The 57671-nt window shown below is 50.8% G+C and carries 51 protein-coding genes, 1 tRNA gene, 2 rRNA genes and 1 pseudogene (1 of these 55 running past the window's edge); 14 read left to right on the top strand and 41 right to left on the bottom strand.

The window, feature by feature from the left end; all coding sequences use genetic code 11:
• Nucleotides 1-86 precede the first annotated feature (86 nt).
• Nucleotides 87-1487, bottom strand: coding sequence for a uracil-xanthine permease family protein (locus AAC636_RS02825; RefSeq protein WP_340300337.1), 1401 nt, complete (start codon nucleotides 1485-1487; stop codon nucleotides 87-89).
• Between the two features lie 252 nt (nucleotides 1488-1739).
• A complete protein-coding gene (locus AAC636_RS02820) occupies nucleotides 1740-2639 on the bottom strand; it encodes a glycerophosphodiester phosphodiesterase family protein (RefSeq protein WP_340300336.1) in 900 nt (299 codons plus the stop codon).
• Nucleotides 2640-2841: 202 nt separating this feature from the next.
• Here AAC636_RS02820 and AAC636_RS02815 point away from each other — a divergent pair, with 202 nt between their 5' ends.
• From AAC636_RS02815 to AAC636_RS02805, 3 genes are read left to right on the top strand one after another with little or no spacing between them, the layout of a single operon-like run.
• Nucleotides 2842-3486 (top strand): SGNH/GDSL hydrolase family protein, encoded by a 645-nt coding sequence (locus tag AAC636_RS02815; RefSeq protein ID WP_340300335.1) that lies wholly within the window; start codon nucleotides 2842-2844, stop codon nucleotides 3484-3486.
• Nucleotides 3487-3507: 21 nt separating this feature from the next.
• Complete coding sequence (locus AAC636_RS02810; protein ID WP_340300334.1) at nucleotides 3508-4416, top strand: 2-dehydro-3-deoxygalactonokinase; 909 nt, start codon at nucleotides 3508-3510, stop codon at nucleotides 4414-4416.
• Nucleotides 4413-5018 carry a 2-dehydro-3-deoxy-6-phosphogalactonate aldolase gene (locus tag AAC636_RS02805; protein ID WP_340300333.1) on the top strand — a complete coding sequence of 202 codons (606 nt, stop codon included), beginning with the start codon at nucleotides 4413-4415 and terminating at the stop codon, nucleotides 5016-5018. Before AAC636_RS02810 ends, AAC636_RS02805 begins: the two co-directional genes overlap by 4 nt.
• 52 nt (nucleotides 5019-5070) lie before the next feature.
• On the opposite strand, the gene AAC636_RS02800 is transcribed toward AAC636_RS02805, so the two are convergent.
• Nucleotides 5071-5502 carry a DoxX family protein gene (locus tag AAC636_RS02800; RefSeq protein ID WP_340300332.1) on the bottom strand — a complete coding sequence of 144 codons (432 nt, stop codon included), beginning with the start codon at nucleotides 5500-5502 and terminating at the stop codon, nucleotides 5071-5073.
• A 348-nt stretch (nucleotides 5503-5850) separates the two neighbouring features.
• On the opposite strand from AAC636_RS02800, the gene xylB reads away from it, so the two are divergent.
• Nucleotides 5851-7299: a xylulokinase gene (xylB, locus tag AAC636_RS02795; RefSeq protein ID WP_340300331.1), complete on the top strand. Its 1449-nt coding sequence runs from the start codon at nucleotides 5851-5853 to the stop codon at nucleotides 7297-7299.
• Between the two features lie 202 nt (nucleotides 7300-7501).
• Here xylB and AAC636_RS02790 read toward each other — a convergent pair whose 3' ends face one another.
• The 12 genes from AAC636_RS02790 to AAC636_RS02735 form a co-directional block, all read right to left on the bottom strand.
• Nucleotides 7502-8464, bottom strand: coding sequence for an ABC transporter ATP-binding protein (locus tag AAC636_RS02790; RefSeq protein ID WP_340300330.1), 963 nt, complete (start codon nucleotides 8462-8464; stop codon nucleotides 7502-7504).
• Entirely contained in the window at nucleotides 8461-9450 is a 990-nt protein-coding gene (locus AAC636_RS02785) for an ABC transporter ATP-binding protein (RefSeq protein WP_340300329.1), read from the bottom strand. Before AAC636_RS02785 ends, AAC636_RS02790 begins: the two co-directional genes overlap by 4 nt.
• Nucleotides 9450-10388 (bottom strand): ABC transporter permease, encoded by a 939-nt coding sequence (locus tag AAC636_RS02780; RefSeq protein ID WP_445322468.1) that lies wholly within the window; start codon nucleotides 10386-10388, stop codon nucleotides 9450-9452. Before AAC636_RS02780 ends, AAC636_RS02785 begins: the two co-directional genes overlap by 1 nt.
• Nucleotides 10384-11367: an ABC transporter permease gene (locus AAC636_RS02775; RefSeq protein ID WP_340298909.1), complete on the bottom strand. Its 984-nt coding sequence runs from the start codon at nucleotides 11365-11367 to the stop codon at nucleotides 10384-10386. Before AAC636_RS02775 ends, AAC636_RS02780 begins: the two co-directional genes overlap by 5 nt.
• A gap of 72 nt (nucleotides 11368-11439) precedes the next feature.
• The gene (locus AAC636_RS02770; RefSeq protein WP_340301073.1) at nucleotides 11440-13005 is read right to left on the bottom strand and encodes an ABC transporter substrate-binding protein; all 1566 of its coding nucleotides are present in this window, start codon (nucleotides 13003-13005) and stop codon (nucleotides 11440-11442) included.
• A 381-nt stretch (nucleotides 13006-13386) separates the two neighbouring features.
• A complete protein-coding gene (locus tag AAC636_RS02765; protein WP_340300328.1) occupies nucleotides 13387-15006 on the bottom strand; it encodes a dihydroxyacetone kinase subunit DhaK in 1620 nt (539 codons plus the stop codon).
• An 11-nt stretch (nucleotides 15007-15017) separates the two neighbouring features.
• Nucleotides 15018-16013 (bottom strand): ABC transporter ATP-binding protein, encoded by a 996-nt coding sequence (locus AAC636_RS02760; protein WP_340300327.1) that lies wholly within the window; start codon nucleotides 16011-16013, stop codon nucleotides 15018-15020.
• Nucleotides 16006-17103, bottom strand: a complete 1098-nt coding sequence (locus tag AAC636_RS02755) for an ABC transporter ATP-binding protein (protein ID WP_340300326.1) — start codon at nucleotides 17101-17103, stop codon at nucleotides 16006-16008. The genes AAC636_RS02760 and AAC636_RS02755 overlap by 8 nt, the downstream gene beginning before the upstream one ends.
• Nucleotides 17104-17106: 3 nt before the next feature.
• On the bottom strand, nucleotides 17107-17295 hold the full coding sequence (locus tag AAC636_RS02750) for a hypothetical protein (protein ID WP_340300325.1): 189 nt from the start codon (nucleotides 17293-17295) through the stop codon (nucleotides 17107-17109).
• Nucleotides 17292-18230, bottom strand: coding sequence for a carbohydrate ABC transporter permease (locus AAC636_RS02745; protein WP_340260097.1), 939 nt, complete (start codon nucleotides 18228-18230; stop codon nucleotides 17292-17294). Before AAC636_RS02745 ends, AAC636_RS02750 begins: the two co-directional genes overlap by 4 nt.
• Nucleotides 18227-19174, bottom strand: a complete 948-nt coding sequence (locus tag AAC636_RS02740; protein ID WP_340300324.1) for a carbohydrate ABC transporter permease — start codon at nucleotides 19172-19174, stop codon at nucleotides 18227-18229. The genes AAC636_RS02745 and AAC636_RS02740 overlap by 4 nt, the downstream gene beginning before the upstream one ends.
• Nucleotides 19175-19317: 143 nt before the next feature.
• The gene (locus tag AAC636_RS02735) at nucleotides 19318-20640 is read right to left on the bottom strand and encodes an ABC transporter substrate-binding protein (RefSeq protein WP_340300323.1); all 1323 of its coding nucleotides are present in this window, start codon (nucleotides 20638-20640) and stop codon (nucleotides 19318-19320) included.
• 174 nt (nucleotides 20641-20814) lie between these two features.
• Here AAC636_RS02735 and AAC636_RS02730 point away from each other — a divergent pair, with 174 nt between their 5' ends.
• Both AAC636_RS02730 and AAC636_RS02725 read left to right on the top strand, forming a co-directional pair.
• Nucleotides 20815-21894 carry a LacI family DNA-binding transcriptional regulator gene (locus tag AAC636_RS02730; protein ID WP_340300322.1) on the top strand — a complete coding sequence of 360 codons (1080 nt, stop codon included), beginning with the start codon at nucleotides 20815-20817 and terminating at the stop codon, nucleotides 21892-21894.
• A gap of 55 nt (nucleotides 21895-21949) precedes the next feature.
• Nucleotides 21950-22087: pseudogene (locus tag AAC636_RS02725) on the top strand (IS3 family transposase); the annotation flags it as partial.
• Nucleotides 22088-22507: 420 nt separating this feature from the next.
• On the opposite strand, the gene AAC636_RS02720 reads toward AAC636_RS02725, so the two are convergent.
• The gene (locus tag AAC636_RS02720) at nucleotides 22508-22996 is read right to left on the bottom strand and encodes a winged helix-turn-helix transcriptional regulator (protein WP_340300320.1); all 489 of its coding nucleotides are present in this window, start codon (nucleotides 22994-22996) and stop codon (nucleotides 22508-22510) included.
• 111 nt (nucleotides 22997-23107) lie between these two features.
• Between AAC636_RS02720 and AAC636_RS02715 the strand changes: the two genes are divergently transcribed.
• Nucleotides 23108-23737 carry a DUF6854 domain-containing protein gene (locus AAC636_RS02715; RefSeq protein WP_340300319.1) on the top strand — a complete coding sequence of 210 codons (630 nt, stop codon included), beginning with the start codon at nucleotides 23108-23110 and terminating at the stop codon, nucleotides 23735-23737.
• Between the two features lie 103 nt (nucleotides 23738-23840).
• Nucleotides 23841-24095, top strand: a complete 255-nt coding sequence (locus tag AAC636_RS02710) for a DUF3303 domain-containing protein (RefSeq protein ID WP_340243521.1) — start codon at nucleotides 23841-23843, stop codon at nucleotides 24093-24095.
• Between the two features lie 350 nt (nucleotides 24096-24445).
• On the opposite strand, the gene AAC636_RS02705 is transcribed toward AAC636_RS02710, so the two are convergent.
• The 13 genes from AAC636_RS02705 to AAC636_RS02645 all read right to left on the bottom strand — a co-directional run bounded on the left by AAC636_RS02705 (nucleotide 24446) and on the right by AAC636_RS02645 (nucleotide 37576).
• Nucleotides 24446-25138, bottom strand: a complete 693-nt coding sequence (locus AAC636_RS02705) for an RraA family protein (protein WP_340300318.1) — start codon at nucleotides 25136-25138, stop codon at nucleotides 24446-24448.
• Nucleotides 25138-25830, bottom strand: a complete 693-nt coding sequence (locus tag AAC636_RS02700; RefSeq protein ID WP_340300317.1) for an alpha/beta fold hydrolase — start codon at nucleotides 25828-25830, stop codon at nucleotides 25138-25140. Before AAC636_RS02700 ends, AAC636_RS02705 begins: the two co-directional genes overlap by 1 nt.
• Nucleotides 25830-26960 carry a cobalamin-independent methionine synthase II family protein gene (locus AAC636_RS02695; RefSeq protein WP_340300316.1) on the bottom strand — a complete coding sequence of 377 codons (1131 nt, stop codon included), beginning with the start codon at nucleotides 26958-26960 and terminating at the stop codon, nucleotides 25830-25832. The genes AAC636_RS02700 and AAC636_RS02695 overlap by 1 nt, the downstream gene beginning before the upstream one ends.
• A gap of 27 nt (nucleotides 26961-26987) precedes the next feature.
• Entirely contained in the window at nucleotides 26988-27953 is a 966-nt protein-coding gene (locus AAC636_RS02690) for a cupin domain-containing protein (RefSeq protein WP_340300315.1), read from the bottom strand.
• A 48-nt stretch (nucleotides 27954-28001) separates the two neighbouring features.
• Entirely contained in the window at nucleotides 28002-28979 is a 978-nt protein-coding gene (locus AAC636_RS02685) for a nuclear transport factor 2 family protein (protein WP_340300314.1), read from the bottom strand.
• On the bottom strand, nucleotides 28976-29995 hold the full coding sequence (locus AAC636_RS02680) for a LacI family DNA-binding transcriptional regulator (RefSeq protein WP_340300313.1): 1020 nt from the start codon (nucleotides 29993-29995) through the stop codon (nucleotides 28976-28978). The genes AAC636_RS02685 and AAC636_RS02680 overlap by 4 nt, the downstream gene beginning before the upstream one ends.
• Nucleotides 29995-30759: an SDR family NAD(P)-dependent oxidoreductase gene (locus tag AAC636_RS02675; protein ID WP_340300312.1), complete on the bottom strand. Its 765-nt coding sequence runs from the start codon at nucleotides 30757-30759 to the stop codon at nucleotides 29995-29997. Before AAC636_RS02675 ends, AAC636_RS02680 begins: the two co-directional genes overlap by 1 nt.
• Nucleotides 30756-31799, bottom strand: coding sequence for an ester cyclase (locus AAC636_RS02670; RefSeq protein ID WP_340300311.1), 1044 nt, complete (start codon nucleotides 31797-31799; stop codon nucleotides 30756-30758). The genes AAC636_RS02675 and AAC636_RS02670 overlap by 4 nt, the downstream gene beginning before the upstream one ends.
• 39 nt (nucleotides 31800-31838) lie before the next feature.
• A complete protein-coding gene (gene hisD / locus AAC636_RS02665) occupies nucleotides 31839-33167 on the bottom strand; it encodes a histidinol dehydrogenase (RefSeq protein WP_340300310.1) in 1329 nt (442 codons plus the stop codon).
• Nucleotides 33168-33225: 58 nt separating this feature from the next.
• Nucleotides 33226-34107 carry a carbohydrate ABC transporter permease gene (locus tag AAC636_RS02660; protein ID WP_340255156.1) on the bottom strand — a complete coding sequence of 294 codons (882 nt, stop codon included), beginning with the start codon at nucleotides 34105-34107 and terminating at the stop codon, nucleotides 33226-33228.
• Nucleotides 34107-35132 carry a carbohydrate ABC transporter permease gene (locus AAC636_RS02655; RefSeq protein ID WP_340300309.1) on the bottom strand — a complete coding sequence of 342 codons (1026 nt, stop codon included), beginning with the start codon at nucleotides 35130-35132 and terminating at the stop codon, nucleotides 34107-34109. The genes AAC636_RS02660 and AAC636_RS02655 overlap by 1 nt, the downstream gene beginning before the upstream one ends.
• Nucleotides 35133-35195: 63 nt before the next feature.
• Complete coding sequence (locus tag AAC636_RS02650) at nucleotides 35196-36437, bottom strand: ABC transporter substrate-binding protein (RefSeq protein ID WP_445322552.1); 1242 nt, start codon at nucleotides 36435-36437, stop codon at nucleotides 35196-35198.
• Nucleotides 36438-36526: 89 nt separating this feature from the next.
• Nucleotides 36527-37576: an ABC transporter ATP-binding protein gene (locus AAC636_RS02645; RefSeq protein WP_340300308.1), complete on the bottom strand. Its 1050-nt coding sequence runs from the start codon at nucleotides 37574-37576 to the stop codon at nucleotides 36527-36529.
• Between the two features lie 160 nt (nucleotides 37577-37736).
• Between AAC636_RS02645 and AAC636_RS02640 the strand changes: the two genes are divergently transcribed.
• Entirely contained in the window at nucleotides 37737-38726 is a 990-nt protein-coding gene (locus tag AAC636_RS02640) for a nuclear transport factor 2 family protein (protein ID WP_340300307.1), read from the top strand.
• A gap of 219 nt (nucleotides 38727-38945) precedes the next feature.
• Here the strand turns inward: AAC636_RS02640 and AAC636_RS02635 are convergent, their stop codons facing one another.
• From AAC636_RS02635 to AAC636_RS02600, 8 genes are all read right to left on the bottom strand, one after another.
• Nucleotides 38946-40613, bottom strand: a complete 1668-nt coding sequence (locus AAC636_RS02635; protein WP_340300306.1) for a hypothetical protein — start codon at nucleotides 40611-40613, stop codon at nucleotides 38946-38948.
• A gap of 56 nt (nucleotides 40614-40669) precedes the next feature.
• Nucleotides 40670-41821 (bottom strand): amidohydrolase, encoded by a 1152-nt coding sequence (locus AAC636_RS02630; RefSeq protein ID WP_340300305.1) that lies wholly within the window; start codon nucleotides 41819-41821, stop codon nucleotides 40670-40672.
• A 99-nt stretch (nucleotides 41822-41920) separates the two neighbouring features.
• Nucleotides 41921-43051 carry an amidohydrolase/deacetylase family metallohydrolase gene (locus AAC636_RS02625; protein ID WP_340300304.1) on the bottom strand — a complete coding sequence of 377 codons (1131 nt, stop codon included), beginning with the start codon at nucleotides 43049-43051 and terminating at the stop codon, nucleotides 41921-41923.
• Nucleotides 43048-43416 carry a RidA family protein gene (locus AAC636_RS02620; protein ID WP_340297701.1) on the bottom strand — a complete coding sequence of 123 codons (369 nt, stop codon included), beginning with the start codon at nucleotides 43414-43416 and terminating at the stop codon, nucleotides 43048-43050. The genes AAC636_RS02625 and AAC636_RS02620 overlap by 4 nt, the downstream gene beginning before the upstream one ends.
• A 76-nt stretch (nucleotides 43417-43492) precedes the next feature.
• Nucleotides 43493-44566 carry a D-TA family PLP-dependent enzyme gene (locus AAC636_RS02615; protein ID WP_340300303.1) on the bottom strand — a complete coding sequence of 358 codons (1074 nt, stop codon included), beginning with the start codon at nucleotides 44564-44566 and terminating at the stop codon, nucleotides 43493-43495.
• Nucleotides 44567-44660: 94 nt separating this feature from the next.
• Complete coding sequence (locus tag AAC636_RS02610) at nucleotides 44661-45704, bottom strand: TRAP transporter substrate-binding protein (RefSeq protein WP_340254707.1); 1044 nt, start codon at nucleotides 45702-45704, stop codon at nucleotides 44661-44663.
• A gap of 28 nt (nucleotides 45705-45732) precedes the next feature.
• On the bottom strand, nucleotides 45733-47016 hold the full coding sequence (locus AAC636_RS02605) for a TRAP transporter large permease (RefSeq protein WP_340254710.1): 1284 nt from the start codon (nucleotides 47014-47016) through the stop codon (nucleotides 45733-45735).
• On the bottom strand, nucleotides 47013-47555 hold the full coding sequence (locus AAC636_RS02600; protein ID WP_340300302.1) for a TRAP transporter small permease: 543 nt from the start codon (nucleotides 47553-47555) through the stop codon (nucleotides 47013-47015). Before AAC636_RS02600 ends, AAC636_RS02605 begins: the two co-directional genes overlap by 4 nt.
• A 158-nt stretch (nucleotides 47556-47713) precedes the next feature.
• On the opposite strand from AAC636_RS02600, the gene AAC636_RS02595 reads away from it, so the two are divergent.
• Nucleotides 47714-48478 (top strand): creatininase family protein, encoded by a 765-nt coding sequence (locus AAC636_RS02595; RefSeq protein WP_340300301.1) that lies wholly within the window; start codon nucleotides 47714-47716, stop codon nucleotides 48476-48478.
• A gap of 185 nt (nucleotides 48479-48663) precedes the next feature.
• Nucleotides 48664-49596, top strand: coding sequence for a MurR/RpiR family transcriptional regulator (locus AAC636_RS02590; protein ID WP_340300300.1), 933 nt, complete (start codon nucleotides 48664-48666; stop codon nucleotides 49594-49596).
• 27 nt (nucleotides 49597-49623) lie between these two features.
• Here AAC636_RS02590 and AAC636_RS02585 read toward each other — a convergent pair whose 3' ends face one another.
• On the bottom strand, nucleotides 49624-50502 hold the full coding sequence (locus AAC636_RS02585) for a MurR/RpiR family transcriptional regulator (protein ID WP_340300299.1): 879 nt from the start codon (nucleotides 50500-50502) through the stop codon (nucleotides 49624-49626).
• A 139-nt stretch (nucleotides 50503-50641) separates the two neighbouring features.
• Here AAC636_RS02585 and AAC636_RS02580 point away from each other — a divergent pair, with 139 nt between their 5' ends.
• The 3 genes from AAC636_RS02580 to AAC636_RS02570 are packed head-to-tail and all read left to right on the top strand — an operon-like array spanning nucleotide 50642 to nucleotide 54086.
• Nucleotides 50642-51922 carry a diaminopropionate ammonia-lyase gene (locus tag AAC636_RS02580; RefSeq protein WP_340301071.1) on the top strand — a complete coding sequence of 427 codons (1281 nt, stop codon included), beginning with the start codon at nucleotides 50642-50644 and terminating at the stop codon, nucleotides 51920-51922.
• Entirely contained in the window at nucleotides 51919-53154 is a 1236-nt protein-coding gene (locus tag AAC636_RS02575; RefSeq protein WP_340300298.1) for a Zn-dependent hydrolase, read from the top strand. Before AAC636_RS02580 ends, AAC636_RS02575 begins: the two co-directional genes overlap by 4 nt.
• Before the next feature lie 11 nt (nucleotides 53155-53165).
• Nucleotides 53166-54086: an N-carbamoyl-D-amino-acid hydrolase gene (locus tag AAC636_RS02570; protein WP_340300297.1), complete on the top strand. Its 921-nt coding sequence runs from the start codon at nucleotides 53166-53168 to the stop codon at nucleotides 54084-54086.
• A 740-nt stretch (nucleotides 54087-54826) separates the two neighbouring features.
• Here AAC636_RS02570 and AAC636_RS02565 read toward each other — a convergent pair.
• The 3 genes from AAC636_RS02565 to AAC636_RS02555 all read right to left on the bottom strand — a co-directional run.
• Nucleotides 54827-54903, bottom strand: a tRNA-Met gene (locus AAC636_RS02565).
• Nucleotides 54904-54986: 83 nt separating this feature from the next.
• Nucleotides 54987-55101: ribosomal RNA gene (rrf, locus tag AAC636_RS02560) — 5S ribosomal RNA — on the bottom strand.
• 89 nt (nucleotides 55102-55190) lie between these two features.
• Nucleotides 55191-57671: ribosomal RNA gene (locus tag AAC636_RS02555) — 23S ribosomal RNA — on the bottom strand (it continues 351 nt past the right edge of the window).

Genomic DNA, 57671 nt, shown 5'->3' with positions numbered 1-57671 from the left:
GCCCCGCAAAGGCACAAGCCAGATAAAGCAAAAGCGGCAAGGTTTCCCCTGCCGCTTCGCGTTTTAAGTCATGCTCACCTGTGAGCTTATTTTGAGCTCTTTCCCGACATGCCGCCAGAAACCTCTTCCGTGGATTCCGCACTGAGTTCTGCGGGCAGCACGAGGTTTAAGATAATCGCGATGAGGGCCGCAGGCAAAATGCCCGAGGTGGCCAAGATTTTCATCGTGCTTGGCAGATATTGCAGTGCGTCAGGTTCAAGCTGCAAACCAAGCCCCAAGGACAAGGCAATCGCAAAAATCACCATATTGCGGCGGTTCCAATTCACATCAGACAGCATCGAGATGCCTGCAGCGACAACCATACCGAACATGACGATCACACCACCGCCCAAAACCTCAATTGGCACAGAGGAAATCACCGCGCCCACCTTTGGCACCAAGCCACAAAGAATAAGGAATATTGCGCCGATCGTGACAACCGCGCGGCTCATCACGCCCGTCATCGCAATCAGGCCCACATTCTGTGAGAAGGATGTGTTCGGCAATGCCCCGAACAAGCCAGACACAGCCGTGCCCAGACCATCGGCAAAAGTCGCGCCTTGGATTTCCTTATCGGTCGCTTCGCGGTTCGCACCCCCTTTGGTGATCCCTGACACATCGCCCACTGTTTCCACGGCGGAAACAAAGGACATGGCACAAAAGCCGATGATTGCGGCGACCGAAAACTCTAACCCAAAGTGGAGCGGGTTTGGCATCGCAAAGCTTGCTGCACGGCCAACATTGCCCAAATTCACTTGCCCCAAGGCAAAGGCCACCGCGTAGCCCGCCAAAAGGCCAACCAAAACGGCCGAGACAGACAGCATCCCACGCGCAAAGAATTTCAGCCCCAAGGTCACAAGGATCACTGTGCCCGCCATGAGCCAGTTCAGACTAGAGCCGTATTCCTCGGTTCCAATTGCAGGCACACCGCCCGCAGCATATTGGATGCCAACCTTAACAAGTGCCAAACCAATCATCGTGACAACAAGGCCCGTCACCAAGGGCGGCAAGGCAAAGCGCAAGCGGCCAATGAACAGGCCTAGGAAGGCATGGAACAAACCGCCGACCAAAATGCCGCCCATCAAAACGGCAATCGCGTCAACGCCCTTGCCGGCGACCAAGGGGATCATGATCGGAATAAAGGCAAAGCTCGTTCCTTGGACAATCGGCAGCCGCGCGCCAACAGGGCCAAATCCAATGGTTTGGAACAAAGTGGCGATGCCCGCGAAGAACATCGACATTTGGATCATATAGATCATCTGCGGAAAATCAGGGCTGTTTGAGCCAAAGCCAAACCCAGCCGCACCGCAAACAATGATGGCGGGTGTCACATTCGAGACAAACATCGCCAAAACGTGTTGAATTCCAAGTGGCACCGCCTGCGTCAAAGGCGGCGTGTAATTCGGATCGCGCAGCTGCTCTGGCGTTCCAATTGATGCGTCTGACATCTTTTAGTCCCTCCCTTTTCGATGCTTTGGCGGCTCCTCCTCCGACAAAGTCTCATCGAATGTTCGCGCTTCGCGCTTAGCGCCGCCCGACCTGTGGGCGGAACGACAGACCATGACCCAAAAGTCATGGCTCAAATCGCAGGCTAAATCAGAAACTGAAGATTTATTTTCAAAAAAAACAAAAAGCTGTCACAAACAAGGTCTGGCAGAGGTTTTTGCGCTGAAATCATTGAGAAAATTTCGCTTTCGGCCTTACTGCCAGCGCAAACCCCTATCCGACAAGCGGCGCTGCACGCGGGCGGGATAGTCAGAACAGATCGCGTCCACCCCAAAATCAATCATGCGATCGATATCTACGGTTTGATTTACTGTCCAAACAACAACGCCCAAATCTAAGCTTTGCGCATAGGCCACATCTGCTGCGGTGATATCCGCGAAATGCGGGCACCATAGCGCGCCACCTTCCGCCTTGATATGAGCGGGAATATCGGGCGGCAATTGAAACTGGGGCTCGGATGCAATCGACAAATAAGACCGCGGGATTTCTGGCGCTTGTGCCTTACACTCCGCCAAAATGGCCCAATCAAAACTGTGCAAGACGGTCTGCCCGACCACATGAGTGCTACGGATCACATCCAAAACTGCCGCAACAAAATACGCCCGCGCGGCGGTATTTTGGGCAAGCACGGGATCAGATTTTATCTCCAGAAGCAGACGCGCCGCGGCGTGTTCAGGCCGCGAAATAAGGGCGCATAAGTCGGCCAATCGCGGCACTTGTAACTCATCAACCTGCGCCTGATCGGGAAAGGCCGCGCCATAGGCGCTCTGCCCATCAATTTTACCAACCTCATAGCGACAGAGGTCTGTATAGCTCAAATCACGGATTGGCATCTCATTTGTGATGAACTGTCCTGTTTCGTCCCGAAAAGTTGCGGCGTGCAGCGTGGGATTATGCGTAATGACGGGGATGTCATCGCCCGTCAGCACCACATCAAACTCAAGTAACGGCACTCCTGCGGCCAGCGTATAATCAAAACCAAGCATTGTATTTTCGGGAAACACACCGCGCGCGCCCCGATGGCCAACGATACGGATCAGCCCTGACAATTTGCGAAAATCTGCCACCGCATCGCCCATCACGCGCCCTGACATTTCCTGTAACGTCTACGTCTTGCCTAGCACCCCGCAGCCATTGCTTGCAATCAGCCAAGTGGCGCTTATTGTTTCGCGCAGTAAAACAAGAAAGTAACGATCACATGACCCATTATCGCATTCTGTTGGCCTGTATCATCCTTGCAGGCTGTGGCGTGCCATTTGTGCCCTTGGTCTAGGGGCCAGTCGGGAAAGGGACGAGATGGAACAAGACCCCAAAACCCTTTTGCTTTTTGGCGATTCCAATACCCATGGCACTGGGCCTTTAACTGTGCTTGGGCAGCAAGAGCGCTATCCCCTTGCGCAAAGATGGCCAACCCTTTTGGCGCAAAAACTTGGGGCCACATGGCGCGTGATTGATGAAGGCTTGCCCGGTCGCACGACTTTGCATGATGACCCAGTGGAAGGGCCGCATAAGAATGGCGCGGCGGCATTACTTGGGATTTTAGAAAGCCACAGCCCAATTGATACGGTGGTGGTGAAACTTGGCACCAATGACCTAAAGCCGCGCTTTTCTGTCAATGCTTTCGATATTGCACAGTCTGTAGGTAAACTCGTGCGTATCATCCGCACCTCTGGCTGCGGGCCTGCGCGTGGTGTCCCGCGGGTGATTGTTGTCTGCCCTCCACAGATTGAGGAACGGGGGGTTTTGGCGGAAATGTTCCGTGGCGGCGCTGCGAAATCAGTGGGCCTATCGCCCGCCATGGCCGAAATGGCGGCACGCGAGGGCGTGGATTTGGTCGATCTAACAGGCGCGGTGACGGTTTCATCCGTGGATGGCATCCACTATGAAGCCACGCAAATGCCCCGCATTGCCGAGCTGATTTTTGCAGCCATTCAAAACTGAATATCGGATAAGAGAGACGCAATGGCATCGAATTGGTTGGCGGTAGATTGGGGCACATCGCATCTGCGCATTTGGTGGATCAACGCCGAAGGATCGGTTTTGGCGCAGCGCCACTCCTCCGATGGTATGGGCAACCTTCGCCCTGACGGATTCGAGGCCGCCCTCGTAGAATTGGCGGGCGATCTTTTGCCCGCATCTGAAAAAACTACGGTTTTGATATGCGGCATGGCGGGCGCACGCCAAGGATGGGCAGAAGCGCCCTATGTCGCGACCCCTTGCCCCCCGCCCTCTGTCGCCGCAGCCGTCAAAGTAGATACCACCGACCCCCGCTTGGCCGCCCATATTATTCCTGGGATCAAGCAAGAGCGTCCCGCAGATGTAATGCGCGGAGAGGAGACGCAAATCACGGGGTTTTTAGACGAGTATCCAAATTTTGATGGCATCCTTTGCCTGCCTGGCACGCATTGCAAATGGGTGCAGATCAGCGCAGGCGAGATCGTCAGCTTTCGCACCTTCATGACAGGGGAATTGTTCGGCCTGTTAGAGCAGGCCTCGGTTCTGCGCCATTCCGTGGGCGGCGGGGGCTGGGACAGCGCCACCTTTCTTGCCGCTTTGGATGAGGCAATCGCCCATCCTGCACTGGTGTCGGCCAATCTCTTTTCCATCCGCGCCGAGGGGTTGCTTCATGGGGCTGACACGAATGCGGCCCGCGCACGCCTATCTGGTCTGTTGATCGGTCAGGAATTGGCGGGCGCCAAACCCTACTGGCTGGGCCAAGATATCCGTGTGATTGGGACGGGCGGCATTGCAGATGCCTATCACGAGGCCCTTACCGCCCAAGGGGCAAGTGTCATCAAAATTTCTGGCGAGGGCATGGCCCTGAGCGGGTTAAAGGCCGCGTATAAATCCTTTTTAGAGGCTGCAGAATGAGCCGCAACATTATTGCCATTTTACGGGGCCTTCGGCCTGAGACTGCGCTCTCCATAACGGATGCACTGATTGCGGCAGAGATCACTCGGATCGAAGTGCCGTTAAACTCGCCAGACCCGTTTGACAGTATCGCGGCCATGGTTGCCCATGCACAGGGGCGCGCCCTTATCGGCGCAGGCACCGTCCTAGACGTAGCAGCCGTTGATCGCTTAGCGCAGATCGGTGCGAAAATGGTGGTATCACCCGATACAAACCCCGCGGTGATTGAAGCCACAAAGGCACAAGGGATGCTGTCTTATCCGGGTGCATTTACTGCGACCGAATGCTTGACCGCGTTGCGGCATGGCGCAGACGGGTTGAAACTCTTTCCTGCCTTCAAGCTTGGGGTGGATGGCTATAAGGCCCTAGCCGCCGTTCTGCCGAAATCGGTTGAAACCTATGCTGTGGGTGGCGTTGGTCCCGCAGATTTTGCCGCATGGCAGGCCGCAGGGATCACTGGTTTTGGCCTTGGTTCGCACCTGTTCAAACCTGATTATGACGCAATCAAAGTTGGCCATTTGGCGAAAGAATGCGTGACGGCCTATGATGCGGCCTTCGGGTGAAAATATCTGAGGGGACAGGGCGGGGAGATACCCCCGCCCCTTTTGCCAAACATCAGGCGGCGTTTTTATCCAAGGCATAAGCCCCAGCGCCATGCGCGAAGAACATCAAGAATGCACCTGCGATAGAGAAGTTCTTGAGGAACATGATCATCTGTATCTGATCGGAAAAATTGTTGTGATACAGCACTGCTGTAACAACACAGAAGGCCGCGCCTGCCAATGCGACAAGACGCAATTTGAACCCCACCAATAGGGAGGCCCCCACCAAAATCTCGAAGATAATCGCAGGCCACGCCAAGAACGCCGGCAAACCACCCATCGTGACATAGCCTGCAAAGCCTTGCACATCGGCAAGCTTGCCCAGACCTGCCATTAGGAAAAATCCACCAATGAACACGCGCGCGATCAGCGGCGCAAATTTTTCAAGCTGCTGCATGAGAAATCCATCCTTTTCCAAAAGCCATTCGCGGCTTGGCGCGGACATAAACACAGCGTTCAGCGGTCGGATATTCCAAAAGAATTGACGCGCTTTGTGCAAATACGCACAGAGAGAGGGCTTTACAGATTTAAAAATTATATCTGACCTTTTGCATGCAGCGAGTGACGGGCCCGTCATCCCTGCATTCAAGAGATGCGGTTTCTATGGGATTGCCTTTGTGGTTGAATGATTGGCCATCAGACTGGCAAATTACTGGCGGATGCAGATGATTTGCTCTTGCCTCTTGCGCTGCAATACCGACAAAACTTTACACGAGTTAAATTTCAAAAATGCCCCTTTTACGCTCAAATCCACAGATGCCGGCATTCAGCCAGTGGGAAAAGGATGTCGAAGATGTATCTTGGGATCGATTTGGGAACTTCGGCTGTAAAGCTTTGTGTCATTGATGCTGAGGGAAATCTGACCGCGCAAAGCAGCAAAGATTTGCCCATTTCGCATCCGTTTGATGGGGCAAGCGAGCAAAATTGCGAGGATTGGTGGGAGGCAACACGCGCCTGCATCAAGACATTAGATCCCGCGCTTCGCGCCGCCATCAAGGCGATTGGCCTATCTGGCCAGATGCATGGTGCCGTTGTGCTAGACGCGCAACGCAAACCTGTGCGGCCCGTGATTTTATGGAATGACGCCCGTGCAGATGTTGAATGTTCCGATATCATCGCGGCCGATCCGTCAGCCGCGCAACGCGCAGGCGTTTTGCCAATGCCGGGTTTTACGGCGCCAAAAATCTTGTGGTTGTCACGTCATGAGCCCGAGGCCCACGCCAAGATCCGCCATGTGATGTTGCCCAAAGATTATATCGGGCTCTGCCTGCATGGCGAATGTGTGACCGACCCATCAGACGCCGCAGGCACATCATGGTTTGACGAGGCCGCGCGGTGTTGGTCTGCGCGGCTTTGTGAGCTGACCGCAACCGAACCTGCTTGGCTGCCCCGCGTCCTGCATGGCACCGATGTGGCTGGCACGCTTTTGCCCGACATCGCCACCGATCTGGGTCTAACGCCTGACATTCCTGTGGCGGCAGGGGCAGGCGATGGTGCGGCGGGGGCAGTCGGTCTTGGTGCCGTGCAAGCAGGTGATGGGTTTATCTCGCTTGGCACCTCGGGGCAGCTTTTTGTGACCACGGATGCCTATCGCCCAAATATCGAAAATCGCATTCACGCCTATGCCCATACAGTGCCCGATCACTGGTTTCAGATGGCCGCAATGTTGAATGGCGCACGCCCGATGGCGTGGCTGGCCGATCTATTAAACCGCCCCATTGATCTTCTCTTGGCCGAAGCGGCCGAGGCACGGCCAGGCCCACTTTTCCTGCCCTACCTGACGGGGGAGCGCACACCGCATGGAGACACTACAATACGCGGGGGATTTGCCAATCTGGGCGAGGGCATGAGCCAAGGCAGCTTGATGCGCGCTGTTCTTGAGGCGATCGCCTTTTCTTTTGCAGATGCGGCCGAGGCCTTTGCAAAAGCAGGCACAACACCAACCTCACTCTTGGCCATTGGCGGGGGCACCCGCAGTGATTTGTTGATGCAAATGATCGCAGATGTGACAGGAATTACACTAGGTCGCAGCGATGAGGCCGTTGTGGGCCCTGCCCTTGGAGCCGCACGGCTTGCGCTTTTGGCCTGCGGCGACAAACTTATGGATGCAGTGATGCAGCGCCCCACTGTCCGTCATTGGTTCAAACCGATGGGGGCAATCGATCACAGCACGCAGATACGCCTTCAGGCATATCGCGCATTATATCCCGCATTGCGAACGGTTCAGCAAAAACTGAGGTAAGGAAGGTGCAATTCTACCAACCGCGAGCGGATCGCACAGGGCAGGAAACCCCCCAAGCCTATCACATCCGCCAAAGTGACAAAACCATACAGCGCGATACGAGCAGGTAAGTTGATTGGATTGGTTGCGGGGGCGGGATTAAGCCTATGTCGAACCACAGTTAAGCACCAAACACCTGGAATAAAGTGGGTGTAAGCATAGTCTAAACATGATGGCAAGAAACGCGCGTATCTCCAATCAAACGCATCTGAGGGCGAACCGTTTTACACAAGCTTGTAGCAAGTGGACACCGTGGATGAAAGGAGCAGCCAGGCGGAGGATTAATCGGGTCAGGTATTTCGCCTTTGGGCACATCAATTTCTCGCCCAAACCCATCCAATCTTGGCGCAGCATCAAACAGCATACGCGTGTAAGGATGCAAAGGTGAAACGAAAAGCGTTTCCTTTGGGGCCTCTTCAACCAAAGCTCCCAAATATAACACACCAATCTTATCGGCCATGTGCTCCACAACAGTAAGATCATGGCTAATAAATAAATATGTAAGACCCAGTTGCTCTTGCAAATCCGACATCAAGTTCAAAACTTGGCTTTGCACTGATACATCCAGCGCAGAAGTAGGCTCATCACACACGACCACCTTAGGCTCAGACGAAAGAGCACGTGCAATGCAAATGCGTTGCCGCTGTCCACCCGAAAACTCATGTGGATACTTATCTGCATCCTCTGGTGATAAACCGACTTGTTGCAGCAACCTTTCGGGCAAACCTTTAGTCTCAAAGCCTCTCAATTTTGCAGGCTCTGCTATAATGTCACGTACTTTCCAACGCGGATTCAAGGATGCGTATGGATCTTGAAAAATCATCTGCAGTTTTTGTCGAGCCTCAGAAATTTTTGCTTTCTGATCATTGCCAGTTATCGCGATGCCATCAATTTCAATGGTCCCATCAGTTGCACTAGTTAACCCTACAACCATTTTTCCGATAGTTGATTTCCCAGAACCACTCTCACCAACTAACGCGTAAACTGAGCCTTCCTCAATTTCAAAATCTACATCTGCAACAGCCGTCAAAAAAGCCTTTGGCTCCCTTTCGACAACACGGTTCAACCAGGGCTTGGAGACATCAAAGAGGCGTCTTAACGCTTTTGCTCGGACAATCACACTCATTTTGACGACCGTAATTTAGTGTGCTGCAATGGGAACCAACATGCGGCTTGAGCATCCTCGTCTGCGATAAATGGCGAAGATCCGGTTTTACAAACTTCCTGAGCAAAATCGCATCTTGGTGAAAAGGCACAGCCTTCTGGTAAAGCTCCTAACCGCGGCATTGAACCAGGGATCTGCTTCAACCGTTTCAATCCTCTACTTGCCAACGGAGTGGAGCCCATAAGCCCATACGTATAAGGATGCTTTGGCTCAGTGAGCACATCTTGCACCGCGCCAAGCTCGGCCAACCTTCCAGCATACATGACAGCTACACGATCTGCCGCCTCAGCAATTACGCCCATGTCATGAGTAACCAACATAACCCCGACGCCACGCTCTCGGCACAACCGCTTTAAAAGTGCGATGATCTGAGCCTGAACTGACACGTCAAGTGCCGTAGTCGGCTCATCTGCGATTACTAAGTCAGGCTCAGCGCATAATGCTAAAGCTATCACCACTCGTTGCCTCATACCGCCGGAGAACTCGTGGGGATAGCTACCTATCCGCTCTCGCGCTGCAGGGATACCGACTTCTTCCAGGGCTGCGATGGCGCGCTCCTGCGCTTCTTTCTTCGAAACCGCAAGATGTTCAATGATGGTTTCGACCAGTTGCTCTCCGACAGTTAAAAGTGGGTTTAACGAAGTCAAAGGATCCTGAAAGATCATACCAATTTTTTTACCCCTGATTTTACGGAATTCAGAGGCTGATAAGTTGTGGATCGGGTTCCCTGATAATAGCACATCACCTGACACAATTCGCGCCGGCCGCTCTAACAACCCAATTACAGCGTTCCCTGTCATTGACTTTCCTGCACCGGACTCGCCAACGATACCGAGAATTTCACCTGGGAAAATGTCATAACTCACTCGATCTACTGGCCTGAGGATACCTTTCCGAGTGGGAATTTCCACAACCAGGCTCTTTATTGAGAGGACAGGTTGCACCATCAGCGTAGCCTCGGATTCAAAGCGTCACGCAACCAATCACCGAGTAGATTTATCGATAGCGCGAGAGCCAAAAGAGTGATCGCAGGGAAAAACAAGATCCACCATTCTCCAGAGAACATATATTCTTGCCCGATACGAATTAGTGTTCCCAAACTCGGCTTAGTAGGCGGAGCACCCACACCCAAAAAACTCAAAGTAGCTTCGGCAATGATAGCCAAAGCCAAACTAATTGTGGCAATTACCAAAACGGGGTTGAGAACATTGGGCAGGATGTGTTTGAGCATCACCGCTAAGTTAGCTCGCCCGATGAGCTGTGCCGCTTGAACGTACTCCTTCTGCCTTTCAACCAAAGTAGCACCGCGGACCACGCGTGCAAATTGAACCCAGTCGCTCAGACCAATGGCAAGAATGAGGACCCAAATAGCTACCTGATCACGGAATTCCGCCGGCGTGACGCCTTTCGCGATACCAAAAATCAACATCGCAACCAAAATAGACGGAAAGGTGAGCTGCACGTCAGCAACCCGCATGATAACAGCATCCAGCCATCCGCCGATGTAACCCGCTAAAAGACCAAGAATTACACCCAAAATCATCGCCAGAAAAACAGCCGAGAACCCAACAAACAGAGATATTCGCATCCCAAAGAGAATGGTGGACAAGACATCACGACCCTGATCATCAGTCCCCAAAACAAAAACATCTTGTGTGAATTGGTTAGGCGTCAGTGGTCCCGTAAACCCATTCATCAAGTTTAGGGTGGCTGGGTCAAAAGGATCATAAGGCGCTAATAATGGGGCAAATATCGCTCCCATTATTAAAGACACAACCACAAAAAATGACATGATCGCCACCGGATTTTTTCTGAATGACCAACCTAAATCACTGTTTAAAGCCTGAGAAAATTTTACAAAAATCCTGGTGCGCCTCAACTCAATGCCCCCCTACGCTTCGTTCAATCCGCAAACGAGGATCAATGGCAAAATAAAGGACATCGACTATCAGATTAATTCCCACAAACATTACGGAAATCATCATCAAATAAGCAGCCATGACAGGTATATCGACAAACTGAACAGCGTTGATGAACAGCAGCCCCACGCCCGGCCATTGAAAAACAGTTTCCGTGATGATCGCAAAAGCGATGATACTACCTAGCTGGAGACCAGTTATTGTGATGACTGGCACAAGTGTATTTTTCAGAGCGTGCCGAAAATTAATTGTTTTTTCGGTCAACCCACGCGCTCGTGCAAAGCGTATATAGTCCATGCGCAATACTTCTAACATCTCAGTGCGAACTAGACGCATGATTAACGTCATTTGATAGAGACCAAGCGTAATGGCAGGAAGAATTAATGCTTTTAAACCACTGGCTGTTAGGAAACCTGTGGTCCATCCCCCGAGGTCAACGACCTCACCACGGCCAAAACTTGGAAGCCAACCAAGCTCAACAGAAAATATATAAATCAATAAAATTCCAATCAGGAACGTTGGTAGTGACACTCCGACAAGCGACGCTGTCATAATAAAACTCGGCAGTACACCGTGTCTCCGTATTGCAGTGAACACTCCCAATCCAACCCCACCAATAAAGGCTAATAACCCTGACACGAGCGCCAATTCCACTGTAGCAGGCAATCTTTCAGCGATAATTTCTGAAACAGGCCGCCCTTGGCGATAACTTAAGCCAAAATTTCCTTGAGCAGCTTGCTCCAAAAAGCGCCAATATTGCACTATAAATGGCTGATCTAGTCCAAGCTGTTCGCGCAAGCGCTCAATATCAGCCTGCGTGCGTTCTTGACCCAACATGTTATCCACGGGGTCTCCCACGAAACTGAACATCGCAAAAGCAACAAAGCCAACAGCGAGTAACACTATTAAAGACTGAAATATCCGGCGTAGGATGTATGCCAGCATGAAAAAATTTCCCAATGGAACAAATTGATAAAAGGGTTACTGCCCCTCTAATTGAGGGGCAGTAATTCACAATCAGTTCATCGTGAAGAATTTGAACTTCGGATCATCTTCAGGGCTAACGTCAATACCAACTGCATCACTCATACCCCAGTTAAGAACCTGGTGATGTATTGGTAGGTACAACTGCTGTTCTTGAACATCGTCCCAAATCGCTTGGATCGTAGCATTTCGGGCGCTTAGGTCAGTTTCAGACGCTAAGCTCTGGATCATGACATCCATCTCAGGGTTTGAATAGCCAGTCCCGTTCCAGCTGCCTCGGTCTTCTCCACGAGTGTGCGTCAAGAAGTTAAAGATATACTCGGAGTCATATGTAGGAACGCCCCAACCCAACATGTAGAAATCGGTTTCACCATTTGTAATGAGTGGGAAGTGTTGTGCCTTTGGCTTAGCGTCCAAGTTAACGGTGATGCCAATTTGTGCCATCATGCCGACGGCTGCTTGGCAAATCGCTTCATCATTGATGTAGCGATCATTTGGGCAGTCCAACTGGATGGAAAACCCGTCGCCATAACCCGCTTCGGCCATCAAAGCGCGTGCAGCATCAATATCAGTTGAGACAGAACCATCCATCTCTGCTGTCCAGCCGTTTACAAATGGCGGAGCAATCATACCAGCGGGTTGCGACTGACCCCGCATAACTACTTGTTGAATCGCATCACGGTTAATCGCCATATTCATTGCGCGTCTAACACGGACATCCGCAAGCGGGTTGGCACCATCAACATTGTCATTTGCAATGTCCGCTGCCCCCATATTCATTCCGAAGAAAATTACGCGGTTTTGTGGAGCTGTCTTAACGATGAGACCATCCGTGTTCGCAACACGGTCCAAGTCTTGTACGGGAACATCTTGGATGAAATCGACTTCCCCAGACAACAGCGCTGCTACTCGTGTCGCAGCATTCTGAATAGGTGTGTAAATGATTTCCGTAACTTCAAGTGGGAACTGCCCAATACCCCAATAGTTTTCGTTTTGGGTTAGAACTGTCCGTACATCGGGTTCACGGCTAACAAGCTTGTACGCACCTGTGCCATTTGCGTTGGTAGCCGCAAAAGTCGTTTCTCCACCTTCAACGTCCTGCACTTCTACAACGCCATTTGCTTCAGCCCAACCACTATCCATCATAAAAAGATTTGTAAGGTTCGATGGTAAGATTGGATTTGGACCATCCGTAACCATCTCAACAGTTAAGTCGTCAACCGCACGAACTTCAACGATTGAGTTCAACAGTTCCTTCATATTGGAATTTTCTGACTGCGCTCGTCCAATTGAGAACACAACATCTTCAGCGGTAAATGCAGCGCCATCGTGATAAGTTACACCCTCACGCAAATTGAACACCCAGACATTTGGATCATCGGGTGACGGCGCCCAGTCAGTAGCCAATGCAGCCTGAAACTGCCCCGACATATCGCGTATTATTAGTGGTTCGTAAATTTGATGGGCGAGAGTATGAGTCGGGCCCTCGTTTTGTGCATGCGGATCCAACGTCAATGAATCCCCTGCCCGCGCCCAACGCAATGTTTCCGCGCTGACTGACGAAATGGCTACTGCTGACACTGCAGCAGTAAGAAGCATAGTTCGCAACGTTTTCTTAGAGTGGGTAAGTTGCATTTTGTTCTCCCTGTTATAAAGCATCCGTAGAGGATTTTAGGACAACAACATGCAATGAAAAGAGATTTCGCTCAAAGGATTTCATCAGAAACCTCATCTGCCAATTTGTTTTTCCTCATTTAAACGTACAGGATAAGGTATAGAGCAGAAGACATGAGTGAAGCGGTAAATTGAGACATTCGGAAAAAGTGGCTGCGGGGGCGGGATTAAGCCAATGTCGAACTCAAATTAACCAATGAGCAGTTTGAAGCCTTCAGACTCGCGATCCAATCAGTAAAATTGCGTAGGTCTGGATCGCCCACCTGATGTTCGAGATGGGCGTCAAGAGTTTGATGTGACATTTGTTTAGCTTGCCAAATGTTCGAATAAACGAGCGACCGCCTCAGCGCCAGGATCAATATGACCTTCCAACTGTTCAGCGTTGATGTAGCTGGCTCGGCCCGCCTTGGCAGAGGTAATTGTGGCTGTGTAATCTGCGCCTTTGCGAGCTGCAGCGGCGGCGGCGGCAATACCCTCACCCAGAACCTGTAAAGCTGGCTGCAAAGCATCGACCATCGTACGGTCTCCCGGATTAGCCCCACCAATCTGGCGCATTCTGTCTAGTCCCGTCTGCAGCGCATCCTTCATCGGCAGTCCAGAGGATGAGGCATCACCAGCCGCTGCAAAAAAGATCGCCAAAAGTACTCCGGACGAACCGCCCATAGTCTGACTCAACTCCAGCCCGATTGCCCGATACAGCTGCGTATGATCAGCCAGGGGAAGCTTGTCCATCGCCTCAATCAAAGCGCGGGATGCCGTTGCAAGGGTTGATCCTGTGTCGCCGTCCCCTGATTTGGCGTCAAGCAGATTCAGATCTATCTCTGATGCGATCAGCACGTTGCAACACGCCGTTAGGAAGGCCTTTGTCGGCTCATGCTGAGAGGCGGGCGCGCGAATAGGCGACAAGCCATCGGGCAAAGCAAGAAACTTGGGCGTCTGACGCCGGTTGCAGCCCGGCCACGCAGGCACGCCAACAGGTTGTGCCAGCAGGTCTTCATCTCCGTTGGAAAGTTCCATTAAAGAGATCGAGAATCCATGCATATCGAGTGCAGTCATCATTGAATCAGGACCAATCACATACTGGATTTGCTGACCCACTTCCGACGCGAGCAATGTATTGGTCAGGATCGACATTTCAAGGAAGGATGTCCCGCCTAGGTTATTGATCAACGCAACGTGCGGCGTCTTGGGCATGCCTGCTGATAGCTTTTTCGTCATCAGCGCGATTGCGTCTCTTGCCCCACTTGAGGCGACTTGTTCAACACCTGCTTCCCCGTGAATACCAAGGCCAAGTTCCGCCATCCCAAGGGGGATCCGATCCTCTTTCAAAGACCCAGGAACAGTGCATGTATCAAGCGACATCCCTATAGACCGCGTTGCCTTTCTGACCCGTTCGGCAGCCAACGTACAGGCCTCAAGGCTTGCTCCATTCTCGGCCATAGCTCCTACAATCTTGTGTACGAATAGGGTTCCTGCCACCCCCCGCGCCTGAGGCAGGTCCGGAAGGGCTACATCATCGTCCACAATCACCATGGACACCTTCAATCCAAACGACCGAGCTCGCTCGGCAGCAAGACCAAAGTTCAAGCGGTCGCCCGTGTAGTTCTTTACAATTAGCAAACAGCCGGCTGCGCCTGTGACAGCAAGAATACCGGCCAATACCGCATCAACGGAGGGCGAAGCAAAGACATCGCCACAGACTGCTGCAGTCAACATCCCTTCACCAACAAACCCCGCATGCGCTGGCTCATGGCCAGAACCACCACCAGAAACCAATGCAACCTTGGATTTGTCCCAATCAGACCGAACGACAACCCGTATGTGTGGATAGCCGTCCAATCGAGTCAGCTTCCCGCCAGAAGCGGCAATCGTTCCGTCGATTGCCTGTGTGACCATATCCTCTTTTGCATTAATAAAGTGTTGCATTGTGTCCTCCTTTAGGCCACGCGCGCGCCATCGGCGTCAAAGTAGTACGGATTTTTAGGTTTTATTTTGACCACATCGCCTTGATTCAACGTTGTATGAGCGTCGGTCACCGTGATCAGCTCGTGGTTCTTGAGTACAATGTGAAGGCGGGTCTGATCACCCAGATGCTCAACCCGTGTTACGATGCTATCCTCACCCTCGCCCTGCAAGATATGTTCGGGTCGCAAGCCGATTAAGACCGCACCAAGGGGTGCACGCCCAAACACATCTGCAGGAAGTATGTTTATGCGAGGCTGGCCCAAGCGGCTGGCTGCGTAAATGCTTACTGGGTTTTCATAAACCTCGCGCGGGGTACCGAATTGCACCAACCTGCCATGATCCAGCACACCTACGTGGGTCGCCATGGTCATCGCTTCGATTTGGTCATGGGTGACGTAAAGAAAAGTAGCGCCCGTATTTGCCTGAATGCTCTTCAATTCGATGCGCAGATCAGATCGCAGCTTGGCATCAAGCGAGCTCAGCGGTTCGTCCATCAAATAGACGGATGGGTTGCGAACAAGCGCCCGCCCGATCGAAACACGTTGCATCTCGCCCCCCGACAAGGCAGTTGCCTTGTTGTCCAGTTTGTGGCTGATCTGCAGAACTTCTGCCACCTCACCAACTTTTTGGTCGATGACCCACTGTGGCGTTTTCAAGATCGGAGATTTCAATGGGAACTCAAGGTTCTGGCGAACTGTCAAATGCGGATAAAGAGAATACTGCTGGAACACCATCGCAACATCACGTTGCGCAGGCGCAAGACCCGTCATGTCACGGCCTCCAATCATGACAGTTCCGGCGTCCGGCTTGTCGAGACCTGACACCATCCGTAGGGTTGTAGTCTTCCCTGCACCCGTCGGGCCAAGCAGCACCACAAAAGATCCATCTGGCACTGTCATCGTGACAGAGTCCAAAGCGGTCTCTTCGCCAAAGGACTTTGACACAACGTTTAAAGTTACATCAGCCATTTGACAAAACCTCCATATTTGAAACGCTTTTGAGCGCCTTGCCGTTTTCCGCGTTAAAGAGGGTGATAGTGCGTGCATCGAAATAAAGGCCTGTTTGATCACCAACATTGATGCGATCAGCTGATGACAAGCGTGCCTTCACCGCACCATTGGCGGTCTCCAGCGTCACTATCTGGGTCGTGCCAAGATACTCGGTGGCAATCACACGTCCTCGGAAAGGCGCGCCGTCATCAAGCCGCACATGCTCGGGCCGGATACCAAATGTAATCGCGCCGCTCATCCCTTCCCGGATCTCTGGCACAGTTATCGAAACGTCATTCATCCGAACCTCGGTTGAACCGGTTCCTACCACACCATTAAAGTCGAGAAAGTTCATAGCAGGGGAGCCAATGAACTGCGCCACAAACTTGGTCGCAGGCCAGTCATAAATGTCTTGCGGTACGCCGAATTGCTCAACGACACCGTGATTCATAACCACAATCTTATCACCCATTTGCATTGCCTCTAACTGGTCATGGGTCACATAAACAGTGGTTGCACTCATGCGGTTATGCAGTGCTCGGAGTTCTTCGGACATGCGTTCACGGAATTCGGCATCCAGCGCGCCCAACGGTTCATCCATCAAGAAAGCTTTGGGGTCCCGGACAATCGCACGACCAAGGGCCACACGCTGACGGTCACCGCCTGACAGCCCGCCCACAGGTTTGTTCAGGATATCGGTGATGCCAAGAATCTCGGCTATCTCTCCGACTTTCTTTTTTACCTGTGCTTTTGGCATTCCCTGGCTCAGCAGGGGATAGCTGATGTTCTTACCGACATTCATGTGCGGATACAGCGCAAACATTTGGAACACAAAGGCAATATCGCGTTGGCTGGCGGGCTTTTGGCCCACCTCTTCACCATCGATGAAAATCTCGCCCGATGTGGGTAACTCCAACCCCGCCATCATACGCAGAGTTGTTGTCTTGCCACAGCCTGACGGGCCGAGCAGCATGAAAAATTCGCCGTCTTCGATCGTGAAGGTGGAAGACTGAACGGCCGTGAAAGCCCCGAAATCCTTGCGCACGTTTTCAATTCGAATCTGGGCCATGAGTTACTCCGGGAAGTGGCTGACGATAATGAACATCACTGTCCCGACTAGGGTGACAATAAAGGAGTAGGTGTAGAGTCCGATGGCAATTGGCTGCATCAGCATAATGACCCCCAGAGCAATAAGGATTGAGGCCACCATTTCCCACGGGCCACGGCGAAGCCGTAGTAGGCCATTGATAAAACTGGTCATTTGCGTACCGCTCCGAAGGTAATGCCGCGCAGCAGATGTTTACGAAGAAGTACGGTGAACACCATTACTGGGACTAGAAAAATCGTGGCACCAGCGGCCACAGCAGGCCAGTCCTTACCGTTCACACCAATGATATTTGGGATAAATGGTGGTGCTGTTTGTGCTTCGCCAGAGGTCAGCAGGACCGCAAAGGCGTATTCATTCCAGGCAAAGATCAAACAGAAAATTGCGGTGGAGGCGATGCCCGTGGCTGCCTGTGGCAAAACCACTTTGTAGAAGGCTTGGAACCTCGTATAGCCGTCGATCAGCGCCGCCTCTTCATATTCTATTGGGATTTCGTCAATGAAACCTTTCAAAAGCCAAACCGACAAAGACAGATTCACGGCCGTGTAAAGCAGGATCATGCCGAGGTGTGTGTCATTCAGGCCCAGATTGCGGAACATCAGGAAGATTGGGATAGCGACCGCGATTGGCGGCATCATCCTCGTGGACAGTATGAAGAACAGTAGATCATTCTTCAAAGGGATCCGAAAGCGGCTGAAGGCGTAAGCGGCAGCGGTTCCAAGGATCATGCACAGCGCCGTTGATCCGAAGCCAATGATCACAGAGTTAAGAAACCGCTCGCCATAGCGTGACGGGCCCGAAATGACCGTGCCGCGTTCTCTCACGATTTGTTCATACCACGTCTGTGGCTGTCCTGCGGCCTCCAACATGTCATCGGTTGCACGGGTGCGATCAGTAAACAGGTTCACATAGCCTTCAAGCGTCGGCTCAAATATGACAACAGGCGGATATGCGATCGAGTCGGGCGGTGATTTGAAACCCGTCGCAATGATCCAAAGCAGTGGGATAATTGAGCAGACCGCATAGGTAACAACCAGAATACCAGCGAACCACTTGGTCCCTTTGGTCGGTTCAGTGACAGAAAAGCTCATCTTTCTTTCACCCTGTTGAGCGCCTTGACGTATACTGACGCGAGGCCGAAGACGGTGACAAAGAGGATTACGGCATAAGCCGAGGAATAGCCGGTGCGCCATTTCTCAAAGGCTTCGCGTTTGAGGTCGATGGAGGTCAGCGTGGTCGTGTTACCCGGACCGCCGCCGGTGAGTTGAACGACCAGATCAAACATCTTGAAGTTTTCAATCCCTCTGAACAAAACTGCCAGCATCAAAAAAGGCAGAGCCATAGGAACGGTTATTGTCCAAAATTGTCGCCATTTGCTGGCGCGGTCGCATTCGGCAGCTTCATAAATGCTGTCAGGAATAGACCTGAGGCCTGCCAGACAGATCAGCATTACAAACGGAGTCCACATCCAAGTATCTGCGATGATAATTGCCCAAGGCGCGAGATGCACGTCACCAATCATCGAGAAACTTGCCGGATCAGCGCCCGTAAAAAAGGCTACCACGTAATTAAACAGGCCAATTTGAGGCTGGTAAAGGAACGTCCAGAAGTTTCCAACAACAGCAGGTGACAACATCATAGGAAAGACGATGATCGTCGTCCAAAGGTCATTGCCCTTGAATTTTTTGTTAATGAGATATGCCAGTGCAAAACCAATGAGGACTTGTAAGACAATCGTCCAAATCAAGAAATGTGCCGTTGCCTGCATTGTAATCCAGATATCCGAATCATTCAAAATTCGTTCATAATTTCGTAGACCAACCCATTCGACATCGTTATTCGGTCGGTTCACCCGATAGTCGGTAAAGCTCAGCCGGATCGTCCAGATCAGCGGGAAGATGTTCACGGCAAGAAGCAAAAAGATTGTCGGCGCAACAAAAATCCACGCGATTGCACGATCCGATAAACCTTTAATCTTGCATGCTATGCGATCGGGTGTCGTTGCCGCCACATGGTCTAGTGGAGAAGTCGTCATTTGGTCTTCCTGTGATGCAAATTTGCGTGGGGTATTTTGCATCATGCAAATATTTAAGGATATTCCCCAGCCAAATTTTTTGTTCGGCTGGGGAAGTCAGACCCCGTGCTTACAGCGTGGGGAGACCTGACAGGGAGGATTGCTCAGAGCTTGCCTTCATCTTCGAAGACTTCAGTCCAGTCCTGAACCAAACCGTCAAGCGCCTCTTGAGCCGTACCTTCACCCGCCACCACGTAATTGTGGATACGCTCCTGCATCGGGATCAATAGGTCAGCATAAGCAGGCTCGGCCCAGAAGTCTTTGACGATCGCCATGCTATCAAGAAAAGTCTGCGCGTAAGGCTGGCTCGTGGCAAAGCTCGGGTCTTCCACCACTGCACTTAGTGCAGAATAACCACCCAGTTCCCACCAACGGGCCTGCACTTCAGGCTGTGCAAACCATTGGATATATTCCAGCGCCGCCTCTTGTTTCTCGGAATAAGCAACTACTGAGATGCCTTGTCCGCCAAGCTGAGCAAATTGACCTGCAGGGCCAGCAGGGTTGGGGAAATAGCCGGAGTTTCCACCACCAACGTTCTCATCTGCTTCGACACCAGGCCAGATGAAGGCAAAGTTCATCTGCATGGCGACCTGACCAGAACGATAGGCGTCGATGTTTTCGCCCATATACCAGTTGGACGATCCCGGAGGGGTACCAGTATCATAAAGCTCTTTGTAAGCCTCAAGACCGGCTGCGGCCTCGGCTGAGTTTACAAAACCAGCCAAGTCATAAGGCTGATCGGGGTTTTCGTACTGGAAGCCGTAATTATAAAGCCAGTTGGTCACACCCATAGTGATGCCTTCCGACCCACGTTCAGTATAGATCGCGGCACCGTAGACAGTGGTGCCGTCAATGTCGCGGCCCTGGAAGAATTGCGCGATGTCCGTTAGCTGTTCAAGAGACGCTGGCACACCCAACTCATAGCCGTATGTGTCCATGAATTCAGCCTGCAGCTCGGGACGTTCAAACCAATCCTTGCGGTAGGTCCACCCTACAACGTCGCCAAAAGCCGGGAGCGCATAGTAGTTTGGCGTGTTCTTGGGCCATTCTGCATACCCGGTCACTGTCGCTGGGATAAAATCGCTCATGTCGATGCCGTTTGCATCAAAAAAGTCATTCAGTTTGATGTAGTGGCCGTTTTCAGCGCCGCCGCCTATCCACTGACTGTCGCCTATCATCAGATCGCAAAGTTTACCGCCAGAGTTTAATTCGTTCAACATGCGGTCAGCAAAGCTTGTCCATGGCACGAACTCAAAGCTCATGTTATGGCCAGATTGCTCTTCGAAATCCTTGGACAGCTCAATCAGCGCATTTGCAGGATCCCATGCGGCCCAGCAAAGTGTCAAATCTTCAGCCACCGCGGCTGTCGACAGGCCAGACGCCAAAACCGCGCCCGCCGCCACAGATGTTAGAAGCGTATTTTTCATAAGGATATGTCCTCCCTGGTGCTTTAAGTCCGGCCTCCTCGCCAGACTCGTTGTGTAATCTTATTATTTGAGACACGTGCCTCATTGCAAGATATTTTTGATGCACGTGCCTCAATTTATGATAAGACATATCTCATAACACTTAGGAAACAGAACAAAGGATGAAGGTTTTAGATGCTGCAAACGTCTGATAAACTTTCCACATCTTCAGACAGTTATGATGATCGCCTTATGCTTCGGCCAACGACAAAAGACCTAGCTAAAGCAGCCGGTGTTAGCCGTGCAACCGTAGATCGTGTCCTGAATGGCCGCGATGGCGTTAAGAAAAATACCGTCGAAAAGGTGAATGCTGCTATAAAAGAACTAGGCTTCACACGAAACATTCAGGCCGCAAACCTGGCCAAGTCAAAGCGCTATCGATTCGTCTTCGCCCTACCCAGATCGGGTGATGAGTTCCTCCAAGAGATCATCCAGCACATCCGCGATGGCGAAGAAGCGTTTGCCCAGGAACAAATCTGGTGTGACGTCCATCAGATCGACGAGAATGATCCGCATAGCATCGCTTCGTTTCTTGGCTCACTGGACCCGGACATAGTGACAGGGGTCGCCATAATGGCCCCCGAATATCCACAGGTACGGGATGCCATTTTTCGCCTGAAGGAACGCGGGGTTGCGGCCCTCCCCTTTATCGCAAACCAAACAACAATGGACACGGATTGGATTGGCATCGACAACAAGGCTGCAGGCGCAACAGCCGCGGTTCTTCTAGGTCGATTTTGTGCAAATAAATCCGGTTCCATTCTCGTAATTGCTGAAAGCATGCAATCCCGAGACAGCCTTGAACGCCGTTTGGGTTTTGATGCAGAGCTCTGTGCGTGCTTTCCAAACTTGACGGCACTTCCATCACTGGAGACTTATGGTGACAAAGAGCGTGCCGATAAGATCATAACCAACATTGTCAGCAACAACCCCAAAATTGTCGGCATCTATGTCATTTCGTCCGAGGCACGGGTGCCGCTTACGACACTGGAAGGTTTGCCGTTAGCACCTGAGGTCGTTCGAATTGCGCATGAACGCACGCCTTTCACTGTGGCTGCGTTAAATGACGGGCGATTGGACTGTGTTATCGCTCAGAATACCGGGCACCTCGTACGAAGTGCTACTAGAAAACTCAAAGCAATTTCCGACAAAAGCATTACACACACTCAGCAAGATCGCATTCGCGTCGAAATCCTAATGCGTACCAACTTATAGAAATGACGCGGCAGAAATGCCCTCGTTCGGTTTTGGCAATTCAAACAGAAAGTCCGCTGTACGAGAAGCCCAAATCATCATTGAAAAATGGGGGCAGCGCTGCAACACAAAGAGACCACTCAGTGCATTGGGCTATCGCCCGCCAGGTCCCCAAACCATCTTACAAATGGATCGGAGGCCAGATATGCACTAACTTTAAACTTGGACCGATCAAATGAGGCCGCTCAAAACGTCAGTGATTTTCACCAAATCAAGCCAGTAAAAAAGTGTTTACGGGGGCAGGATTAAACCTATGCCGAACTCAAATTTATAAATAAGAAATTTGAAGCGTTCATGTCCTTGCCCCCTAAAACTGATCCATAATTTTTGCTAATCTCTGTTAGGTTGAAGAGATAGTTCAGGATGTCACGATTACTCACTGGACGCAGCTCGCAAAACGGCCTCACACCGCACTCTGAATGAGTGCCACTATCAATTGATCCAGTTTTTACAAAAAAGCCAAAGACTAATCATCGCCGGGGCTAAAACCACGAGAGTGATTATGTGGGTAAGATCAAACGTCAACCATACACAATTCCAAGACGTTTACTGAGAGCGACATTTTTGACAAAACTTAAATCTCTAATTTTTCCAACTCATCTGCTAACCACCACATAGGATCAGGATCAACACTCTTGTGAATATGAATTTTGCGCAATTTCTGGATCAATTTCTCCTGTAAATCTTTTCGACCACTGTGAAATGGGTGGGTTAGCTCTACAACCTCAGGCGCAGGATCACGAAATTCGGATGTCCAGCTGGCAAGGTGGAATAGAATAGGTACAAAAGCGATCCCTGCTTCAGACAGATAGTAAAGTTTCTTCTGCGCATGCTCCTTTGATTTTTCCACATGCAGCAACTCCAACTGCACCATGTATTGAAGTCGAGCTGCGAGAGATGCAGACGAAATTCCTTCGCGATTTTTTTTTAATATTTCGTTGAAGCCACGTCGATCAAACAGAGCAATATCCCTGAGTATGATGGGAACCCATTTATCAACGAGTAGGTGACCGGCGAGCCCTATCGGACACATTTCTTTTTCAACGATATTCATGTCCAACATTACGAGCCTCCAAACCACTTTAACCTAAAGACTAGATTGCTGGGCGGTCTGTGGTCAATTTGAAATTGTGCCGTGCCGCGATAACGCATTTCAAGACCTGGAGGATCCATCATGTCGATACCCAAATTTATTGCCATCACAGCTGCTAGTTGCCCCACTGTTAGCAGGCAGGGCGCGATAGAAGAAATGGCGCACTTCGCTCAAGAGTGCCGAGAAAATGGCGCAGTGCGTGTCACATACGGCAGCGTAATTTCAGGCCGTCATCCCGGAGCGTTAGTGTTCGTCCAGTTCTTTGATGACCTCACTGGGTTTGAAGGGGTTATGAACATGATCCCAAAATCATCTGCATACTCACGAATGATTAACAACCACGCGGTGGCTCCGTTTTCACGAAACTTGTTCCGGGGCAAGCCGATTGAGTTTGAACCAAAGCTAGAGCCTATGCCCAAGTACTTGATGCTGACCCGCGCCCGTCTCGGAGCTTTGGGCGAGGCCGATATGCTTGGATTGCTGAATAAGACAGCATCAGTTTTCAAAGCATCAGGGGCTCAAACTATGCGCATGGGCCAGGTCCTCACTGGATCTGATCTCGGGACATATATGCTTGGCGTAACATATCCTGACATGTCTGCCATTGAGCGAACCTATGATGCACTAGCGGGCAACACGGATTATGCGCAGTTAATCAGCGGCGTCGACGTCGACATGCGTTCAATCACGAAGATAGCTGGCATTCTTTAGGCGCCGATCAGATAGACCAACAAAGGGTGGCGAGGAAGCAATGGAAAAAATGCTTCCGTAAACACATTTCTCTTATCAAAATCAACGCATAAAGGAGCGCGCAATGCTATTTGTTGTAAAACTAACGCACGACTACTCCACGTGTCAGGCCCATCACCCCGAAAAATTTCCACTGTTTCGAGATACGCTAGCAAACGTGAAAGATCATGGGATCAAAGTCCACGGTCACTATTCAAATCGTCTGGAACATACCAACTACATGATCCTTGAGGCCGAGACTTTCGAACAGCTTGATGCGGCATTTGATCCAATTCTTGAGATGGGCCATTTCGAGATTACACCGGTTATCCAAAGATAAGGAAGCAGAACGCGTTAACACCGTCGAATTAACCTTCAGCTGAAGATAGCGATCAAAGTTTTAACCGTTGACCGCAAAAGGGCTCTGCCATGAGATTTTATTAAAACCGCAAGTCACCAACTCGCGACAGCGTTTTAAAATAGCCAAGTTGATCTGGGCCACACCTCTAAGGGATGGAAAGTCGTACTGCACGGTCAGTTGGCAGCTTTGTTCAATGCCGCTCTATCAGACAAAAAATAGGCCCACCCTGTTACGGATGAACCTTGTTTTATTGGTTTGACAAAAGTGGTTACGGGGGCGGGATTAAGCCTGTGCCGAACTCAAATTCACCCACGAGACCTTTGACGCATTCAAACGCGCGATTTTTCAAATGCTGCCCATGCTTCTTCAAAAGCAGCAAAGTCAAAATTTTCACCGCGTGCTGGGCCTAATATTAATTGTTCCGTCTCCTGCATTTTTTTGATGGCAGCGCTGAGTAAATTGATCACATCGGTTGGAATAACCACTGCACCGTGGCGATCAGCATGCACCAGATCACCAGGGGACACTGATAAGCCCATTACGCATACAGGCGCATTCACACTGCGGACATGGACGAAACCATGGCTGGGTCCGATGCTACCCGCTATCACGGGGAAATCAGGCGCCAAATCGCCCAAGTCTCTCATCACGCCATTCGTCAAGGCACCCGACACACCAAAGCCCTTGTGAATAGTCGTGTTAACTTCTCCCCAGTACGCTCCGATCGATTGAGGATAGTCTAAATCTTCCACTACCGCGATCGATGGCTTTGGGGCTTCTGACATCACTTTGTAATAGGCCATGCGCCGTGCACGAATAATCTCGGGGCTTTCTTTTGGCGGCTCTAATGCCGCAATTTGAGCGGTCACCGCATAACCAACAATTACGCCTTTAGGATCACTTACGCTCATTGTGCCACGGGTAAATGCGTTGAAGCCCCGTCTCCCCTGCGCCACTTCTATCGCGTTGCATACAGTTGGGGTGTCGACAGAGCGCAAAAGAGTAAGAAGATCTTGATCCATTATACCTCCAACCAGCGTCGCAAAGCGGCTGTTGTTTCCTCAGGTTTTTCTAAACTTGGTAAATGCCCAGCCTGCTCGATTATCGAAAACGTACTGTTTGACAACATATCATGCATAGCCTGATGGCGTTCCACAGGACAAAGCACATCATGTCGACCGCACAATACAAGCGACCGACCTTTATAATGACTTAATGTCCACGACTGGTCGATACGGTCACGCAGTGCGATAGATTGATCGCAAAAGACATCAGGCCCTAAGGCCAATGCCATATCCATGCAAAGATCCATCAACCCAGATTTTTCTGGTGCATCGTATAGGTAATTCGGCTTCATCTCGTCTCGCATGACCGCCTCGAGGTGACCAGCACGCGCCTTTTGCATTTGTGGCGTCCGACGCAATTTGACGCTCTCGATCTCTGCAAATGGGTTGGTATCGAGCAGCGCTAGATGCGTAACCCTTTCTGGCGCTTGGCGAACGACCTCCATTGCGACAATGCCACCCATAGAGAGCCCTGCTAATGCAAACCGTGCTGGTGCAGCGTGCAAGACGTTTGAGGCTAACTTTTCTATTGTATCCGCCCCAATCAACGGACTGACCATGACAGGCAGATACGCGGAAAGAGATGCAATTTGGGGTGCAAACAGCCGCGCATCACACATCATGCCTGGCAGAAATAAAAGGGGCGTCACTAAGTGCCTCCAACGCGCGCCGCGCCTTCCGCAAGAGAGGCAAGTTTGGCATAGGCAATTGCTGGATCAATCGCGCCAAACCCCGCAAACGTGCCGAAACCACAATCACTTCCCGCAATTACTCGATCGTGACCTACGATATCGACAAATCTCTGGATCCGTTGCGCGACAAGTTCAGGATGCTCTACAAAATTCGTGGTCGTATCAACGACACCTGGCACTAGTATCTTATCATCAGGGATGTCTGCTTTGCGCTCTTTGAACACAGCCCATTCATGGCCGTGACGTGGGTTCGAAGTTTCAAACAGAACGTAACCCGCTTTGGTGCTCATTAATGTGTCGAACATCTTTGACATTGGTATGTCACAGCAATGCGGGCCTTCATAATTCCCCCAACAAATATGAACACGCACTTTCTCTTGCGGGATATCTGCAAGCGCATGGTTCAACGCTTCAACGTGCATATGGGCAATCTTTATAAACTCCTCATCTGAGAGGTCGTTGAACAACATGTGACGGCTTAAGGCCAAATCGGGACAATCAAGCTGCAGATCAAGACCCGAAGCCACAATTGTCTCGTATTCCGCTTTCATTGCATCTGCCAAAGCCGACAAATAAGCTTCACGGCTTTTGTAAAACGAATTTTGCAAAAAAAGCGAGATTACCCCCGGGCTTGCTGCGTTCATGAAACCACGCTCTACTCCAGCCTCAGCCATTGCTGCTTTTAAATTGGCGATATCCTTTTCCAGCTCACCCTGCCCTTTTGAACGCACTTCCCCGGTACACATAGGGCGCGCGTATTTTGGCGTGCCACCTTCGTTGGCCAATCTCTCAAGGAAACTAGGAAACATCTTAAGATCAGCAGGAGCGTTTCGAGGGCTATCACCTGAGAAGCCCGTGTAACGATCCTTCACATAGGTGGCATAAGAAATCTTTGAGGTTTCGCCATCTGATACAATATCAACACTCGCGGCTTTTTGCTTAGCAACCGTCTCAGCTACCGCTTTTTTCATAGCGGCATCGAAAGCCTCCGCATCGTAAGCTTCTTCTCGTTCACGTGCGAAAATGAAATCAACTACTTCTTGAGTGCGTGGCAGACTGCCAACATGAGTGGTGAGAATACGTGCCATTTGCTATCCTTTCACAGTCATCAGACTTCAAGCTTTCCAAGTAAGCCCCGCGGGATCGTCAGTCGCTACAATGTGATACAGGGCTGCTTCACCCGTCATGGAAGGCACAGCACTATGGGCAAGGTTTTCGGGAACCGACATTGTATCGCCAGGTGCCAAAACGCTGCTTCCACCATCCCAATCCACCCGCCAATGCCCTTTGACCGGCATCAAAACTGATGGACGATCATGCGTATGTTTGTCGGCGGTCGCCGATGCACGTGTCACAAAATCTACTTCAAAACCAGGTTTGTCTTTTAACAAACCTGTCTGCCCAATCACTTTGCACGGCTTGCGATCTGCGTAGGCAACCATATCCCAGTATCGCGCCACATGGTTTGGCAGCACTTCGGCCGTTGTGGGTTCGGGGCGTTTAGCAAGCTCCTCCGCACTCATGAGTGGCATAGGTTTGACACCTTCGGGGAGTTGCTCACCTTTTTTGGTGTCATATAGCTTACCAGTTTCAGCTAAAATCAACCCATGAGCAGCCGCATCTTCAATGACCTGTGGTGCCCACATGACACCGCCCCCAGCGTCATCCCCCCCAAGGATAGCCATGATCATGCCATAATCAGTACCAATATTCTCAAATCCACGAAAAATACCTGTTGGGATGTTGAAAATATCCCCCTCCTCCAAAGTTACTTCGCCTGCCGTGCCATAACGGCCCCAAAAAAACCGCCAGCGACCAGACAGCACAAAAAACGCTTCCGCAGTGCGATGGTCATGTAAAGAATTGCGACATTTCGGAGGTTGCCCTGCCGCCCCAATATTAAATCCGTGAGGAAGGCTAATATGGACATGTTGGTCAGGGCTTTCAGAGACACCGCCCCCAATGATTGTGAAGTTTTCCTTTTGATCACTGCCTGGCGTATGCGCATCAATAAATGCGGTTTTACAGGGCTTGAGATCGCCGTAACGGACAATCCGATTTTCGATTTCTTGCGGTGTCATAGAAACTTTCCTTCACATGGTCGTTAACTATAGATGCCAGTTGCAACGCTATTCAGCCGCACCTGCTCCAATCAAAATCTGTTTCCAAATCGCGGTCTCATCGAACAGCGTATATTCACGGCGAATGCCGCGCGGCCCAAATTCCGCATGACTGACCCCCATCACATAGACATCAGTCCCAGTTGGTGCGCCGAATGCACCCCAACCGTCATGTTTTCCGTGTAGGCTCCAACGAATGGCAGCACGCGGTGACATCAATGGATCATCGCGGCCGATTTGATGCTCAATCGCGAACTTAGCGTTTGGAAAAGCAGCGCGAAGACCCATCCAAAACTCATCCACGGCAGGATAGGAATGACCTGTTACGCCACCTGGATACTCTGTTTGAACAGCCCGGTCATACTCTCGTGGAATGACCGCCATGTCAGCGAACATAATTTTATTAAGCACATCTGCATAGCGCTCGCCCCATTCATTGTCATTACCCCGGCCTTTATACGGGCCCGTGACATCTATTTTAGGCATAAAAGGCAACGCAGCCTTTACCACACCGCCTTCGTGAGAAATTTGATCACGGGCGTAGTCTCTAGGGTCCCATCCCATTTGACGAACAATTGCGCCCTGATCGCGGATCAGCCACTCATCATTAATTTTATTATTGATAGCATGACAGTCTGCAATGATGCGGTAGGTGAGCTTGGTGCCAGATGCCTTGCCGTAGATGCCACTACCAAGATGCGTGGCAGTCGACAGAATGCGATGCGAAGAAAGCATTCCCGTTTCTGGTGCACCACACCAAATGACATCTTCGCCAAGCAATTGACGATCTGGAAATTCTGCCAAAGTGGCCATCGTGGCCCCAATCACACCCTGATTGCCCACCACGACCGACGCAGGACTACGCACAACGATATCCTCCGCGTAGTATTCGTGAAGGGTAGCAATACCTCGGTCTTCCCAAATTTCTTTGGTTATTCCCAAGATATAGTCGGGGAAATCTGCAAACTTTGGATCAAAGCCCTTCATTTTTCATCTCCTGGAGGAAGGCGGGCAGAACCCCGCACAACAAGCGGGCCATCAATGGCCACTTTACGCGCGGGTGTAGTTGGAAGCTCTATACGCGACAGCATCATCTTAACTGTCTCTTCCACCATTCGGTTGGCAGGTTGGCGTACAGTCGTCAGGTTATAGCTGGGCCAAGCGGAAATCATAACGTCGTCATAACCCACTACAGACACATCATCAGGGATACGAAGCCCCAATTCATAGCGAAGCACGTCCATCACAGCGAAGGCCATATGATCATTGGCAACGAATACGGCATCCGGGCGGTCTTCTTTGTCAAACAAAGAGCGCGCAGCCGCTTGAGCTTGGTCGGCATGGAAGTTACCCGCAGCTCGTGAATGCAGGGTCATATTTGCCTCTGCCAATCCTTGCATAAAGCCTGCTTCACGATCTCGCTGCGTAGACGCACCATCCCATCCAGCAATATGCGCAATCTTCTTGTGCCCCCCAGCAACCAAGAACTCTGCAAGCTTTCGACCACCTGCAGCATTGTCAGAGGCGACCCCCGATAACATCTCATCGTCCTGCAAACGGTTGAACAAAACCACCGGCACACCGATGGCCTCGCAACGCGCCGTCAAGTCTGAAGACATTGCAACTGAGGCCAGAATGATCCCATCAACTTGGTAATCAAGCAGCTCATCCATGACGCTGTTGATATTATCCGCACTGTTGGATGCCATAAAAATAAGAACGTGATACCCTTTTGCCTGAAGGGCATTCGAGAGTTTTTCCAAGGCTTCTGGATAAAACTGATTTTCGAGATAAGCGACCACTAGGCCAATGATCCGCGAGCGCCCCGTGATCATCGCACGTGCTAGAATGTTTGGGCGATATCCCAAATCAGACGCTGCCTTGCGGACTTTAGCTGCCGTTTTCTCAGAAACGGAGGCTCCAGGTGTGAACACCCGTGATACCGCACTTTGGGACACACCAGCTCGCGCGGCAACTTGAAGGGATGTGACTTTATCCACCATCAGTCAGCCGTCCAACCTCCATCTACCATCAACGAGCTTCCGGTAATCAAAGCAGCTGCTTCAGATGCGAGAAACACAACCGCTCCCATCACATCCTCGACTTCCCCCGGGCGGCCTAATTTTATCTTCTCTTTGATCCAAGCTGCACGTTCTGGGTTGTCAAATGTGCTTTGCGTAAGTGGGGTGAGAATAAATGTCGGACAAATTGTATTAACTCGAATTTGCTTTGGGCCCCATTCGATCGCCATTGCTTTCGTAAAGCCTTCGACTGCATGTTTCGTCGCACAATAAGCCGCACGATCCACACCACCCACATGCGCCATCTGGCTAGAAATGTTCATAAGTGAACCTGGTTTGCCGGCGTCAATCAAGCCTTGCGCCACAGCGCGGGTCAGAAAATAGGCGCCTTTGATATTCAATGAGCTCACTGCGTCGAAATCAGCCGCCGTAGTTTCCAACGCAGGCCCATGTCGCGCGAGGCCCGCAGAGTTGACTAAGATTTCAAAAGGACCAGAGGATGCAATATCACGCCCAGTGCGTTCGATATCTGCCACATCCATCACCATCGCTTTGGCAGCCCAGCCTTTCGTCGCCATTTGTTCAACAAGTACTTGCAGTTTGTCACCACTTCTTGCTGCAACGGTCACCTCTGCTCCCGCCTCAGCCAGAGCAACCGCGGCTGCCAAACCAATACCGGATGACGCTCCAGTCACCAGCGCACGCTTACCATCCAACCGAAACGAAGGTGTCTGAGGTAAGATCATGCATGCCTCCAATCTAATTGTGGTAACCTCTGCAAAACTCTCGTCTTGTTGAATTCGCGCATTCTTGCGAGAACATCGACGCCAAGCTGTTGATAGGCGTCTAACAAATCAACCAGTACCCAGTTTTCGCGGATCAATCCCTCCTCTAAACGCCAAAAGTCCAGACTTCGCAGAAGAATTTCTTGACCTGTAGGAGCAATACCCATCCATCCATCACCGGTTACGCTCAACCGCATGTTGGGCCAGCCTGTTTCACAGACATATTCGCCTTCAGAGATCCAATGAGACATTAAATCACCTAAAGCATCGAGCTTACGATCAGGCATTCCGCGCAAAAACGGCCCTTGGTGCCAGTTTCTGAAACCTGCAATGCCACGCGCAGTGCCAATGCCTGCCGGGCCATACCAATTCATTTTTGGGTGCCAATAGTCATGCAGCCGCATTATTGTGGGGTCTGGATTACTGGGGTAGCGACAAAGATCTGTGAGCATTGCAATCACGTGATCTAATGCCGCCTGCCCGTCCCCAGAAATTGTCACTCCATCGCCTGACATCGGAGCAGGTGTTGTGATGAGTGACCCCAATTGTGGTGACATCGGCCAAGCCCGCGCTTGCATCATCAACTCTGGAATGTCCCAGATCGCCTGAACTTCAATGATTTCATCACCACTAAAGCGATAAAACTCATGATATCGCATGTGGGCTATGTGGCCTGTTGGCGGAATGTCCAAAAAAGGGGCTGAAAAAGTGCCCGAATAATTACCCATTGTGCCAAGCCAGTCTTGGCCTTCGGGCGTGGTGCCCGCCATTACAATCATGTCGCGCCGCTCAAGATCAGGCAAAGCCTCCAATAATGGAGCATAAGCCTGATCAAAAAATTTGGTGCCGCCATAGATCTCACCAAATGGATGGCACATCAGAAATCGTGCTGTAGGGGCAAAATCCACCAATGCGGCTCGAAGCCCATCACGCGAGCAATCCTGCTGCGCGGCAATAAAGGAAACAAACGCCTCTTTTATCTGACTCGCACGCTCAGACATAGTCTTGCATCTCATAACGAGCTTTATGTCGGGTCGGTATCACTCAGCAGCCTCACGATGAGGCGCACCTTCGCCATAAGGGACGTTTATGCCACCATAACGGCGCACACGCACATTACATTGCTCCGCATGGCCTACAAAACCCTCCAACATGCAGAGACGCGAGCCATATTCACCTATCATCGTGGCGGCTTCATCCGTCAAAACCCTCTGATAACTATGCGTTTTGAGGAACTTTCCAACCCAAAGGCCACCTGTATAACGACCCGCTTTCTTCGTGGGCAATGTGTGATTGGTGCCAATCACTTTATCGCCATTTGCAACATTCGTGCGGGCGCCGAGGAACAGGGCGCCGTAGCACGTCATGTTTTCTAGGAACCATTCATCTCTGTCCGTCATGACCTGCACATGTTCGGAGGCAATGTCATCGGCTACGGTCAGCATTTCCTCGTAGGTGTCGCACAGGATGACCTCACCGTAATCCTCCCAACTCGTTTGGGCTGTATCCGCGGTGGGAAGGATAGAGAGGAGGCGATCAATTTCTGACAATGTGTCTTCTGCAAGTTTACGTGAGTTTGTCAGAAGAACAGCAGGCGAGTTGTATCCATGTTCGGCCTGACCCAACAAATCTGTAGCGCAAAGTTCGCCATCGACAGTGTCATCAGCAATTACCATGGTCTCTGTGGGACCTGCGAAAAGATCAATGCCAACGCGGCCGTAGAGCTGACGTTTCGCCTCTGCCACATATGCATTACCAGGGCCAACCAACATGTGGACAGGCTCAATTGTCTCGGTTCCGAGTGCCATTGCACCGACCGCCTGGATGCCCCCCAGAACATAGATTTCATGGGCACCCCCAAGATGCATTGCGGCAATAACGGCGGGGTTGGGTTTTCCTTGCCATGGTGGGGTGCAAGCGACAATCCGTGGCACACCCGCTACTTTTGCAGTTGCGACCGACATGTGCGCTGAAGCCACCATTGGGAATTTGCCACCTGGCACATAGCAACCAACTGACTGGACAGGAATATTCTTGTGTCCAAGTATCACGCCCGGAAGAGTTTCAACTTCGATATCTTGCATTGAGGCCCGCTGAGCCTCGGCAAATTTAACAACCTGGTCCTGTGCAAATTTAATGTCCGCTAGTTCCCGTGGAGACAGCTCTGCGATTAAGCTCTCGATCTCGGCCAAGGACAAACAGTAACTTTGCGGGGAATACCCATCAAACTTTTCAGACAGTTCCCTGACAGCTGCATCACCGCGCGCCTCAATATCAGCGAGGATCGCTTCGACAGCGGCGCGCGTCTTTGCATCATCATCTGCACGTTCAGTGGCGGGCTTGCCTGATTTGAGATATTCAATCGTCATCTTCTTTTCCCCTGTTCGCTTCTGCGGCTGCTTTCTTGTTGCAAGATCAATATTGTGGTCACCCTTTAACCGCCCCAGCAGTCAAACCAGACACAATCTGACGCTGGAAAAACATCACGAGAATGAACAACGGAGCAGTCGCGGACACCACGGCTGCAACCGCGAACATTACATTGCCCTCAGTGTAAGTGGTCCCCAAAAATGCGGCAATTTCTGGAACCATTGTTCGATTGCTTTCACTCAGCAACATCGAGGTTACTGCAAAGTCATTGTACGCAAGTAGAAAGCTGAAAAGCCCAGTTGTGATTACTCCCGGCCACATAACCGGCACAATCACCCAACGGAACGCTTGAAACTGCGTGCAACCATCGACTTTAGCACTTTCGTCCAATTCTTTGGGGATATTTTGAAAAAATGAATGGAGCATCCACAACGTAAACGGTTGGTTTATAGCGACCAAAACAATGATGGTGGTTGGCAGAATACCCCAGACATTCCACTCAAAAAATGGCAGCAGATAGCCAGAAACAAGCGTGATTGGCGGCATTGCGCGAAAGATCAATGCGATAATCAAAAGCCAAAACGTATAGCGGAAAGCTGAGCGTGAAAGTGCATATCCGCCTAAAGTACCGATCGTGAGAGATGTGCAAACGACAAAGAAGCAGACAATGCCTGTGTTTATTACGGCACGCCAAAATTCTTCTTGCACCCAAGCACCATGATAACCCACGCCAGTAAACGGTGATCCATATGTCCGCTCGGTATTGTAACCGGTGAGCGCATTCGTCCAATCAGCAATAGAAAAGAAATCAAGCTCAACTTTAAATGAGCCCCATAGAGTCCAAACAAACGGAAATGCGGCTAGTATGAGCCAAAACACAATAAACCCGTTGGTCAGCAAACGTAGTGAAAATGGTGCGCGTAAGGTTTTCGAGGCCATTACATTTTCCCCTTAAAGTCGCGCCAGGTGCGAACCAAAACAGGAGAGAGCAAAATCGCAACACCAATAATAGTCATGACAGACGTGGCCGCAGCCGCAGAAAGTTGGCGCGTTTCGCCTCCGAGATCATTAAAAATAATCCAGCTTAAACTTGTCGCATGAGCTGAGGCGTTGAACCCAACAATCGGCTCAAACACTCTAAAATTATCCATCAATTGAATGAGGGCGACAAACGTCACCAATGGCATCAGGTGTGGAACAACAATGTAACGCACCTGCTGCCATCGAGAAGCGCCATCGATTTGCGCAGCTTCGATTTGGTCCTCGGGCAAAGTCTGGAGGCCCGCGTAAAACACCACAAATGCAAAGGGTGCAGAATGCCAAATGCCGTATACGATGAGGGAAACCCACATTAGCCCGGTGGAGGCTTTCACAGATAAATCTGGGTCACTGACCAACCAGCTCAGAAAATTGCCTAAAACGCCACGATTGTCGATCATCCAAAACATGATCAACGAACCCACCAGAGGGGTTACAATCATTGGCAAAAGGGAGAAAAATATAACAACGCCCTTCAGCTTCTGCGCCAAGGTGTTGACTGCCAACGCAATCGCCATGCCAAGGATGATCAGCAATGGGGTAACAGTGAATGTGTAGGTCAACGTGAAAGCCATTGCGCGATAAAATGGCAAATCACCTAACTCGCGGAAAAACGCAGTCAGACCAATACTTGCGCGCCAGGCTTGTGCTACTTCTGCGGTGGCAAAATGACCGCGATTGAAATAAATGTCCAATCCAACAAATCGCCCCAACGGTTTGGCCTCGCGCAGGGCGCGCGTAGCTTCCTGATCAATTGTTGTTTCTTCAGTGCAACTGAACGGCGTACATGTCTGAGCAGTAATCAAAACGGGCTCATGCGGCGCAAACACTGACTGCAGAACGACGGATACAATCGGCGCTGCGATAAAGAGCAGCATCGCCAAGCCTGTAGGCAAAAAGAACCAAAAGAAAGTGCGATGTTTCATCTAAAAGGCCTAAGCGAAAACATGCTTCGTGGGGCGGTGATCGCCCCACGAAAACTTACCAATTTATTGCAAATAGCCCTGCTCACGCGCTGCTGCGGTGTAAGCGGCTTCAACGTCAGCCAGAGCTTGCTCTGCGCTTTCATTGCCTTGCATGAAATCAGCTAGTTCGTTGCCAAGGGCCGTGTGCATCAAACCCATATATGGTAGCATCGGATAAGGAATTGTGCCCATCTCTGCTGCAGCGAACACACCGACTGCTGCAGGGGTAGGTTCATAACCCGGGATTAACCAAACAGCCAGGGTCCGGATATCTTCATTTTCCATTCGTGCAGGGCTGATGCCGTTCATCATCGCAATGAAAGTTGCTTCGGCTTCGGCGTCAGAGATATTTTTAGCGACGGTCCAACCGTCCCACCAAAGAGTTGATGCAGGGATGTCACCACCACCGACTGTCATTGGCGCGGCAATCGCAAAACCGTCTACAACTTCTTGAGGTACACCGTCTGCTTCAACCAAAGTGGCAGCACGGCTACCCCACATATTCATCAGCGCTACATTTCCTGCACGATACTCGGCATTTGTTGCGTTGCTATCATGCGTGAGGAAATCCGGATTCATATACTCTGACAAAGCCTTCATCATTTCCAGAGCTTTGACACCCGCTTCGCTGTTCACAGTTGGCTCAGCGGAACCTTCTGCGAAGAATTGTCCCCCGTAACCAAGGAACATATTGTTAAATTCTTGTGCTAGGTTCCAACCTGCCGCATAGGCACCGCCCACTGGATTTTCCATGATACCAGCAGCCCGAATAGCTTCAGCGGCTTCAAGCATCTCTTCGTAGGTCGCTGGTACATCTAGGCCCACTTGTTCCAAGACATCAGAGCGGTAAACTAAATGTTGTGCATTTGCCATAAATGCAATTGCCATCACCTGACCGTTGATGGTTACCAACTGGTTCGGTGCCAAGCCTTCGCCATATTCAGCAACAAGATCATCTAGAGGACGGATCACATCCTCGTTCATCAATGCCACAATTGAAGAATTGGCAATAATCGCAGATGTATATTCTGCTGGATTTCCCGACATGCCGGCAACATTGATTTGCTGATGGTCCGCCGTGAGGTTTGTTGTCACTTCTGCGCCAGAACACTCTTGTGCACCTGCGCCAACAGACTGGATCGCAGGAAATTCGTTCCCAACAATCGAGACACGCGCTTCGATTGAACAGCCGTGACCGCCTGCAAAAGACGCGGTTGACATCAGTACAGCCAACGCCCCGGCAGTGGATAGAGTCTTGAGATACATTTTGCTTCTCCCGTTGGTGATGATGAAAACGAGCAAGATGCCATTCTCATCAAGTACTCCCGCGGCTCTGCCACGGGCATGATTGAGGATTACTCCCCTATATTTGCACCTGTTTTTGCATCAAACAGATGGCATTGATCCGCTGAAACCTTGATCGATACGGCATCGCCAATTTCCGCACGGAAACTCTTGTCTGACTTGGCGCTAACCAATGCACCGCCAATCTTGAGACTAACCATGGTTGCCTCACCCAGTAATTCGAGAGTGTAGATTGGCCCTTTGATTTGGCCGCCACGCGAGACAACTGAGGCGTCCTCTGCTCTGAAGCCAAGAGTAATCGGACCATCTGGCCCCTTTAAGCCAGAAATCTTGGTATTAGGTGCAGTGAACACACCACGCCGCAACTCACCCTCGATAAGGTTCATTGCAGGGTTGCCGATAAAGCTCGCGACAAAGGTATTAGCGGGGCGGTCATAGATCTCTGTTGGCGTGCCGACTTGTTGAACAACACCATGGTTCATCACAACCACACGGTCAGCTAACGTCATGGCTTCAATTTGATCGTGGGTTACGTAAACAGTCGTAACTTTTAGCTCATGAGATAAGTTCTTGATCTGCGCGCGCGTGGAAACACGCAACTTCGCATCCAAGTTCGAGAGAGGTTCGTCCATCAAAAAGACATTTGGCTCGCGCACAATGGCCCGTGCAAGCGCAACGCGTTGGCGTTGCCCACCTGAAAGCTCAGCAGGCCTACGATGCAAAAAGGGCTCCAACTCGACCATGCGAGCAGCTTTCATGACTTTTTCATCATGGAGCTTTTGATCGATTTTACGGACTTTTAAGGGGAACCGGATATTTTCATAAACATTCATGTTTGGGTACAGACCATAGCTTTGAAAAACCATAGCTACGTCACGGTCTTTCGGCTCTAGACCGTTTACCACTTTATCCCCGATTAAGATTTCTCCATCCGTTGGGTCTTCTAAACCCGCAATCATCCGCATGGTGGTCGTCTTACCACAGCCGGATGGACCGAGCAGAACCAAGAACTCCTCATCAGCAATAGTGAGATCAAACTGATCGACGCCGATGAAACTGCCCCATCTCTTCGAGATGTTGCGCAACTGGACTTCTGCCATGACCCCTCCCAAGGCGCGTTTTGCATACGTTTGCGAAGGCTAGACAATAGTGCGACAACTTGGCAAGGTTTTTTTGCAAACGTATGCAATACTTGCGCTCTTAAGCCATCATGAAACAAACATTTACACGCTAACACGCTGATAAAGGGCCAATTTCTAAATGGATTTCCAAACCGAGAAAGAAGTCGTATTAGGCTTTTATAAAGCTCTCGAAAACGCAGCTCAGAACGAATCGAGTGTTGTATTCGAACACTATTGTTCTGCGAATTGGCTTTGGCGCGGCATGCATCCCTTTGACGTTCAAACGGGCACTGACGCAGTTAACACCATTTTTTGGTCAGGTTTTACACACGCATTCTCTAGCTTGCAGCGTCGCATAGACGTGTTCATGGCGGGCGAAAATTCATTATCCGATACTAGGGAAATCTGGGTCACAAGCATGGGCCACTTTATGGGCCTTTTTGACAACCCTTGGCTCGGCATCAAACCGACACATAAATTAGTTATGCTGCGCTACGCAGAATTTCATCGGGTAGAAGCAGGCAAAATTGTAGAGACCGCTTTGTTTCTGGATATCCCCGCGTTGATGATGCAGGTTGGCTTACGGCCTTTCCCAGACCAAACAGCAGCTCAGTTCGTTCAACCTGGCCCACTTCCCCATGACGCAATAATGACGGCATCACAGCCTGCCAGTGAAGGTGCGAAAACACTGGAAGCTATAAACCGAATGATCTCGGATCTCGGCCAATGGAAATTAGGACTACCACTGGAGGAAGAACTTTCCAGATCGTGGCACACTGACATGGTTTGGTGGGGGCCAGCTGGAATTGGTGCCACATACACGATTGAACGTTACGCCAAACAGCATTCTGGGCCATTTCGTGCTAGCTTTACCGAACGTAGCGGTACAGGCCACATCTGCCGCTTTGCCGAGGGACATTACGGGGGCTTTTTCGGGTGGCCAAATTTCACTGCAAAACCAATAGGCGGTTTTCTTGGAATGCCTGCTTCTGACAAAGCAGGAGAATTCAGGGTCGTCGATATTTACCGCAGACGGGATGACAAACTGATCGAGAACTGGGTGTTCATCGACCTTCTACATTACCTTAAAAGCCAGGGGCTTGACGTTTTGAAACGCCTACAAACCTAAATAGGATTTAGTTTGTAGGACTATGATAAGACCCTTAAAGGCTGAGGCCGTGTGCCATAGGTAACTTTAGGAAATGGTTGCGGAGGCAGTATTCAGTGTGCTTGGCGGCGCCAATTGTAGCTTACGCGGTGCCAGGTCTGACCATGTCGATTGGTTTCCCTCCAATATTCGGGAGAGTGGTGCACAGTCAGATGAGGCTGCTCACTAGTGCGTTGATTTTTATTCCCCCATGTAAATCCGTCTTGAAATTATTTCTTCCAGTGATAGCCAACGCCTGCCCACTTCACCTGAAGTACGATGCGCCAAGCATTCTCTCTGAAGCGCCTCAAGCCTTTCTAATGGAAGACGTTGATTAGCATCTATTTCATTAGCGGTGGTCACGAATTTTTCTGCGGCTTCCATGCCGCCGAATAGTGGCGCGACATCACGGCTCATAAACTCCTCATACTGCAGCGAAGGATCCCATGAAAAACGGGCAAATGCCAAATAGGATAGTTCGACCGTCGCATACCATGGCGATGGCTCACCCCAGATCGTCAGACCCGTCATCCCGGTGCGGTAACTTAATTGTGCCATTTCTGCGAAGACTGGCGCATTGAGCGCATAGCGTTCCGTACGTTCGTCACCGTTCCACTGGCAAGCAAATTGACAGCGCAGTACATTCGGCTGCATTGGAAGTTCTTCAACGTAGCTTTTTGTCAGCTCGGCGGAAATCCGTTTCCAATAGGTGCGATTGGTAGTGTGCTGATATATACCGCCAACTGGCAATCTGCGCTGCGCCTCCAACGAAACGGGATCTAACAGATTGTCCCATTGGATCTCCGAATATATCCAGGCGTCAGGTCGTGCTTTGCGAGCCGCATTGAAGAGACGAGGAAAATTATCTGCCATATCCGTATGCGACCAGTAATCACCATGCACGTCACGACGACGAGCGGCTTCGCTCTCATTCGCACGGCGCGCGACACATCGAGAACATCCACAAACACCATAATCTCCGGCCTCGATGTTTATACCACCTACTTCAAAAGTCTCGCAGAGCCAGCTGACGCCCTCTTCCATCCAAGCCATGGTTTCAGGTGCGGAGGGACAAGCAGAGAGAGTGTAATCAGAACGTGGAAAGTTGAGAGGGAAGGCAAGGTCACAAATCTGAAAACCGACACCTTTCTCAAGCGTCGCGGCAGCTTCCGGGTTCTTCTTTAGCCATGTGGCAAGATTATACTGATTATCCCCCTCCCAATAGACGCCGCCATACGAACCAATGGCTATACCGGGCAAAATGCGCACGCCGCGCTCTTTGGCGTAGCTGCATAACTCCTTTGCGGCTTCAACGCCGCCATGACTGTCTCTCAGGAAGCCGTAGATAACAATTGCAGCGATACGGTTTTTCGAGCAGAAATCGACACAGCGTTTATAGTCGCGCAGAAAGCCCCCAGGTGGTTTACCATAAGGATTAAAAACGCCTATTTCCTGTTGGCCAATCTGAGACAGCTCCCAGTTAGTGGAATGGTCCCAAGTCCAAAAAGTGCGATATGTTAGACCCGGCGTGTCTTCTAAAGTCTCTGAAGGCAATGCCATGCGCGCTTTGTCGGAGCCGCCCTGAGAAATTAGTTCCTCAACGGCATAAATAATGCCAGAAAACGGTCCACCAATTATATCAACTTTTGTAGGGGTGTTTTCGTTCATTTCATTCTGGATACGAAACGAACCTTCAGGCATTGATTTATCTTCATGTAAAAACAAGCGAGGAGTTGAACCCGGTGGTAATGTGACGGCTTGCCATTTTATATCAGGATATTCCTCGCGTAATCTACGTAGAGCATGAACGTGATCATGCCCTCCAATCACTGCTACCGAACCTGAAAAGTGACCACGCTCTCGTTTCATCGCGCATCTCCCTTTGAGTTCCAAAACTCCTCTTGCCTTGGTAATGGCTTCGCTTGTTATCGATAAAGAAGATTTGCGGGAAGCCGATCGTTCACAAGTTGCACCCAAAATTCAACACCAATGGGTATAAGCGCGTCGTTGAAGTCATAGGTGTCGGAATGCAGTGGCTGCCCGTGCGTGCCACTGAGACCGTTTCCAAGGAGAAGAAGACAGCCAGGCACCTCATGGCAGAAATGTGCAAAATCTTCTGAAAAACTCATAGGATCTCGATCACCGATTGTATCGCAACCCGCTGCCTTCCCAGCACGAATGACAGCTTGTGTCGGAATTTCTGAATTTACTGTCTCAATGAACTCAGTCCAAAAGTTGACTGATATGTTAACCCCATGGGCAGCCGCAATACCATCTGAGATCTGCCGCATGTAGGTTTCGATAGCTGTCCGATCTTCTGTACAGCGCGCTCGCACATCACCTTTCAAGATCGCTTGACCAGGTAAGACATTGCGCTTGCCGTCTGTGGTGAATTCAGTGACCGAGACCACTGCTCCAGCTCCTGGTGCAATTTTGCGGGATACTATGGATTGAAGGGCTTGCACGATTTCTGAACCAACGGTGATGGTGTCGCGGCCAACTTGTGGCATAGATGCGTGTCCGCCTTGTCCATGAATATGGATTTCGAACAGGCTCTCAGAAGAACACATCAGTCCAACGCGAGTTGAGACCTGACCCAAGGGCGCTCCCGGAAGGTTGTGGATTGCGTAGACTTCTTCAATTGGAAAACGTTGTAGAACACCTTCATCTAACATCGCCCGAGCACCAAGGCCATTTTCCTCATTAGGCTGAAACAGAAAAATTACAGTCCCATCAAAGTTTCTATCAGCAGAGAGCCGCTGCGCCGCGCCGAGGAGCATAGTTGTGTGACCGTCATGGCCACAGGCATGCATTACTCCTGGGGTCTTTGAGACGTATCCATGAGTACTTTTTTCCAAAATCGGCAAGGCATCCATGTCTGCACGAAGGCCTATAGCGTGATTGCCAGAACCCGATCGTAACACTCCAACCACGCCAGCGCCTTCATACACCTCAAGACCAAAGTCACGTAAAAGGCTGGCTATCGTTTCTTTGGTCTTGGTTTCTTGGAAGCCTAATTCAGGCGATTTGTGTAAGTTTTGACGCAATTGTGCCAAATTCAGCTTTATATTTCCCACGCACAGGTTCCTTTCGGCACAAGTAATCTGTGAAGCAAAAAAATACTTATGCATTCATTGGACGTTGCTTGCTAGCTTTCGCGCCAAAGTCCAACGCAATTATGCTGGATGCCATTTGCCTCCGGAAACAGTTCCCACTGGTTTCAACAAGCTATCGTGGCTTACGATTTCACCTGTTACGTCTGCCAAATCGACGGTGCCTGGAGTTAGTCGTATTACGCTAGCCTCAGGCTGAGCAGTTTTGCCCAAATGGCCAAGATCTGGCCGGCTAAGAACTTTAGCAGGAGCAATACTTGCCGCAGCAATGACATCTTCGACTGACCAGCCGAGTGCTAAGAATTTGGTCATAACGTTAAGATTGTCATGTGCCGGACCGTCAATGCAAAATGCATGAATGTCTGACGAAATTACATCAGGCCGAAACCCTGCGGCATCCATTTTTCGCGCGGTATCCCACGAAAATGACCCCATGCCATGCGCTATATCAAAAATTACACCACGTTCCCGAGCTGCCAAAACAGCATCCCTCACGCGGCCGTCGCCGTGGCAGGGTGCATTAGGGAATGGTCGGAAGCAATGAGTTAGGACATCTCCTTTGCGTAGACGCGCTACTACGTCTGAATAAGATGGAGGCGGTTCGTCGATATGCACCATTAACGGCAAGCCTGTTCGATCGGCAACATCCTGCGCTACATCCAGAGGAGCGATACCGGATGGCCCTGAGGCGTGAGCCCCTATTCTAACTTTTATGCCAACGATAACGCCTGGGTGCGCGGAGGCTACCGCAGCAGCTTCACGCGCAGCCATCAGGCGCATATCGTGGCTCTCGCCGACCATAATAGTGCCGCCAAACCCGTAGATCCCTGCGAACGACACGTGGAGATAGGCTAGGATACGCACCCTGGATTGCTCAATTACATGCTCTCTAAAGCCGATAAAATTTCCTGGGCCTGCGCTGCCTGCATCCACTAGTGTTGTACATGCAGATTTGTCCGCGAAGCTTTCAGGCTTAACGCCAAGAGAAGTACCACCCCAATAAACATGTACGTGCAGGTCAATCATGCCCGGGGTTACAATGCTTCCCTTGCAATCAATAACTTGTGCCCCATCCGGTTCCGGCACGTCGAGACCTAAGACTTTGTCTTTTCCAAGGACCAGGTCAGCGACCCGGTCAACGCCATTAGCGGGGTCAATTACCCGGCCACCGCGTAATACAATCGACCCTGTCATAGCGGCTTGTAGGCGATTGCTTCGATTTCGACAGCGATATCGATCATCAATCGCGACTCCGCTGTTGAACGGGCGGGAGGATCTGATGGGAAATGTTTTCCATAAGCTTCATTGAATGCAGAAAAATCATCTCTGTCCCTCAACCACACTGTCGTTTTGACGACGTCGGCTAGTGTACACCCAGCGAGGGCTAATGCTTTAGCCACATTTGCCAGTACTTGGTCAGTTTCAGGTCCGATCCCGCCTGGAACGATAGCCCCATCCTCACCGACGGGCACCTGACCAGAGACAAAAACGAAATCTCCCGCACGTACAGCGGGCGACAGCGGCACATGGGAGGAGCCTAAGGTTTGCTTTTTGGTCATTTTAGAGCCTTCCTATTTTATTTGGGTGGTTTTTGAGGGTTTAACCTGAGTACGACGAAAGCCATTTAACTAAGGATCAAGTGACGCAGCCTCGAGCTGCTACAATCTCTTCCCCTTCTATTTTTTTACCACGCAACAGCGTAATACGATCCATCATGTTAGTGACCACACAGGCGTGATTGGGAATGATGCGCACACGTTGGCCCACCGATAGTTGGTGGGGTGTTTTAGAAAGCATTATTCCATGCTCCTCTGACAATGCGTTGATGGTAAGATCAGGATGGTCAACGACATAGCCATAGCCATCCATACCCAACAAATCAGAGGTTAAAACTTTTGAGCCTGCATCAATGATTGCTCTTTTTTCAGTGGGTGTTGAAATAACAGTGGCTAGAACGGTAAGTGCACAATCATCCCACTTGGCAGTTCCTCGAGCGACAAGTGATCGGTCGTTATAAATGTAAGTTCCCGGACGATACTCAGTTGCAACGGGCACATGATCCGCCTTCCACATACCAGGAGTTCCGCCGGTTGATATTGTATCAACTTGAAGCCCTGCGTTGAGGCAAGCATGCTGAGCATCTGTCAGCCACTGTTGGACCTCTCCTTCCCTGTCAGTAGGAGGATAGGTCATCAAGCCGCCAAACATTAATCCAGCTGTGTTGTTGATGCGCTGCGCAATCTCGCAAGCTGCTTCAGGCGTTTGGACACCACATCGTCCTGCACCAGTGTCACACTCAACAAGGACCCTTAGCGGAGTTGTGTTAGAAAAGGCTGCTGACAAGCCTTCAATCACAGTGAGATTGTCTGCGACTACCGTTAATTTAATCTTACTAGCCAAACGATTTAGTCGGTCGAGTTTTGATGCGCTAAGAATATTGTATGTAATGAGAATGTCATCCAGACCAGCGTTTGCCATTACCTCTGCTTCACTGATTTTCTGGCATGTTATGCCCACTGCACCCGCTTTGATTTGAGCCTTCGCGAGGTCTGGTAACTTATGAGTTTTAATGTGAGGTCTAACGGTTATTTGCGCTTTATTTGCAAAGCTCTGAAACCGATGAATATTTCGTTCCGCAATATCTAAGTCTACTAGGACGGAGGGCGTATCGAGCGTAGCAAACATAGCCGGGGGCAGATTGTCCAACATTCGAAACTCTTTCAATTTTCATCATTCATTATTGTATTCAATGCCCGATCTATGGCGGTGGAGGCGGCGGCGCGAACGCCGCCGCCCTTATTTCTTAATCCATCATATAAAGTTGAGAATTTGCCGCCCCGAGCTCCGACTTCATCAAGTTGAGGAGTTCGGTTGCCTTGGCGTCTAGGTTGTTTGCGATGTGCTGTTCAAATGCTGGTTGGGCGGCATCGACAAACTCCTGCCGAGTTTCGTCGTTTAGTGCGGTGACTGTCATAGTCTGCATCAATCCCGCCAAACCACGGTCAGATGCCTCGATTATGCGTGCCAACCCGCGGCTGGCGGCCACACACTCTTCCGCAGCCAAGCGCATGGTTGCCTGCTGCGCAGGTGTGAGGCCCTCATACATCGCGCGGTTCACTAAGAACGTGTATGGCGAGAACAGGTGGTTTGTCAGTGTCATGTACTGCTGAACTTCATTGAAGTTCGAGAACGAAATAATTGGGATGGGGTTCATCTGCCCATCAATTACGCCAGTTTGGAGGCCCGAATATACTTCGCCCCAGGCCAGTGGATAAGCTTCAGCACCGAGTGCTTGGATAATAACCTGGTGAGAGGGAAGGGTCATCGTCCGGATGCGCACGCCCTCCATGTCGTCCAGTGACGCGATTTCTTGTTTGGAATTGGTAATTGCAAAGAAGCCGCCCGTATCTGGGAACCCAAGAACGACGACGTCGCCGAGCGTTTCTTCAATATCCGCCGCCAAGGCTTGGCCAAAGGCGCCATCAAACACATGATATGTCGCCGCGTTGTTGGCAAATGCGAATGGCATGTTCAACACATCAATCCGGGGGTAATAGCTCGCCATTGCGCCCGTGGAGGAAAGAGTAGCGTGGATAATGCCGTCGCGAACTTGCTGCACGTGCTCAGATGCGTTGCCGAGTTGGTTATTACCAAAAATTTCGACGTTAATCTCTCCGTTTGTGGCAGACTCCATGATATTGCTGAATACGCCAGCACAAGCGTGTTGTGGGTTATCAAAAACATCAGGATTATTGTCGGTTCCAAATCTAAGTGTTTGTTCGGCATTAGCAGTGGCCGCAACCGCGCACAGCGCGAGTGTTGCCGTCATTGTTCGAAGTTTGGTCATCCGTAAGGTCCTCCTTGGTTGGTTTAGTTTAGTTTGCAAACCCGAAAGCACGAGGCAGGGCCAGCGCGACGTCTTCCATAAAGGCGAACGCAAATAGGACTGCGATTTGCGCCAAAAGGAATGGGAAAAGCTTGATAGAAATCCGTTCAACAGTTTCGCCCGTCACCGATGACAAGACGAACAGACATGCCCCAACCGGTGGGGTCATTAGTGAGATGTTTAGGGCGAGGACAAAGATTATTCCTGCGTGAATTGGTTCCAGACCGATGCTTGCGGTCAGCGGCGTAAGAACTGGAGCCAGCAGAATTAGAATTGCGGTAATGTCCATAATCATGCCGACCACTAAGAGTAGCGCAACGATTATTGCGATAATGACATAGGGGTTCTCACTGAGGGTTAGCACAGCCTGTGCGACAGCCTGCGGAATACGCTCAAAAGTCAGCCAGAAGCCTAAGATGTTCGCAAAGGCGATAATCACAAAAATTACGCCTGTTATCCGAGCAGTGCGGATCAGCATTTGGTAGAGGTCTCGCCACACTAATGTGCGGTAGATTACCCCGCCGAGAAATAGTGCGTATGCCACCGCAATGGATGCGGCTTCGGTAGGGGTTACGATGCCGCCCAATATGCCGCCAAGAATAATTATGGGCATAAATAGTGCGGTTAGCGAATGTTTGAAAGTTGCCCAAATTTCCGCAAAAGTGGCGCCGCGTTCTGCGACGGGCAAGTTCTCGCGCTTTCCACCGATAACAATAATGCCCATGCAGACCACGGCTATCGCCAGGCCAGGCAGGATACCTGCCGCGAAAAGTCCTGCGATCGAAACGCCCATCAGTGACCCGTAAATCACCATTAAGCCAGAAGGTGGGATCGTGGGTCCGATAATCGACCCTGCGGCTGTAACCGCACAGGCATAGTCACGGCGATAACCGGCCTTAACCATTGCGGGAACCAATGTCCGCCCGAATGCTGCTGCATCAGCCGTTGCCGAACCAGTTAGCCCTGCAAAAAATACAGAAGCTAGCATATTGGAATGAGCCAATCCCCCCCGGAACCGCCCGACTAGAGCTTGCGCAAAGGCAACGAGGCGCTGTGTAATTCCCACCGCATTCATAATCTCGCCGGCAAGTATAAAAAAGGGCATGGCTAAAAACGGGAAAAGATCGAGCCCGGCGAAGATCCGCGATGGTGAAATGGCGAGGAAAGATGTCCCTCCAAGTGAGATCAATCCAACTACACCAGCGGCTCCAATGACAAAGCCAATTGGCATTCCAATCAAAATAAGTCCGACGAAAACGACAGCTACAATCATGTCAAACTTTCTTCTCGTTTGGGCCTGTCTACATGCCATCCAAGATCGCGCAGCATTGTCAGAAACATTTGAACTGAGGCCAAGAATGCGGCCGCGGGAACGGCAGTGAAAAAGGGACCCATACTCGCCCCGAAGATCATTGCCTCTCTACCGAAGCCGCCTGCAGCGAATGGGATACCTGTCACAAAAAGATAGATAAACAATGCGAGCGTGACTAAGTCGGCAAAGATGAGTAATCCGCGACGGATACCAATAGGCAGTCGCCCAACGAAACTCATAAGGCCGATATGGTCGCGGCGAGCAATTCCTGCAGAGATTGCAAGAAGTGCAGCCCAAATCATTAAGTATCGTGCAAATGCTTCTGGCCAGTCGAGTTGCCAACGGAAATAGTAGCGGTCAATCACACCTAGCCAGACATCCAGAACCAGCAACGCCATTAAAATGGCTAATATGAGTTCCACCACACGGTTAATCCGGTCGCTCCATAAGGCCGCAAACTCCCATCCTGGATAATCTTTTTCGGGCGGTGCGTCTGTCACTCAGTTCTCCGTGATCGGCTCTGGCAAAACAGAATCGTTAGAATTCAACCGTAACACGAAATTTATTTTTTGATAGTAAAACTATTTCTTTTGCAATTTTTGGGTCATTGAGTAATTTTGCTACGTATTTTGCTGGTTCAGTACACGTAGAGGCCACCATGTATTGGGAGAAGATGACATCAGCTGCAATTGAGGGGGTTGAACGAAGCACACCAGTTATTTTGAACCTGGCGGCTATAGAGCAGCACGGCCCTCATCTGCCTGTCGATACTGACGCAGTCATCGGGTCTCATTTTTTGTCGAAGCTTGATCAGGATGATCCAGGGGCCCAACTAATTCTTCCAACGGTGAAAGTAGGGTGCTCGGCGCATCATCTCGATTTTAACGGAACGTTAAGTGTGCCCCATCGCGTGATGATGGATTATGTTATTTCAATTTTAAATTCGGTCTGTTGCGCCGGTTTCAGCAATATTCTTTTGTTCAACTCGCACGGTGGCAACCAGGCTATTGGTCAGGTGATCTTAGAGGAATTCGGGGCGGCCCATCCACAGTGTCGAATTGCATTAGTGACGTGGTGGACTTTGGCCCGCGATGCACTCTCTGAAGTCAGCAAGACTGGACAGTTTGGGACAGGCCATGCGTGTGAATTTGAGACGTCCTTGATGATGGCAGCGGGAGCGGTGGCGCCGAGTATCGATTTGCCGGCGGGTGAGTTCTTTGTAAAAAGTCACGCCTGGGCCGATGGTTCAATGCTTCATAGAAGTGGCGGCACACTTTATCGCTCGATGCACAGCATTTCCGGTGGTAGTGGTGTCGTGGGCCAACCTGACGCTGCGAGCGTTGAGCAGGGACACAAGATAACAGAGGAGGTAGTGAGGCGCTTGAAGACAGTGGTTAACGACCTCGGCCAGTTTGCTCCATAAAAACAGCTCACAGCGATGCAGGTTCTAGAAGTTAACTAATCATCGCCGCTGACCGAGCTCCTTATCTGGTCGCGACACCTGATTCCTTTTGCCCATCCTGAGGCGATTGTAGGTTTGATGAATGAGAATTGTGGATCTAGGTCCACTTAAATGCCAACGCGCGCAACTGACGAAAGCATTGCAACATGACGAAACGTACTCCACCGTTATCCTCGTCAGGCAAATCTAAATTACCAAGCCGTGGTTCTGGTAACTTGTTGGATATCTTGCGCAGCTCGGTGCCTGATTTGAACAACGGCGAAGCCAAAGTGGCGCGTATCATTTTGGCAAATACTGAATGGGTCTCACATGCATCCATAAAGGCAGTTGCGGATAGGGCTGCCGTTTCCGAGCCAACTGTCTTACGTATGTGCCGTCGGATTGGTCTAGAAGGCTTTAAAGCTCTAAAGCACCGTCTCGCTCAAGATTTAATTCTGACGCAGGTATTAAACACGCCGCACATGCAGGACGATGATCCATTCCCTAGTGAATTGGTTAAGGTGATGCTTGACTCATCAATGGGCGCATTGCGCGGCGCCGCGCAGGCAACTGACGTCAAAGTGTTGGACAAGGCTGCCGCTGCGGTTGTCAAATCACGGATCACCTACTGCATTGGCGTTGGCGGGTCATCAAGTGTGTTGTGCGAAGAACTCGAAAACCGCATGTTTCGACTTGGTCTTCCCGTCCAATCAATCCTGGATTCCTATCGTCAACGAATGGCGGCAGCTGTAGCGAAGAAGGGCGATCTGTTCGTTGCTATTTCGTCTACCGGTGTTCCTGCGCCGGTGGTTCAGTCTATTGAATTGGCTCGATCGAATGGCGCAATGACGTTAGCGATTACGCAAGTTGATAGTCCCCTGGCCAAGGTTAGCGAAATTGTCTTGCCGGTTGAATTTTTCAACGATCACACGTTTTTTATGCTGCCTGCACAGACACGCTATGCCCAGCTTTTTACTATCGATTGCTTGATGGGAACAATCGCGGCGCGGATGCCCGATGCCGCTGTTAATTTACAGTCAATCCGCAACACCCTGCGGGCTCTTCACGGCACTATTCGGCATCAACCAATCGGCGATTAGGTTTTTGTAATATTTTTTCCGTTCAAGCTATTCGAACGCACCAGTTTCGGCATGTCGCGCCTCAATTGCTTCCATATAAGCGCGTCCTTGCTTTCCTGATTTTTGAAAACTTTTATATGCCAATATCCGTAACACTGATTGAACGCCTGAATAACTGTCAAAAAGGTAAGGAGATTCAACTGGGCATGTAAGGGTCCATCGCGCAAATGCTGGCATGACACGCGCGGAGGGATCTGTGAGTAATAGGATTGGGACGCCACGATCATGGAGAGACTCCATTTCACTTTTTAACGAGGTAAGGATACGGCGCAAACCAATAACCAAAACAACATCTTCACTCGTCAGGTCTGCAGTACTCTCAGTGATAGTTTCGCCTGGTCCGGGCGAAATGCGTGTTCCACTTCGAAATTGCAGAAATTGATTGCGAGCATAGCTGGCTAGAAAATGGCTGTTGCGAAATCCCATGAACACTAAGTTGCGCGCGGCAATCAAAGCCTCGGTCATCTCGTCAACTTCAGAAGGTACCAAGCTGTTGAGGGCTTGAGCAAGATTGTGCGTTTCCGCCTCTAAAAACTCCGACAGAAAATCGTTGTCCCCTGTGCTAGTGACCGGTCTTGTTTGGAACAAGGGCGAACCCCAGCTGCGAGCCTCACGTGCAGCGAGCCGCAGTTCTTCATAGCTAGAAAATTGGGCACGCCTTACGAAGCGTGTGATTGTGGCGTTTGACACATTGGCTCGTTCAGCCAACTCAGAGGCTGAGTACAGTCCTAGCTCACCTGGGGCATCAAGGATGACATCGGCCACTCTTTTTTCTTGTTTGCTGAAGTCTTGATAAATCCTGTGCAGTGTGTCCACGATGGTATTCTTCGAACAAGGTTCGCTTGTTTGTTTGTGGTTTTTTGTCACTCAGCTCACCGTGTAATTTATGAAAAATATTTTTCATATATCTTGATTTTATGAAATTTTCATATCATTATCAACTTTGAATTAAAAGAGCCTAAGATAAATTTCAGCGTCCGTCGCGAAGCATTTATGTGTGAGCAGGATGCGTTCTGGGCTTTTCATCGCCCATTTGAGAGGAGCCTTAAAAGTGCGCTTTACTAACACTCTCGGCCTACAGAAAGACAACGAACTCTTGCTCAATTCTATGGCAAGCAAGGGGGCCTTATATGGGCCGGAACAATCGGCAGTGCTGAACGATGACGCATTTGCTATTGCTAAATCCACTATTTCTGCCTGGCCTGGATATGCGCCAACACCCCTCATTCCGTTGAAGTCCCTTGCCGCTAAAGCACATATTGAGAGCATACACTATAAGGATGAGGGTCCGCGGTTTGGTCTCGGCAGTTTTAAGGCGTTGGGCGGAGCCTATGCCGTTTCACAGTTGTTGCGTCGTGAAATTGCAAGGATCAAAGGCATTGAAATGCCCAAAATCAGTTCGCTGTTGGACGGCACGCATAGTGATTTAATATCTCAGGTGACTGTGTGCTGCGCGACGGATGGCAACCATGGCCGTTCTGTTGCATGGGGTGCGCAGACATTTGGCTGCAAGTGTGTAATCTTAATCCACTCGACGGTCAGTGAGGGCCGCAAGCATGCTATCGAAGCCTACGGGGCCACTGTAATCCGCACCAAAGGTAATTACGATGACAGCGTGCGTGAGGCACAAGATTCAGCTACCCGAGAGGGATGGTTCGTTGTCTCTGATACCTCGTACCCAGGCTACACAGACATACCAAAGGACGTGATGCAGGGTTACGAACTAATGGCAGCTGAAGCCTGTGACCAATTGGAAGCTGCGCCTACACATATTTTTTTACAAACTGGCGTTGGCGGTATGGCGGCGGCAGTGGCTGCCTACACCAAACGCAGATATGGCAGTGATCGGCCAGTGATTGTGTTGGCGGATCCTGATCAATCTGCTTGTTGGCTTGAATCCATAAGACACGGAACTCCTACGCCAGTGCATGGCGATTTAGACACTTTAATGGCGGGCCTAGCCTGTGGTGAGATTAGTGTGATCGCTTGGGATATCCTGCGTCAAACTGCCGATGCCGTAATGTCAGTTACGGATGATGACGCAGTAATGATGATGCGGGTTTTGGCTAATCCGACCGCAGAGGACTTACCAATCGTTGCAGGAGAGTCGGCGGTGGCGGGCTTGGCTGCACTGATGGCCGCTGCGGATCATTCCCAAGCGCGCAACGAATTGAGTTTGGATGCTAATTCTAGAGTTCTCATATTTGGCACTGAAAGTGACACGGATCCCGATCTATACGTACAATTGATAGGGCGCAGTGCCGACGAAGTTCGGAAAATCAGATGAATGTTCAGATCAACTTAAACCGCTTGATGGGCCGTATCTTCGCTTTGGGCGAAATTGGTGCTCTGCACGGCGGTGGTGTGAAGCGTCTCGCTCTAAGCGATGAGGACAGGGCAGGGCGTGACCTTGTCATCAAGTGGATGGAAGAGGCAGGCCTTCAAATTACCACTGATGTAATTGGCAACACATGGGGTGTACGCGCAGGCTTTGAAGATGCAGCGCCCGTGATCATTGGGTCTCATATAGACACTGTCGCCACTGGAGGTTTGTATGATGGAGCTTTAGGCGTTTTGGCTGGGCTTGAAATTATTCAGGCCTTGAATGACGCAGGGGCAGTGACACGTCTGCCAGTGGGAATTGCTTTTTTTACAAATGAAGAGGGCGCGCGGTTTGCCCCTGACATGATGGGTTCGGGCGTTGCGCAGGGCGCGCTGGATTTGGATGAAATGCTGTCAGTTCAGGGAATTGACGGCAAAACGGTAGGGGAAGAGCTTCTACGTATTGGTTACGCAGGCAAAGCCTCAGTGCTTGCTCTACGTCCCCACTGCTTCCTGGAACTGCATATTGAACAAGGGCCAGTTCTTGAAGCCGAAAGTTTGGCCATTGGCGCGGTGACCGGCGTGCAAGGCATTTCTTGGGCTGAATATGTAATTGAAGGGCAGTCCTGCCACGCGGGTACTACGCCGATGGTGATGCGACATGATGCAGGGCTGGTTGCTGCACAAATTGCCGTTGAAGCGCGCGCCATTGCAAATGATTTTGGATCGCCTCAAGTGGCCACCGTTGGCATGTTTGACGTTTCACCTGGTCTGGTAAACGTTGTGCCTGAGCGTGCAGTGTTGACCGTTGATTTGCGCAACACCTGTGATGAGACGCTCAAAAAAGCTGAGGAGCGCCTCAATCGAGCGGCTGAAGATTTCGCTGTGGCACAAGGGTGTAAAGTTCAACGTCGTAGTCTTGCTAGGTTTGCACCTGTTAAATTTGATTTAGGTCTTGTCGGTGAGATTGAGTCTCATGCAAAGTCTTTGGGTTATTCAGTGCGCCTAATGCCCTCTGGTGCAGGTCATGATGCACAGATGTTCGCGCCAAATTGCCCCACCGCGATGGTCTTTGTGCCTTCGAAAGACGGATTAAGCCATAACATCAATGAATTTACAGCCCCGGAGCATATTGCTCCCGGTGTCGATGTGTTGCTGAGGGTTGTATTAGGCCAGGCCGAATTGGTCTCTCAATGAGAGTGAAAAAAATGAAGCGTGAATATATGGCTGCAGCGGCCCAATTAGGGCCAATAGCTAAGGACGAACCACGCAGTTCGGCTGTGTCTCGAATGGTTTCGTTGCTACATGAAGCAAAAGCGCGTGGCGTTGAAGTGGTAGTGTTTCCAGAATTGGCGCTGACCACATTTTTTCCGAGATGGTACACTGAGGATGATGCCGAGTTGGATGCATGGTTTGAAACTCAGATGCCGAATGCTGATGTGCAGCCTTTATTTGACGCAGCCGCAAAACTTAATGTTGGTTTTTACCTCGGCTATGCCGAGTTGGTTGTACAAAATGGGAAGAAGCAACGGTTCAACACATCAATAATTGTTGACGGTTCTGGGAAAATTGTCGGGAAATACCGTAAAATCCATTTGCCTGGCCATTTTGAACATGAACCATGGCGACCATTTCAACATCTCGAAAAGTGTTATTTTGAAAAAGGAGACTTAGGATTTCCAGTTTTTGACGCTTTTGGTGGCAAAGTCGGTATGTGCATATGCAATGACCGGCGTTGGCCAGAGACGTTCCGTGTTATGGGTTTGCGAGGTGCAGAGCTAGTGATGCTAGGCTACAACACGCCGCGACATTATCCTCTTGCACCTGAGCACGATCATTTGCAGGACTTTCATAATCATCTGTGCATGCAGGCGAGTGCCTATGCCAACGGCTGTTGGGTAATTGGGACTGCAAAAGCCGGGCTTGAAGAAAACTGTGATTTGATTGGTGGTAGCTGCATCATAGCGCCAACTGGAGAAATTGTTGCCAAAGCGCAGAGTGTTGACGATGAACTAGTAATCGCCAAAATTAACTTGGATCGTTGTAAAGAATTGCGCGAGAACGTTTTTAACTTTTCACTTCACCGACAGCCAAATGAGTACACAGACATTTGCGCACCAAAAGATTGAACACATTCGTTCAATGAACCCAGCGTTATCGCCCCTTCAATCCACCCTGGCACGCTGCAAAGTTGACCCTCGCAAATCTGGCATGTACGAGGTTCAGCTTGAGCGCGCTGCTGATCGGTATCACTGTGATATGGATCTTGAAGATCGCCGCGCCGAGCTTGGATCGCGGGTATCTTACAAAGAACTCAATAGGTTTAAGGACGCACTCCGCCGCGGCACGTCAGCTACAAAGTTAATAAAACGTTGGCTAGAATTAGACCCTGCATCGCATGAGTTCGTCGCTATGCACTATAAATGGCAGACTGGCATTGCACTTTCCTTTAACGATCTTGCCGCAGCCAATAAGAAGTTGGATGGTCTTTACGATGCAGTGGCTGATGGAATACGCAGCGAAGGCATAATGGCTCGGATTGGCGAACTTGAAGCACGAGTGAAGCAGCTCAGGGCCGCCCAAGAACAGCAAGTGGAGGCATCGCCTGTTCTGATGCATCCGAACCTCGCGGAAGCGTATCAACGTAAACTCGGTCAACTCACCAGTATGCTGAACGATTCCGCATTTGCGTCTGAAGCGATTCCTCTAATACGCGAATTGATCGACCGAGTTGATCTGCGCCACACTCCTCAGGGATGGGAAGTCGTGCTGCACGGTCAGTTGGCAGCTTTGTTCAATGTCGCTCTATCAGACAAAAAACAGGCTCGCCCTGTTACGGATGAGCCTTGTTTTATTGGTTCGACAAAAGTGGTTGCGGGGGCAGGATTTGAACCTGCGGCCTTCAGGTTATGAGCCTGACGAGCTACCGGGCTGCTCCACCCCGCGCCAATATACAGGCCCCAAGGCTGAAAGTTCAGGCAAGTTGGGGCTGCATCGTTAGAGAGATCGGTGTTCGTGTTTCTTACTAGGTTTGGCGGTGACCTACTCTCCCACGTCTTAAGACGCAGTACCATTGGCGCAGTGGCACTTAACGGCCGGGTTCGGAATGGAGCCGGGTGTTTTGCTCACGCTATGACCACCAAACCGAGAAAGAAACACAAAACATCCAAGTCAGCACACCTGAGTGTGATGCTTTCATCAATCCTAGAGGCCAAACCTGGCTTCTACTGGATCAAATCAAGCCTATCGGGCAATTAGTACCAGTCAACTGAACGCATTGCTGCGCTTACATCTCTGGCCTATCGACGTGGTGGTCTTCCACGGCCCTCAGGGATACCTTGTTTTGAGGGGGGCTTCCCGCTTAGATGCCTTCAGCGGTTATCCTGTCCGATCATAGCTACCCTGCACTGCTGCTGGCGCAACAACAGGTCCACCAGTGGATCGTTCACCCCGGTCCTCTCGTACTAGGGGCAACTCCTCTCAAGTATCCTACACCCACGGCAGATAGGGACCGAACTGTCTCACGACGTTCTAAACCCAGCTCACGTACCTCTTTAAATGGCGAACAGCCATACCCTTGGGACCTGCTCCAGCCCCAGGATGAGATGAGCCGACATCGAGGTGCCAAACGATGCCGTCGATATGGACTCTTGGGCATCATCAGCCTGTTATCCCCGGCGTACCTTTTATCCGTTGAGCGATGGCCCTCCCACTTGGGACCACCGGATCACTATGACCGTCTTTCGACTCTGCTCGACTTGTCAGTCTTGCAGTCAGGCTGGCTTCTGCCATTGCACTCAACGAGCGATTTCCGACCGCTCTGAGCCAACCATCGCGCGCCTCCGTTACTCTTTAGGAGGCGACCGCCCCAGTCAAACTACCCACCACAGAGGGTCCCGGACCCGGATAACGGGCCGCGGTTAGACATCAAGCAAAGCAAGGGTGGTATCTCAAGGATGACTCCACAGGAACTGGCGTCCCTGCTTCAAAGTCTACCACCTATCCTGCACATGCTTGGCCTGATGCCAATCTGAAGTTGTAGTAAAGGTGCACGGGGTCTTTCCGTCTAACCGCGGGAAGCCTGCATCTTGACAGGCAATTCAATTTCGCTGAGTCGATGTTGGAGACAGCGGGGAAGTCGTTACGCCATTCGTGCAGGTCGGAACTTACCCGACAAGGAATTTCGCTACCTTAGGACCGTTATAGTTACGGCCGCCGTTTACCTGGGCTTCAATTCGGAGCTTGCACCCCTCCTTTTAACCTTCAGGCACCGGGCAGGCGTCAGACCCTATACGTCGTCTTGCGACTTCGCAGAGCCCTGTGTTTTTAGTAAACAGTCGCCACCCCCTGGTTTGTGCCCCCGGATCCAAGTTGCCTTGAACCCGGGCCTCCTTCTCGCGAACTTACGGAGGTATTTTGCCGAGTTCCTTCAACATCGTTCTCTCAAGCGCCTTGGTATTCTCTACCAGTCCACCTGTGTCGGTTTAGGGTACGGTCTCATGTGGGGCTATTTCCAGGAACCGATTAGCGGCCCACCCAATCCAATAAGGGTGAACAACAGTCACGATCCGTCACATCCCACTGGCCCAGGAATATTAACCTGGTTCCCATCGACTACGCATTTCTGCCTCGCCTTAGGGGCCGGCTTACCCTGCTCAGATTAGCTTTAAGCAGGAACCCTTGGACTTTCGGCGACAGGGTCTCTCACCCTGTTTGTCGCTACTCATGTCATCATTCTCGCTAGTGATCTCTCCACCGGATGGCTCACGCCCCGGCTTCACAGAAAACTCCGCGTCTCCAATACGGGCGAACCCGTTCAGGAGACATGGAGTTATGTCACACTACGCTCCGCTACCACGCACTTACGTGCATCCTCAGCTTCGGCTCATGGCTTGAGCCCCGATACATCTTCGCCGCAGGACAACTTATTTAGACCAGTGAGCTGTTACGCTATCTTTAAAGGATGGCTGCTTCTAAGCCAACCTCCTGGTTGTTTTGGTCGTCCCACCTGCTTTCCCACTTAGCCATGAATTAGGGGCCTTAGCTGGAGGTCAGGGTTGTTTCCCTCTCCACGACGGACGTTAGCATCCGCCGTGTGTCTGCCATCTAGTACTCCCGGGTATTCGGAGTTTGGTTAGGATCAGTAAGCCTGTGGGGCCCCATTACCCATCCAGTGCTCTACCCCCCGGGGTATTCGGATGACGCTCTACCTAAATAGATTTCGCGGAGAACCAGCTATCTCCGAGTTTGATTGGCCTTTCACCCCTAGCCACAACTCATCCCGACCTTTTTCAACAGGTGTGGGTTCGGACCTCCAGTTGGTGTTACCCAACCTTCATCCTGGTCATGGCTAGATCACTCGGTTTCGGGTCTGATCCCACGAACTCATTCGCCCTATTAAGACTCGCTTTCGCTGCGCCTACACCTAACGGCTTAAGCTTGCTCGTGAGACCAAGTCGATGACCCATTATACAAAAGGTACGCCGTCAGAGCTCGAGGCTCCTCCGACTGCTTGTAGGCGTCCGGTTTCAGGTACTGTTTCACTCCCCTCGTCGGGGTGCTTTTCACCTTTCCCTCACGGTACTGGTTCGCTATCGGTCAGTAAGGAGTACTTAGCCTTCGAAGGTGGTCCTCCGATCTTCAGACAGGATTTCACGTGTCCCGCCCTACTTAATACGTCCAATCGAACTTCCCATACGGGACTGTCACCCACT

Origin of the sequence: Roseobacter sp. HKCCD5988, assembly GCF_037830355.1 — a bacterium.
GTDB lineage: Bacteria > Pseudomonadota > Alphaproteobacteria > Rhodobacterales > Rhodobacteraceae > M30B80.
Note: the sequence above shows the minus strand (reverse complement) of the source record. Positions and strands in the feature narration are given on the sequence as shown.

What these genes read in the sequence shown, in the direction of transcription:
- AAC636_RS02785 (WP_340300329.1), bottom strand. Translation starts at nt 9,450, where the DNA reads ATGGTGCAACCTGTCCTCTCAATAAAGAGCCTGGTTGTGGAAATTCCC.
- AAC636_RS02790 (WP_340300330.1), bottom strand. Translation starts at nt 8,464, where the DNA reads ATGAGTGTGATTGTCCGAGCAAAAGCGTTAAGACGCCTCTTTGATGTC.
- AAC636_RS02650 (WP_445322552.1), bottom strand. Translation starts at nt 36,437, where the DNA reads ATGTATCTCAAGACTCTATCCACTGCCGGGGCGTTGGCTGTACTGATG.
- AAC636_RS02740 (WP_340300324.1), bottom strand. Translation starts at nt 19,174, where the DNA reads ATGACGACTTCTCCACTAGACCATGTGGCGGCAACGACACCCGATCGC.
- AAC636_RS02595 (WP_340300301.1), top strand. Translation starts at nt 47,714, where the DNA reads ATGTATTGGGAGAAGATGACATCAGCTGCAATTGAGGGGGTTGAACGA.
- AAC636_RS02825 (WP_340300337.1), bottom strand. Translation starts at nt 1,487, where the DNA reads ATGTCAGACGCATCAATTGGAACGCCAGAGCAGCTGCGCGATCCGAAT.
- AAC636_RS02720 (WP_340300320.1), bottom strand. Translation starts at nt 22,996, where the DNA reads ATGTTGGACATGAATATCGTTGAAAAAGAAATGTGTCCGATAGGGCTC.
- AAC636_RS02805 (WP_340300333.1), top strand. Translation starts at nt 4,413, where the DNA reads ATGAGCCGCAACATTATTGCCATTTTACGGGGCCTTCGGCCTGAGACT.
- AAC636_RS02745 (WP_340260097.1), bottom strand. Translation starts at nt 18,230, where the DNA reads ATGAGCTTTTCTGTCACTGAACCGACCAAAGGGACCAAGTGGTTCGCT.
- AAC636_RS02660 (WP_340255156.1), bottom strand. Translation starts at nt 34,107, where the DNA reads ATGGCCTCGAAAACCTTACGCGCACCATTTTCACTACGTTTGCTGACC.
- AAC636_RS02730 (WP_340300322.1), top strand. Translation starts at nt 20,815, where the DNA reads ATGCTGCAAACGTCTGATAAACTTTCCACATCTTCAGACAGTTATGAT.
- AAC636_RS02760 (WP_340300327.1), bottom strand. Translation starts at nt 16,013, where the DNA reads ATGGCTGATGTAACTTTAAACGTTGTGTCAAAGTCCTTTGGCGAAGAG.
- AAC636_RS02570 (WP_340300297.1), top strand. Translation starts at nt 53,166, where the DNA reads ATGAAGCGTGAATATATGGCTGCAGCGGCCCAATTAGGGCCAATAGCT.
- AAC636_RS02770 (WP_340301073.1), bottom strand. Translation starts at nt 13,005, where the DNA reads ATGCTTCTTACTGCTGCAGTGTCAGCAGTAGCCATTTCGTCAGTCAGC.
- AAC636_RS02765 (WP_340300328.1), bottom strand. Translation starts at nt 15,006, where the DNA reads ATGCAACACTTTATTAATGCAAAAGAGGATATGGTCACACAGGCAATC.
- AAC636_RS02590 (WP_340300300.1), top strand. Translation starts at nt 48,664, where the DNA reads ATGACGAAACGTACTCCACCGTTATCCTCGTCAGGCAAATCTAAATTA.
- AAC636_RS02695 (WP_340300316.1), bottom strand. Translation starts at nt 26,960, where the DNA reads ATGGCACGTATTCTCACCACTCATGTTGGCAGTCTGCCACGCACTCAA.
- AAC636_RS02625 (WP_340300304.1), bottom strand. Translation starts at nt 43,051, where the DNA reads ATGACAGGGTCGATTGTATTACGCGGTGGCCGGGTAATTGACCCCGCT.
- AAC636_RS02775 (WP_340298909.1), bottom strand. Translation starts at nt 11,367, where the DNA reads ATGCTGGCATACATCCTACGCCGGATATTTCAGTCTTTAATAGTGTTA.
- AAC636_RS02615 (WP_340300303.1), bottom strand. Translation starts at nt 44,566, where the DNA reads ATGTTGGACAATCTGCCCCCGGCTATGTTTGCTACGCTCGATACGCCC.
- AAC636_RS02685 (WP_340300314.1), bottom strand. Translation starts at nt 28,979, where the DNA reads ATGAAGGGCTTTGATCCAAAGTTTGCAGATTTCCCCGACTATATCTTG.
- AAC636_RS02645 (WP_340300308.1), bottom strand. Translation starts at nt 37,576, where the DNA reads ATGGCAGAAGTCCAGTTGCGCAACATCTCGAAGAGATGGGGCAGTTTC.
- AAC636_RS02705 (WP_340300318.1), bottom strand. Translation starts at nt 25,138, where the DNA reads ATGGATCAAGATCTTCTTACTCTTTTGCGCTCTGTCGACACCCCAACT.
- AAC636_RS02815 (WP_340300335.1), top strand. Translation starts at nt 2,842, where the DNA reads ATGGAACAAGACCCCAAAACCCTTTTGCTTTTTGGCGATTCCAATACC.
- AAC636_RS02800 (WP_340300332.1), bottom strand. Translation starts at nt 5,502, where the DNA reads ATGTCCGCGCCAAGCCGCGAATGGCTTTTGGAAAAGGATGGATTTCTC.
- hisD (WP_340300310.1), bottom strand. Translation starts at nt 33,167, where the DNA reads ATGACGATTGAATATCTCAAATCAGGCAAGCCCGCCACTGAACGTGCA.
- AAC636_RS02580 (WP_340301071.1), top strand. Translation starts at nt 50,642, where the DNA reads ATGCGTTCTGGGCTTTTCATCGCCCATTTGAGAGGAGCCTTAAAAGTG.
- AAC636_RS02690 (WP_340300315.1), bottom strand. Translation starts at nt 27,953, where the DNA reads ATGACACCGCAAGAAATCGAAAATCGGATTGTCCGTTACGGCGATCTC.
- AAC636_RS02620 (WP_340297701.1), bottom strand. Translation starts at nt 43,416, where the DNA reads ATGACCAAAAAGCAAACCTTAGGCTCCTCCCATGTGCCGCTGTCGCCC.
- AAC636_RS02605 (WP_340254710.1), bottom strand. Translation starts at nt 47,016, where the DNA reads ATGATTGTAGCTGTCGTTTTCGTCGGACTTATTTTGATTGGAATGCCA.
- AAC636_RS02820 (WP_340300336.1), bottom strand. Translation starts at nt 2,639, where the DNA reads ATGTCAGGGCGCGTGATGGGCGATGCGGTGGCAGATTTTCGCAAATTG.
- AAC636_RS02710 (WP_340243521.1), top strand. Translation starts at nt 23,841, where the DNA reads ATGCTATTTGTTGTAAAACTAACGCACGACTACTCCACGTGTCAGGCC.
- AAC636_RS02640 (WP_340300307.1), top strand. Translation starts at nt 37,737, where the DNA reads ATGGATTTCCAAACCGAGAAAGAAGTCGTATTAGGCTTTTATAAAGCT.
- AAC636_RS02610 (WP_340254707.1), bottom strand. Translation starts at nt 45,704, where the DNA reads ATGACCAAACTTCGAACAATGACGGCAACACTCGCGCTGTGCGCGGTT.
- AAC636_RS02750 (WP_340300325.1), bottom strand. Translation starts at nt 17,295, where the DNA reads ATGACCAGTTTTATCAATGGCCTACTACGGCTTCGCCGTGGCCCGTGG.
- AAC636_RS02670 (WP_340300311.1), bottom strand. Translation starts at nt 31,799, where the DNA reads ATGTCTGAGCGTGCGAGTCAGATAAAAGAGGCGTTTGTTTCCTTTATT.
- AAC636_RS02810 (WP_340300334.1), top strand. Translation starts at nt 3,508, where the DNA reads ATGGCATCGAATTGGTTGGCGGTAGATTGGGGCACATCGCATCTGCGC.
- AAC636_RS02735 (WP_340300323.1), bottom strand. Translation starts at nt 20,640, where the DNA reads ATGAAAAATACGCTTCTAACATCTGTGGCGGCGGGCGCGGTTTTGGCG.
- AAC636_RS02655 (WP_340300309.1), bottom strand. Translation starts at nt 35,132, where the DNA reads ATGAAACATCGCACTTTCTTTTGGTTCTTTTTGCCTACAGGCTTGGCG.
- AAC636_RS02575 (WP_340300298.1), top strand. Translation starts at nt 51,919, where the DNA reads ATGAATGTTCAGATCAACTTAAACCGCTTGATGGGCCGTATCTTCGCT.
- AAC636_RS02675 (WP_340300312.1), bottom strand. Translation starts at nt 30,759, where the DNA reads ATGATCTTACCTCAGACACCTTCGTTTCGGTTGGATGGTAAGCGTGCG.
- AAC636_RS02680 (WP_340300313.1), bottom strand. Translation starts at nt 29,995, where the DNA reads ATGGTGGATAAAGTCACATCCCTTCAAGTTGCCGCGCGAGCTGGTGTG.
- AAC636_RS02755 (WP_340300326.1), bottom strand. Translation starts at nt 17,103, where the DNA reads ATGGCCCAGATTCGAATTGAAAACGTGCGCAAGGATTTCGGGGCTTTC.
- AAC636_RS02635 (WP_340300306.1), bottom strand. Translation starts at nt 40,613, where the DNA reads ATGAAACGAGAGCGTGGTCACTTTTCAGGTTCGGTAGCAGTGATTGGA.
- xylB (WP_340300331.1), top strand. Translation starts at nt 5,851, where the DNA reads ATGTATCTTGGGATCGATTTGGGAACTTCGGCTGTAAAGCTTTGTGTC.
- AAC636_RS02715 (WP_340300319.1), top strand. Translation starts at nt 23,108, where the DNA reads ATGTCGATACCCAAATTTATTGCCATCACAGCTGCTAGTTGCCCCACT.